This window comes from Segniliparus rugosus ATCC BAA-974 (assembly GCF_000185725.2).
Taxonomy (GTDB): Bacteria; Actinomycetota; Actinomycetes; order Mycobacteriales; family Mycobacteriaceae; genus Segniliparus; species Segniliparus rugosus.
Genome location: NZ_KI391953.1, coordinates 970,505 through 1,025,264, shown reverse-complemented (window position 1 = coordinate 1,025,264; position 54,760 = coordinate 970,505). Strand labels below are relative to the sequence as shown.

Genomic DNA, 54,760 nt, shown 5'->3' with positions numbered 1-54,760 from the left:
GATCTTTCTGGAATTCCTTCTGTCTCGACAGTCTGTCTGAGCAGAGGATACGGCATGCCCTGGCGCTACGCCAGTGGCGGCAGGTGATACATAAATCACGCTCAGGTAAACAAAAGGACCAGTAAGGATTTCGGTCCGGAAAAAAGAAAAACCAGCACGTCGCGCTGGTTTTTCCTTATGTTTCACTTTGGTGGGCAAGGGGGGACTTGAACCCCCACGTCCTTGCGGACACTGGCACCTGAAGCCAGCGCGTCTGCCATTTCGCCACTTGCCCTGGGGAGACTTGCGGTCTCTGTGTGTGTTGCTCCAGGTCAGTGGCGAACGATAAACACTGCGCCACTTGCCCTGGGGAGACTTGCGGTCTCTGTGCTGACTCAAAACTGAGGTTCAGCGGGGGAAAAGATACCACAGAAGCCACGCGGAAGCCAATCCGATTTATCGCAGCCGCAATCCTTTCGGAACTGGGGAGAACCCCGCCGCAAGCAGCGCGTCCACCACCGGCCCGCTGGCCCCGTGCACGCTCTGGCCGTCCAACCGCTCCAACACGAGGCCGCCCCGACCGGCGGCGGAGCTCGACCGCCGTGCCGCTTGGGCGAGCGCTTCGGCGGCTTCTGCGAGGCCGCCGAGTTGGAACGACGCGAGGCTCGCGCCGCCGCGCTCCAGGTACAGCACAAGCCTCCCTCCGACGAGGACGGCCATCGCGCCCGCTTTGCGCCCCGGCCGCGCGCTCTGGTGCTCGGGCCAGCGCAGCGCGGCCCCGTACGGGTTGGCCGGGTCGGTCGCGGCGAGCGCGACGGCGCTGACGGCTGCGGAGTCGCGGAGCATGTCCACGGTGCTGCTCATCGCGAATTGCGCGCCGCCGAGCGAGTCGACGAAATAGCCCCGGCGGCACTTCCCGGCCTCCTCCATGGCGACGAGCACTTGGTAGAGCGCGGAGAATCCGGCCTCCTCCGCCGAAACGACGTCCCGCGACACCACGCCGTAGCGGTCGAGGAGCACCTGCGCGGCGGCGAGGACGCGCGCTGTGGAGTCGGGCTCGGGCTGCGGCGCAAGGGCCCAGCGCCCGCTCACGCCCGCGTTCTGGACACGGGGCGCGACCAGCCTCGGCCTGCGGCGGCGATGCGAAGGACGGGGCGCGCTGCCTCGGGCCGGGGCCGTCCACTCGCGAACCGGCGCGAAGGTGTCGGACGTGATCCGTCCCGACCAGGCGAGCTCGCGCAGCGTCGCAGCCGAGAGGGTTCCCGCCACGTCCGAGGCGCGCTCGATCTGCGCCAAGAAGAACGCCCCGCCGCCGGACAGCACGCGCAGCATCGCCTTGGCATGCTCGCTGTCCTCGACCCGCTCCTCTGCCTGCCATGGCGGAAGATCCGACGGGTACAGCCGCACCCAGCCCTCCCCGGCGCCGGTCCAGTACGCCTCGCCCGAGGCGAGCGCCTCGTCGAGGAGCGCGGGCGCGTAGTCCGCGACGCGGGCCGGAAGGATCAGCGTCTCCAGCGCGGAGACCGGCAGTCGGACCCCGGCCAGCTGGTCGATCGCGTCGAGCAGGCCGTCAATGCCCCGCAGCTGTCCCCCGACGTGCTGCCAGCGCAAGAGGAAACGCGCGAACGCGGCTTGGTCCACCGGTTCGATCTGTCGGCGCAGCGCGGCGAGCGAGCCCTTGCGCAGCCTGCGCATCACCTCGCGCGAACACCACTCGGACGAGGAGCGGCCTCGGCCGACCGCCTCCGATCTGCGCAGCGCTTCCGCGACGACGGCGCTGCCCAGGCCGAACCGCTCGGCGACCTCCTGGACGGTGAACGGGCCGTGGGTGCGGGCGTGGCGGGCGACGAGGTCGCCGAGCGGGTCGGGAGTCGGCGCGAGGAGCGCTTCGGGGACCCAAGACGGCTTCGCGCAGCCGAGCGCGTCGCGCAACCGCCCCGCGTCCTCCACCGCAGCCCAGCGCGCGTCTCCCGCGATCTCCACCGAGAACACCCGACGCGCTTTGGCGAGCGAGGCGAGCCACGGCCCTGGGTCTTCGACGCAGCGCTCGGCCGCTTCTTCGCTTGTGAGCGGCCCCAGCTCGCGCAGCAGATCCACCACCGCCTCGGCGTTCCGGGCACGCCGGTCCGGGGAGAGCCGCTGCAGGTCGCGCTCGACCTGCGCCACGGCCTCCGGGTCGAGCAGGTCTTCCGCCTCGCCGCGCCCCAACAGCTCGCCGAGCAGGTCTTCGTCCACGCGCAGCGCGGCGGCCCGCCGCTCGGCGAGGGGCCGGTCGTCCTCGTATATGTGCAGGCCGTCGTAACCGAAGAGGAGCGAGCGCGCGAACGGGGACGGGGTCGGGGTCTCGACTTCGACGAGCCGCAACGACCCTTGCTCGATCCGGGCGAGGAGCGCCGTGAGCGCGGGCAGGTCGTAGACGTCCTGGAGGCATTCGCGCATGGTCTCTAAGAGCATCGGGAATTGCGGGTAGCCCTGGGCCACGTCCAAGAGCTGCGCGGAGCGCAGCCGTTGCAGCCACAGCGCCGTGCGCTGTCCCGGGCGTTTGCGGGGCAGGAGCAGCGCGCGGGCCGAGCACTCGCGGAACCGGGCGGCGAATAGGGCCGAGCCGCCAAGCTCGCGTTCCACGACGCGTTCGATCTCGCCGGGGTCGAGCGCGAACAGCTCCGCGCCGGGCGGAGCCGTGTCGCCCTCGCCGCCGGGCAGCCGCACCACAATGCCGTCGTCGCCCGCCGAGGGCGACTCGTCCACGCCGTAGCGCTCCCGCAATCGCGCCGCGACGGCCAGCGCCCATGGGGCGTGCACGGCTCCGCCGTACGGCGAGAGCAGCGCGACGTGCCAGTCGCCCAGCGGGTCGCGGAACCGCTCCACGACCAGGGTTTCGTCCGTCGGCAGCACGCCGGTCGCCGCGCGTTGCTCTTCGAGGAGGGAGGCGAGGTTTCGGGCGGCGTTCTCGTCGAGCCCCTCCGCCGAGGGCTCTTGCAGGAACTGGCCGACCGCGCGCCCGAGCTCGGCGGGACGGCCGGGTCCGTCCCCTTTCCAGAACGAGAGCCGCGCGGGCATGCCCGGAGCCGGGACGACCAGCACCCGGTCGTGGGTGATCTCCACGACCCGCCAGCTCGCCGCTCCGAGCTGGATGACGTCGCCGACTCTGGACTCGTAGACCATCTCCTCGTCCAGCTCCCCGACCCGCGAGGCGTCGTCGCCCACCAGGAAAACGCCGTAGAGGCCCCGGTCGGGGATCGTCCCGCCGGAGATCGCGGCGAGCATCGCCGCGCCAGGACGGGCGACGAGCGTGTCCTCCTCCCGGTCCCAGACCAACCTCGGCCGCAGTTCGCCGAAGAAGTCGGCGGGGTACTTCCCCGACAGCAGGTCGAGCACGGACTCGTACGCGGAACGCGGCAGATCGCGGAACGGCGCGGCGCGGCGGACCGTCTTGAACCATTCCTCGGCCTCGATCCCGGCCTCGCCTCCTGCGGCAGCAGCCGAGACGGTGTGCTGCGCGAGCACGTCCAGCGGGTTTTGCAGGACGTGGAGCGATTCGATCTCCCCGGCGCGCATCCGGCGCACGGTCACCGCGCAATGCGCGACGTCGAGCCGGTGCAGCGGAAAAACCACCCCGCGCGACACCGCGCCAACGTGGTGCCCGGCCCGCCCGACGCGCTGCAGTCCGCTCGCGACCGACGGCGGGGCTCCGAGCTGGACCACCACGTCGACCGACCCCATGTCGATGCCGAGCTCAAGACTGCTCGTCGCGACGACGCAGCGCAGCCGCCCGGCCTTCAGATCCGCCTCCACCAGCGCTCTTGCCTCTTTGCTCACCGAGCCGTGGTGCGCTTTGGCGAAGACAGCTGGCGCGCCGTCCGAGGTGTATGCGGTGGAGGAGACAGTCGCGGGCATGCCTCCGTTGACCGAGGCGTTGCGGGGAGGCTCTGCGACACCCCCGGCCAGCTCCGCGTAGCGCTCGTTCAGCGCGGCGACCACACGCTCGGCGGTGGTGCGGGAGTTGACGAAGACGATGGAAGAACGGTGCGCGAGCGCGACGTCGAGGACCGCGCGTTCCACCTGGGGCCAGATCGAGTTGCGCCCGCTCGCCGCGACTTCCTCGTCCAATCGGGACAGATCGGGGACCGCGGCGCGGACTTCGAGATCCCACGTCTTCGCCGAGGGCGGCGCGACGATCTTGGTGCCCTCGCCCGCCAAGAACCGAGCAGCCGCTTCGAGCGGGCGGACTGTGGCGGACAGCCCGATCCGCTGCGCGGGGCGTTCGAGCGCCGCGTCCAGCCGCGCCAAAGAGAGCGCGAGGTGCGCGCCGCGCTTGGTGCCCGCGAGGTCGTGCACCTCGTCCACGATGACGGTGCGCACATGCGCGAGGGTCTCGCGCGCCTTCGAGGTGAGCATGAGGAACAGCGACTCGGGCGTGGTGATCAGGATGTCGGGCGGTTTGCGCAAAAGCTCCCGCCTGCCCGCCGCGCTGGTGTCGCCCGAACGCAGGCCGACGGCGACGTCCGGGACCGCCGAGCCCATGCGGCGGGCGGCCTCGGCGATCCCGTCGAGCGGGACTTCCAGGTTGCGGCGCACGTCCTCGGCCAGCGCTTTGAGCGGGGAGACATAGAGGATCTTGGTGCGCCGGTCCCCCGCTTCCGCGTGCAGCTGGTCGATGGCCCAGAGGAACGCCGCCAGAGTCTTTCCCGAACCGGTGGGCGCGCTGACCAGCGTGTGCGCGCCGCTCGCGATCGCGGCCCACGCCTCAGCCTGAGCGAGGGTCGGCGAGCCGAGCGCGGCGGCGAACCACGCCTGCGTCGCCGCCGAGAAGTCCGCCAAGCCCATGCCGACCACGGTAGTACCCCACACCGACAACTCCGGCCGCCAGCAAAATGCGCCTGCCAAGCCTGATTCGGGCGCGGGAACGGAGGGGGTCGTATGGCGTCGCGTCGACGGGCGGCCCCTGGACGAGTCGGGCGGACGCTCGTGCTTCAAGGCCGTCTCGAACGCGTTCTTGTTGTCCTCGCCAACCCCTATGTTGGAAAATTGCATGCACACAGAAACAGCCGCGGTGGTTCGCTTCGCGCGGCAAACCGGGTACCCTGACAAGGTATGGGAATGGTCCAGCGCATCGAGCGCACCCTAGAAGGCGCCATCGGCGACGCCTTCGCCCGCATTTTTGGCGGGAACCTGCAGGTGAGCGAGGTGCAAGCGGGACTGCAGCGGGAAGCGGCCATGGGCGTCCGGACCGGAGCGGACGGACAGCCCGCCACCTCGGACCAGTACACGATCCGGCTCGGACAGGCCGACGTCGCGCACTTCGAAGAGCATTATCACGAGGTCACGAAGGTGCTGACCCGGCACCTCGAACAGTTCATCGCCGCCCAGGGCTGGGCGACGCGCCACCCGGTGTCGGTGCGCCTTGAGATCTCGGAGCAAATGCGCCCTGGCCAGATGCGGATCTCGAGTTCGGCCAACGAGACGGGCGACGAGCCGTCGCAGGCGCACGCCCCCGCCCCTGCGTCGGCCCCGTCCGCCGCGCCCGCGCAATCGCACCGGCAGAACGTTCGGCGCGTGCTGCGCCTCACAGAAGGCTCCGGACGTCAGCATCAGCTGGCGCACGGCGTCAGCGTGCTGGGCCGCGGCGTGACCGCGCAGGTCCGGCTCGACGACAAAGCGGTGTCGCGCGAGCACTGCCGGATCTGGTGGGACGGCCAGCGGGCGGTGCTGCAAGACCTCGGCTCGACGAACGGCACTACGGTCAACGGGGAGCGGGTCTCGGAGTGGCAGCTCGCCGACGGCGACGTCATCAATCTGGGCCAGTCGTTCGTGATCGTGCGGTTCGGGTAGGGTGGAAGTTTGCCGAGAAGTCCAGTGAAGACCGTTTTCGACGCGTTTGAGGGGAGTCCGACATGCAACAACAAGCGTTGATCTGGCAGGCCGGACGCGCGGCTTTCCTCGCGCTTTTATGGCTCTTCGTCTTCGCCGTGGTCCGAGTGATCCGCTCGGACATCACGAACGCGTCCGGCTCGCGGCTGCCCGCGCAGAGCAAGAGCCAGGCCTCTGGCTTCTTCGCCAATTTCGGGCGGGGACGGCACGCCAAGTACCTCGTGGTCACCAGGGGGGCGCTGCGGAACACCAGGATCGCGCTCGGCGACGCGCCCGTGCTCATCGGCAGGGCAGACGACTCGACGCTGGTGGTGACCGACGAGTACGCCTCTTCTCGCCATGCCCGCCTGCTCAAACGCGGGGAGGACTGGTTCGTCGAAGATCTCGGCTCCACCAACGGCACGTACCTCGACCAAGTGAAAGTGACCGCTGCAGTGCGAGTGCCCCTCGGCTCCCCCATCCAGGTCGGCAAAACAGTAGTCGAGCTGCGAGCATGAGCCTCGTCCTCCGCTACGCGGCCCGGAGCGACCGCGGCCTGGTCCGAGGCAACAACGAGGATTCCGCGTACGCAGGCGCGAGGCTGCTGACCCTCGCGGACGGGATGGGCGGCCATGAGGCGGGCGAAGTGGCCTCCGCGCTGGTGATCGGAGCCATGATCCCGCTGGACGACGAGGAGCCGGGCGGCGAGATCCTGTCCAAACTCGCGGACGCCGTCCGCTCCGGCAATATCGCCATCGCGGAGCACGTGGCCGAGCATCCCGAGCGGGACGGTATGGGCACGACGCTCACCGCCCTGCTGTTCACCGGGACGTCGATGGGCCTCGCCCACGTCGGAGACTCCCGCGCCTACCTGTTGCGCGACGGGCAGCTCACGCAGATCACCAGGGACGACACCTATGTGCAGAGCCTCATCGACGACGGGCGCATCACCGCAGAGGAGGCGCATTCGCACCCGCAGCGCTCGCTGATCCTCAAGGCCCTCACCGGCCACGAGGTGCAGCCGACGCTCATCGTCCGCGAGGCGCTGGCCTCAGACCGCTACCTGCTCTGCTCGGACGGGCTCTCCGACGTGGTGAGCGCCGCGACCATCGAGGCCGTCCTCGGCGAGGGGGACGTCGACGCGGCGGCGGACAAGCTCGTCGACCTCGCGCTGCGCAGCGGCGGCCCCGACAACGTCACCGTCGTGGTGGCGGAGGTGGCCGATTCCGGGTTCGCGCAGACCCAGCCGATCATCGCGGGCGCGGCGCTCGGCGAGGACCAGCAGCACGCGCCGCCCCCGGACAGCGCGGCGGGCCGCGCCGCCGCGCTCGGGCAGCAGCAACGCGCCCCGGTCAAAGTGTCGGCGGCCGAAGAGGGCGGCGGAGCCCTTGGCCGTCGCCGATCGTGGCGCTGGATCGCCGTCCTCCTCGCGGTCATCGCCGCCCTCGTCGCCGCCGCGTACGGCGGGCGGGCCCTTTTGCGCTCCAACTACTACACCGGCCCCGAAGACGGCTTCGTCGTCGTCTACCGGGGCATCTCCGGCTCGCTCTTCGGCGTGCGGCTGCAGTCTGTGGAGGAGCGGGTCTGCTTCCACGAGCCTGCCCACCCCGGAGGGAAGGCGAAAGCCGAATTCCTCCGCGCGGGCGAGACGCGCCCCGGCTGCGCCCCGCTCAAACTCGCCGACCTCGAAGCGGCCACGCGCTCCAGCGTGCCCAACCTGCCCTCCGGCAACCGGAACGACGTCCAGTCGCAGGTCCAATTGCTCCTCGAGCATCTGCTGCCGAACTGCGCCGACCACGTGGCACTGCCGCCCCCGCCTCCCGAAAGCGCTCCGCCGCCGCCCTCCCCGAGCGAGCCGGCCGCGCCGCCCCTCGCCCCGAGCGAGCCGCCCGCGCCGCCCGCTTCCGAAAGCCCCTTCCCCTCCATCGAGCCGAGCTTGGAGCTCCCCGCCCCGCCGTCGGAGGTGCTGCGCACCTGGAAGCCTGGAGTCGATTGCCGGGAGCAGCACGGATGAACGCGGCGGGGGCAGCTGTCCGTCCGGGGGCGGCCCCGAGCAAAAGCGCCGCCGCCAAATCGCACTCGGGACCGGCCGGCTCAGGCAACCACGTGGCTCCGCGTAACCGGCGCAACGTGGAGCTGTTGCTCCTCGGGATCGCCATGGCGCTGGTGCTCGCGGCGTTGGCGCTGGTCGACGCGAACCTGCACCGGCCTGTCGTCGGCGACTTGGCGCGGGTCGCGTTGGTGTACGGCGTGATCATCGGCGGCGGGCATCTCGCGATCCGGTTCTTCGCCCCGTACGCCGACCCCTTGCTCTTCCCTGTCGTGGCCCTGCTCAACGGAGTCGGGCTGGTGTTCATCTTCCGGATCGGGCTGGAGGTGCTCGACCCTGGGAGCGAGGCGGCGCGCCAGTCCATCCTCAGCTTCGACACCAATCCGCAGCTGGTGTGGACCTTCGTCTCCGTCGCGGCGTTCGGGCTGGTCCTCGTCTTCCTCAAGGATTACCGGGTGCTCTCGCGGTACGCCTACACCCTTGGCGCGTTCGGCGTGCTCTTCCTCATCGTCCCCTCCCTCGTGAACCGCCTGATCCCCGGCCAGGACCGCAACGGCTCGAACGTGTGGGTCCACCTTGGCTTCCTCACGGTCCAGCCGGGCGAGTTCGCCAAGGTCGCTCTGATCGTTTGCTCGGCCTCGCTGCTGGTCGCCAAGCGCGAGCTTTTCGTGACGGCGGGCACGCACACCTGGGGCCTGGACCTGCCGAGAATGCGCGACCTCGGGCCGCTGCTGTTGGCGTGGGGGCTGTCGATCGCGACCTTGTTCCTGCAGAACGACCTCGGCATGGGGCTGCTCATCTTCGCCACAGCCCTGCTCATGCTCTATATCGCCACCGAGCGCCTCAGCTGGTTGCTCCTCGGCCTCTTGCTGCTCGTGGTCGCGGGGACCTTCGCGTTCACGCAGATCCCGCACGTCAAAGTCCGCGCCCAGGCCTGGTGGGATCCGCTGGCCGACTGCGACAGCAACACCAGCTACCAGCTCTGCGAGGCGCTGTTCGGCCTCGCTGTCGGCGGCCTCGGCGGCACCGGCCTCGGCGCGGGCTCTCCGGCCCGAGTCCCCGAGGCGCACAACGACTTCATCCTCGCGGCGGTGGGCGAGGAGCTGGGGCTGATCGGCTTGGCGGCTGTCGTCCTCTTGTACTTCCTGCTCGTGGACCGGGGCGTCCGCGTCGCGCTCACCGTCCGGGACAGCTTCGGCAAGCTTCTTGCGGCGGGCCTGGCGATCACCATCGCGATCCAGGTCTTCGTGATCGCGGGCGGCGTCACCGACCTGATCCCGTTGACCGGCCTCACCACGCCGTTCATGTCCTCCGGCGGTTCCTCGCTGCTGTCGAATTACATTCTTCTCGCGCTGCTGGTCAAGATCTCCCACGAGGCGCGCAAACCCGGCTCTCTGCCCGCCGCCGCCCCGGCGAGCGGCAAGGCCAAAGCCACTCGGCACTCGGCCCAGAAGACGGCGGACCCGCAGGCCGCGCCCGAACAAAACGCGCAGGACCGCGCTGCGCACGATCAAGACACGACCACCATCAACCTGCCGAAGGTCTCCGAGAGCCCCGCGCCGGGGGGTGCCGCGCAATGAACACTTCCTTGCGCCGGGTCGGTCTGGTCCTGGCCTGGCTCGCGCCCCTGATCCTGATCGCCAATCTGACGTTCGTGCAAGCCTGGTGGTCGATCGATTTGCGCAAGAACCACCAGAACAAGCGCGCGCTTTACCAGGAGTACTCCGAGCCGCGCGGCAGGATCACCGCCGCGGGCACGCTGCTCGCCTATTCCGACCCGAGCGACGACCGATTCCGCTACCTGCGCAAATACAACGACCCGATGGTGTACGCGCCGATCACCGGCTACTACTCGATGCTGTTCGACAAGACCGGGCTGGAGCTGAAGGAGAACGCCGTCCTCGACGGCACGGACGAGCGGCTCTTCTCGCAGCGGCTCTTGGACTTCCTGGCCAGCCACGGCCAGCGCGGGGGCGTGGTGAACACCACCATCGACGCGAAACTGCAGGAAGTGGCGTACCGGCAGCTCGCATCCGGCTGCACGGGCGGCTGCGTCGGGGCGGTGGTCGCGCTCAATCCGAAGAACGGCGCGATCCTCGCGATGGCCTCCGCGCCGAGCTACGACCCGAACCTGCTGGCCAGCCATGACTTCGACGGCACGGCCAAGTACTACGACTCCCTGTCCAAAGACCCGAAGCAACCGCTGCTCAACCGGGCGATCGACCAGGCGTACCCGCCCGGCTCGACGTTCAAGGTGGTCACCACGGCCGCCGCGCTGTCCTACGGGATCTCCCCGGACATCCGGCTCACCGCCGCAGGCTCCATCGCGCTGCCCGGCACCGCGTCCGCGACGCTGCCCAACTACGGCGGGGAGACCTGCCCGGAGTCGGTCGGCGGCGAGGTGACCTTGCGGCAAGCCTTCGCGTACTCGTGCAACACCGCGTTCGTCCAGCTCATGACCCAGAAGGTGCCGAACGCCGAGGCCGTGCTGCGCGGCATGGCCACCCAGCTGCGGCTCAACGACAAGCAGTCCATCCCCATGTCCGTGGCGCCGTCGCAGCTGGTCAGCCCGGAAGAGCCGAACTTGCTGCAGAAAGACGCCGCCGCGCTCGGGCAATCGGTGATCGGCCAGCGCGACGTGCAGTTGACCCCGCTGATGAACGCCGAGATCGTCGCCTGCGTCGCCAACGGCGGCTTCCTCGCCACCCCGTTCGTCGTGCAGCAAGAGTTCGGCCCCGACCTCAAGCCGCTCGGCGACGACAAGACCACCCGTTCCGTGCTGGTCCCCGCGATGCGGCCGCAGATCGCGAAGACGCTCACCGACCTCATGGTCGAGGCGGAGCGCCGCTCGGGCGGCAAAGGGAAAGACCCGAAGCTGGAGATCGCCTCGAAAACCGGGACCGCCGACAACCCGCACAATCCGAGCCCGTACAGCTGGTACGTCGCGTTCGCCCCGGCCAGCCACCCGCAAATCGCCCTCGCCGTGCTGGTCGAGGGCTCTGAGGCGCTCGGCCCCGGAGCCACTGGGGCCAGCGTCGCCGGGCCGATCGGAAGGGCAGTGATCGCACAGGCGCTGGCGGACAGGGGGACGACGATGAGCGGGGGACGACCATGACGACGCCGAAACACCTCGGTGGCCGGTACGCGCTTGGCGAGGCGATCGGCTACGGGGGCATGTCCGAAGTCCACATCGCAAGGGACGAACGGCTCGGGCGCGAGGTCGCGATCAAGCTGCTGCGCCCGGACCTCGCCCGCGACCCCCGGTTCTACCTGCGCTTCCGCCGCGAGGCGCAGAACGCCGCCTCGCTGAACCACCCGATGATCGTCTCCGTCTTCGACACCGGGGAATCAGCCTCCGACCAGGGGCCGATGCCCTATATCGTGATGGAGTACGTCGACGGGCAGACGCTGCGCGAGGCGCTGCAGAACGGCCCGCTGACGACCGAACAGGTGCTCTCGTGGATCGCGGACGTCGCCTCCGCGCTGGACTTCAGCCACCAGAACGGCATCGTGCACCGCGACGTCAAGCCCGGCAACATCATGATCGACAAGCTCGGCCAGGTGAAGGTGATGGACTTCGGCATCGCCAGGGCCATCTCGGACTCGACGATCACCGCGACGCAGACCGCGACCGTCATCGGCACGGCGCAGTACCTCTCCCCCGAGCAAGCGAGGGGCGAGACCGTCGACCCGCGCTCGGACGTGTACTCCCTCGGCTGCGTGCTCTACGAGCTGCTGGCCGGAGCGCCGCCGTTCACCGGGGACACCCCGCTCTCCATCGCCTACCAGCACGTCCGGGAAGACCCCAAGCCGCCGTCCTCGCTCAACAAGGCGCTCTCCCCCGACATCGACGCCGTGGTGCTCAAGTCGATGAGCAAGAATCCGGCGAACCGGTATCAGACCGCGGCGGAGCTGCGCTCGGACTTGGTCAAGCTCCTCGCTGGCGAACGTCCGAGCGCGCCTCGGGTCATGTCCGAGGCCGAGCGCCAATCCCTGCTCTCCACCGGCGAGATCACCGGCCCGACCAGTAAGCCGCTGCGCGCGCACGGGCAGCCGGTCGCCGAGCCCCGCCCGAGGCCGAAAGGGGTCTACGCCGCGCTCTCCATCGCGGTGGTCGTCGCGATCGTGGCCGCGTACTTCGCGATACACAATGTGATCAAGGGGCAGCCGAACTACATCATGATCCCCAACGTGGTCGGGATGAGCGAGCAGCAGGCCACCGACTCGCTCAGCAAGGCCGGTGTGTCGAAATCTCACATCAAGATCGAGCGCACCGAGGACACCCAGGCGAAGAAGGGCTCCGTGACCGGCACCGTGCCGTCCAGCGGCAGCACGGTCGACAAGAACGTCGAGGTCACCCTCACCGTCTCCGCAGGACCGGGCCAGACAAAGGTGCCCGACCTCCGGGGCAAGTCCATCGGCGACGCGACCGTGCTGCTCGCCGAAGCCGGGCTGAACGTCGACCCGAACGCGCCGCCCGCCGAGTACTCGAACGAGGTCGACAAAGACCGGGTGATCGGCACACGGCCCGAAGCAGGGAAGGCCGTCGCGAAGGGCAGCAAGGTCCAGCTGGTCATCTCCAAGGGGTCCGAGACGATCCAAGTGCCCAATGTCGTCGGCGCGCAGAGCGAAGCCGCCGCGAAGACGCTCACCGACGCGGGGCTCGCCCAGCCGAGATCCGAAGAGCAGAGCTCGACCGAGCCGTACGGCAAAGTTTTGAACCAGAGCCCGCAGCCGGGGTCGGAGGCGAAACGGGGCGACACCATCACGCTGACCATTTCCAAGGGCGACCAGTTCGTCATGCCCGACCTCACCGGCATGACCGAGGCGGAGGCCCGCGACGCGCTGCGCAAGGCGGGCCTGGTCGGAACTCCGACCAGGCAGAGCACGCAGGGCAACGGCCTCCTTTTCCCCGACCCGAACAAAGTGCCTGGTCAGGTCTTCCGCCAGGATCCCGCGCCCGGCACCGCGTTCCCCAAACTCGGCACGGTGACCATCGACGTCTATCACTCGGGTTAGCCCCTCCCCACGCCTTGAATTCAGCCATTTCGGGTTGCAGAATTAGCGATTATCGTGTATAGTCGAATGGGTGTTCGGTGTCCTGTTGGCGCACGCAACCGCTGCGCTCTTCGCTCCCGTGCTCATCGCGCGCTGGGGCAGGCAGGTTTTCCTCGCGCTCGCGTTGGTCCCAGGCCTGAGCCTGGCCTGGGTGCTCGCCGCGACCGACGGCGGACGGACGGAGCTGCGCGAGCACTGCGCCTGGATTCCGCAGGCTTCCATGGACATGGACTTGCTGCTCGACCCGCTCGGGGTGCTCATGTGCTTGCCGGTGCTCGGGGTCGGCGCGGTCATCCTGGTCTACTGCTCGCGCTATTTCGCCCCTGACGAGCCCAAGCTCGGCGCGCTCGCAGGCCAGCTCACCGCGTTCGCCGGAGTCATGTTCGGCCTCATCGTCAGCGACAACATGCTGCTGCTCTTCATGTTCTGGGAGATCACCAGCGTCCTCTCCTATCTGCTCGTCGGCCACCAGGGCCACAAGCTCGTCGCCCGCCGCGCCGCGCTGCGCGCGCTCAACATCACCACCCTCGGCGGCCTCGCCATGCTCGTCGGGGTCATCATCCTCGGCGAGCAAGCGCACAGCTACCTCTTGTCCGACGTCGTCCGCCATCCGGTCGGCGGCGCGCTCGGCCAGATCGCCATCGCGCTCGTCCTCACCGGAGCCTTCACGAAGTCCGCTCTGCTCCCCTGGCACCTGTGGCTGCCGGGGGCGATGGCCGCCCCGACCCCGGTGAGCGCGTACTTGCACGCCGCGGCAATGGTCAAAGCGGGGATCTACCTGGTGTGCCGGATGGCTCCCGGCTACGCGCACATGCCTGTGTGGCATTGGATGGTCCTCCCGTTCGGGCTCGCCACCGCCCTCCTCGGCGGATGGCGGGCGCTGCGCGCGTACGACGCGAAACTCGTGCTCGCGTTCTCCACGATCAGCCAGCTCGGGCTGATGACCATGCTCGTCGGAGGCGACAGCGAGGCTTCTCGCGCGGCGGGTCTGGTCATGCTGCTCGCTCATTCGCTCTTCAAGGCGGCCCTGTTCATGACCGTCGGCGGAGTCGACCGCACCGCAGGCAGCCGCCATCTGCCCAAGCTCTCCCGCATGGGGCGGCGGGCGATCCCGCTCACCCTTGCGGGGGCGCTCGCGGGAGCCTCCATGGCCGCGCTCCCCCCGTTCCTGGGCTTCGTCGGCAAACGCGCGGCGTTCGACTCCCTCCTCGCCGAGCCCGCCTCCCTGCTGCAACTGGGCGCGCTCGTCTTGCTCGAAGTCGGCGCGGCGGCGCTCACCACCGGGTACAGCCTGCGGCTCAGCTGGGGGCTCTACGCCCATCGCAAGGGCGCGGAGCCCGCGCTGCGGCCCGCCGTCTCGCTCTGGGCCCCGCCGCTCTTGTTGAGCCTGCTGGGCTTCGCCGCCACGTTCACGATGCCCGCGTGGTCCTGGATCATCGACGCGGCCAGCCTCCCCCGCTCCTCCGAGACCGCCCCGGCCATGGAGCGGGCCATCGACCCGGACCGGGTCGCCTCGTTCACCCATCTCGGCGTGGGCGCGGCCCTCGTCGCCGTCGCGGTCGCCATCGGCGGCGCGCTGTTCGCCGCCAATCCGATCCTGCCGAAATCCCGGCGCAGGCTCGGCAACGCGGACGAGGTCTACGACGAGATCATGCGGCTGCTCTCCGCGCTCGCGCTGCGGGTCACCGCGTTCGTCCAGCGCGGCTCGCTCCCCATCGCCCAGGCCACGACGCTCACCGTGCTCACCGTCCTCCCGCTCGCGGTGCTCTTCCTCGGGCCCCGGACCCCGATCAAGTGGTACGCGTACGACTCGCCCTTCCAGCCCGTCGTCGCGGTCGTCATCATCATCGGCGCGGTCGCCGCCGTGGTCCTCACGCACAGGATGGGGGCGGTGCTCGCCTCCGGGGTCACCGGCTACGGCTGCGGCATGCTCTACGCCATGCACGGAGCCCCCGATCTGGCGCTCACCCAATTCCTCGTCGAAACGCTCACCCTCGTCGTGTTCACCCTCGTGCTGCGCAAGTTCGACGCCCACACCAACGAGCCGATTCCCGCCCTCTCGCACTTCGTGCGCACGGTCTTCTCCCTCGGGGTCGGAGCCGGGTTGTCCGTGCTCGCCCTGTACGCCATCAGCGCGCGCCCGACGGGAGCCCCCATTCTCGCGGACTGGCTCGCGAAGGCGGGCCTTGACCGCGCCCACGGCAGGAACACAGTGAACGTGATCATCGTGGACATCCGGGCCTGGGACACCTTCGGCGAAAGCTCTGTGCTGCTGGTGGCCGCGACCGGAGTCGCCTCCCTGGTGTTCGTGAACCGCCGCTACGGCTCGGTCCCCCGCCTCTCGCAGGACGCGACGCTGGGCAGCAACAACGTCAGCTGGCTGCGTTCGAGCGAGTTCACCGACCCGAGGCAGCGCTCGATGATCCTGGAAATCGCGACGCGGATGGTCTTCCCGACCATCATGGTCCTCTCGGTGTACTTCTTCTTCAGCGGGCACAACGCCCCGGGCGGCGGCTTCGCCGGGGGTCTGGTCGCGAGCCTCGCCCTCGTCCTTCGATACCTCGCCGGCGGGCGCTACGAGCTCGGCGAGACGCTGCCGGTCGAAGCGGGGAAGATCCTCGGCGCGGGCCTGGTGCTCACCGCCGCGACTGCGACGGGGTCGGTCTTGGTCGGCCTGCCCGCGCTCTCCAGCGCCAGCGTCGCCCTCGACCTCCCCGTCCTCGGTGCGCTGCGCTTGAACACGTCGAGCCTTTTCGACCTCGGCGTGTACCTGATCGTCGTCGGCATGGTCCTGGACATCCTGCGCAGCCTCGGAGCCAGGCTGGACGAGGGCGACCCCGTCGACGGGCCGACCAAAGCCGGGGCCGAAGCCCTTCCGGAGAGGACGCCCGCATGAGCGCGAACCTGACGCTCGTCGTCCTGATCGGGCTGCTCGGCGCGACCGGAGTCAACCTGCTCCTGCGCCGCACCCTCACCAAGATGCTGATCGGCACGATTCTGCTCGGCAATGCGGTCAACCTGCTCATCCTCGCCTCGGGCGGGCCTTCCGGCTCGCCCCCCATCGTGGGAGACTCATCCGAGGGCAAAGCGCAGGACGCGGACCCGCTGGCGCAGGCGATGATCCTGACCGCCATCGTCATCTCCCTCGGCGTGGCCGCGTTCGTCCTCGCCCTCGCCTACCGCTCCTACCGCTTGCAGACCGACGAGGACGTGGACGACGACGCCGAAGACGAGATCGTCGCCCAGCGCGCGGAGACCGAGGACTCAGAGCCCGACGACGAGCCGGCCAAGGTGGACGTCGGCGATACAGAGGGGCAGCTGCGCACATGACGAACCTCCTCGCCCAAGCGCTCGTCCCCGCGCCCGCCGTCATCCCGATGGCGGGCGCGGCGGGGACGCTCATCCTCGGCAGACGGCCCCGGCTCGCGCTCTTGACGTCATTCGGCGCGCTCACCGCGACCCTCGCCGTCAGCGTCTGGCTGCTCGTCCTCGTGGATAGGGGAGGAGCCCAACGCCTCTTCATGGGCGGGTGGGGGGCCTCCTCCGGCTCCCCCGGCCCGCTCGGCGTGGAGCTGTGCGTCGACCGGCTCTCCGCGCTGATGCTCGTCGTCTCGGCAAGCGTCCTGCTCGCGGTGTTGGTGTACGCGGTGAGCCAGGGCATCCGGGACGGGGACGGGAACGAGCCCGTTTCGATCTTCCTGCCGACGTACCTGGCGCTGACGGCAGGGGTCTGCGACGCGTTCCTCGCCTACGACCTCTTCAATCTCTACGTTGGCTTCGAGATCCTCCTCATCTCCAGCTACGTGCTCATGACCATCGGCGGCGGCGGGGCCCGGATCCGAGCAGGGATCTCCTACGTCATGGTCTCGATCCTCTCCTCAACGGTCTTCCTCATCGGCATCGCGCTGGTCTACGCCACCACCGGATCGCTCAACTTCGACCAGATCTCGGCCTCGATGGCCCACGTCCCCGGCGGAGTTCGCTCGGCGGCCTTCGTCGTGCTGCTGGTCGCCTTCGGGGTCAAGTCCGCAATCTTCCCGCTCTCGGGCTGGCTGCCCGACTCCTACCCCACCGCGCCCGCGCCGGTGACCGCCGTCTTCGCCGGCCTGCTGACCAAAGTCGGCGTCTACGCCATCATCCGGGCGCACACGCTGCTCTTCTCCGGATCGGGGCTGGACACGGCGTTGTTCATCGCGGCGCTCGGCACCATGATCATCGGCATCCTCGGCGCGCTCGCCCAGTCCGACATCAAGCGGCTCCTTTCGTTCACACTGGTGAGCCACATCGGATACCTCGTCTTCGGGATCGCGCTCGCCACTCCAGAAGGGCTCGCCGGGACGGTGTACTACGTCGCGCACCACATCTTGGTGCAGACCACGCTCTTCCTCGTCGTCGGTCTCATCGAGCGCCAAGCGGGGGCCTCCTCGCTGCGCCGCCTCGGCGGGCTCGCCGCCGCGAGCCCCATGCTCGCCGCGCTCTTCCTCATCCCCGCGCTCAACCTCGCCGGTATCCCGCCCTTCTCCGGATTCATCGGGAAAGTCGTCCTGACCCAAGCCGCGATAGCCCATGGCGGGTTCCTCTCCTGGCTCCTCGTCGCCGGCGGCATGGTCACGAGCCTGCTGACGCTGTACGCGATCATGCGGGTGTGGAACCTCGCGTTCTGGCGCCCGCGCGAGGACGCCCCTGAGGGCGAACTCGCCACCGCCGCCCCGCCCACCATGACCAGCGAAATGGTGGACATCGCGTACGCGGACCGCATGGACGTCGGGCGGATGCCCTACGGCATGGTCGGCTCGACCATCGCGCTGGTGGCGCTCGGGCTTGGCCTCGCGTTCGCCGCCGGCCCGATCCTCGGCGTCGCCGAGCGCGCCGCCGAGGAGACGGGAGCCGCGCCATGAGCAGGGGCACAAGCGCCGAACAGGCACGCGAACTGCTCGTTCGAAGCTGGGCGGTCATCTGGCTCGCCGCGGTGTGGACTCTGCTGTGGGGAGAGGCCTCGCCGCTCATCATCGGCTCCGGACTGCTCGTCGGCGTGGCGGTGATCGTCTGTTTGCCGCTGCCCCGCGTGCCGGTCGGAGCCGGAATCCGGATCGGCCCGGTGATCGTCCTGTGCCTGCTCATCGCCCGAGACCTGCTGATCTCCAGCGCGCAAGTGGCGTGGTACGCCGTGCGGCCCGCCTCCATCCCCGAGAGCGGCATCCATTGGGTGAAGCTGCGTTTGAACTCCGACCTGGTGCTGACGCTCGCGATTTTGTCCATCAACCTCATCCCCGGCACCGTGGTGCTGTCCATCGACCGGGTGCACCGCAGAATCCAAGTCCACCTCCTCCCGTCCCGGAACGAGGCCGACGTGAAGAAGTTCGAGGAGCAGACCGCGCGGCTGGAACGATGGTTCAGCCGCGCATTCGAGCAAGGCAAGAAACAGAATTCGCCTGCCTCTCCCCGCAAGAAGGAGGCGACCTGATGGCATGGCTCTGGCTCTCCTCGGCGGTCTTGCTCTGCGCCGCCGCGCTGCTCACCACGTGGAAGACCGCGGTCGGCCCCCGGACGCTCGACCGGCTCGTCTCCGTGGACACCCTCGTCGCGGTCATCATGTGCTCGCTGAACGCCTGGGCGGCCTTTAGCCTTGACTCGACCGTGGTCTACGGGGCGACCGCGCTCTCCTTGTTGGGATTCATCGGTTCGCTCAGCGTCGTCCGGTTCCGGGTGAAAGACAAACGGAGGAGGCCGTAACCCATGGACATCGCCGCCGCCCTGCTCATCCTCGCGGGCTCCGTCCTCGCGTTCACCTCCGCGCTCGGGATCGTGAGATTCCCTGACACGTTGACCCGGATGCACGCAGCGGCCAAGCCGCAGGCCCTGGGGCTCGTGCTGACCTGCGTCGGGGCCGCGATCCGGCTGCGCCACAACGCGGACCTCGGCATGCTCGTGCTCATCGCGCTCTTCGCGCTGCTCACCTCGCCGGTGCTCGCGCACTTGATCGGCAGGCTCGCGTACCGGGAACTGCAAGAAGACCAGGCTGCGCTGCAGAAACAGCAGAGCGGCTAGCCGCTCTGGCAGAAAATCGGGTCGAGAATGTCAGTCCTGTGCGCTAAGAATAAGGGCATGACGGAACCTCCCTCGGGCAGCGCGGCGCTACGGCGCCTCTGGCCGGATGTTCGCCCCTATGCGGGCCGCATCGGCCTGGCTCTTGGGCTGATCCTCCTCTCCGTGGTCACTAGCATCGCCATCCCGCTGATCGTCAAACACGTGGTGGACGGGCCGATCTCCCGCGCCGACGCTCGGGGGCTGCTCTGGCCGGTCGTGATCGTCTCGCTGCTTGGCCTCGTGGACTCCGGGGCGATTTGGGGCAGGCGACGCGTGAGCGCGCGTCCGTCCGCGGAGCTGGAGACCAGCATGCGGGCCAAAGTCTTCTCGCACGCGCAGCGTCTCGCCATCGGCGAGCACGCGGTCTGGGACTCGGGGCAGTTGCTCTCGCGAGGCGTGGAAGACCTGCGCGAGCTGCGTCGTTTCGTGGCGTTCTTCGGTCCGTTCTTCATCGTGAACACGGTGGCGATCATTGCCGTGACCGTCACGATGCTCGTCCTGTGCTGGCCGCTCGGCGTCATCCTCGTCCTGTGCGAGATCCCGATGCTGGTGACCACCAGCAAACTGGAGCGAGCGTGGAGCCAGGTCTCGCGTCAAGTCCAAGACCTCGTCGGCGACATCACGACAACGGTCGAGGAATCCGTGCTCGGCATCCGGGTGCTCAAAGCGTTCGGCGCGGGCCCCGACTCGATCGCCCAGTACAACGCGCAAGCAGACGAGCTTCGCGCCCTGCAGCTGCGCGAGAACAGGCTGCAAGCGTCGTTGTGGATGGTCAGCGGGGCCACCCCCGTGCTGGCGGTCACCGCGATGCTGCTGGTGAGCGGCTGGGGAGTCCCGCACGGGCATTGGACGCTCGGCACCCTCGTCGCCGCCATCTCGCTGGTCATGTACCTGAACTGGCCGCTCACTTCGATCTCGTTGCTGCTGGGCGATCTGTTCAACACGACGAACGCCGCCGTCCGTCACTGGGAGCTTATGGACCGGCCGATCACCATCGCCGATCCGGCCAGCCCGCGCGAGCTGGCCGAGCCGGTCCGGGGCGAACTCGTCTTCGAGAACGTCGGCTTCCGCTATCCGGACTCCGCCGCCCCGGTGCTCGCAGACGTGTCGCTGCGGATCGAGCCCGGCGAGATCCTCGCGCTCGTCGGGCCGACCGGGTCGGGGAAAAGCACCCTCGCCAACCTCGTGCCCAGGCTGCTCGACGCCACGTCCGGGCGCATCACCCTGGACGGCGTCGATATCCGCGAGCTGCGTCTGAGCGATCTGCGCGCCCAGATCGCCGTCGCCTTCGAGGAGCCGGTGCTTTTCTCCGCGAGCGTCCGGGAGAACGTCGCGCTCGGCCAGCCGGAAGCCACAGACCAAGAAGTCGCCGACGCGCTCGAACTGGCCGCCGCGACGGAGTTCGTGGCCAAACTGCCCTGGGGGGACCGCACCCGCGTCGGCGAGCAGGGCCTGAGCCTCTCCGGCGGCCAGCGCCAACGGCTCGCGCTGGCCCGCGCGGTGCTCGGCCAGCCCAAGGTACTCGTGCTCGACGACCCGCTCTCCGCGCTCGACGTGGACACCGAGGCTCAAGTGCAGGCCAAACTACGGAAAGCCCTGAGCGGCACGACGACTTTGCTCGTCGCGCACCGGCCGTCCACCGCCGCGCTCGCGGACCGGGTCGCGCTCGTCTGGGACGGCAGGATCGAAGCCGTCGGCTCCCACGAGGACCTGCTCGCCAGCTCCGAGCACTACCGCCACGTCATGGGCGCGGTCGCGGAGGAGACCCATGTCTGATCAGGACTGGCGCGGAGTCGCGAAAGAAGACGAGGAACCCGATAAAAAGGGCAGCCTGGTCCTCGCAAGGCGCTCCCGCGCGCTCTTGCTCGACTTGGTTCGCCCGCGCCTTCGCAAGCTCTGGGCCTTCCTCGGGATCGTGCTGGCAGACAACGCCTGCTTCGTGTTGACGCCGCTGTTCGTCGCGTACGGGCTGGACTCGGGCATCGGCCGCGCCGCGAAAGGCGCGGGGGAGCCTCCCACGGATATTATCGGCTTGCCGATCCATGGGGGATGGTCGGCGCTCGGCCTCGCGGGGCTGGCGCTCTTGCTCATGATGGTCTTCGGGGCGTGGCTGAACTACGCCTCCACGACGAAATCCGCCATACTCGCCCAAGAGATGCTGTTCGAGCTGCGCACTCGGGTGTTCGCCCATGCCCAGCGCCTTTCGATCGCCTTCCACGAGCGCTACACCTCGGGCAAAGTGATCGCCAGGCTCGGCAACGACATGGACACGCTCATGGAATTCCTGAGCGGCTCGATCGTCGAGTCGATGAACGCCGTTCTTTCGTTGATCAGCATGACCGCGATCATGTTCTGGCTCGACGCGCCGCTCGCGCTCATCGGGGTCGCGGGCTTTATCCCCATGGTCCTGATGACCCGCCGCTCCGCACGGCTCCAGCGGATCTCCCAACGCCGCGCGCGCCGGGCCATCGCCAGAGTGATCACGCACTACGTGGACACGATGACCGGCGTCCGCGCCGTGCAGACCTACCGGCGGGAGCGGCGCAACGAGGAGATCCTCGCCGAGGAGAACGCCGAGTATCAGGCGACCACGGTCGCCGCCACCGTGAACATGGCGGATTACATCGGCTTCTCCCGCCTGGTCGACAACCTCTCGACGGTGGCCGTGCTGCTGGTCGGCGGCTGGCGGGTGATCCACGGCGACACGCAGGTCGGCGTGCTCGCCGCGTTCTTGATGTATCTGCGGAACTTCTACGAGCCGCTCGAAACCCTGGCCCAAGTCTTCAACATGTACCAGTCGGCGGCTTCCGCGCTGGAGAAGATCTCCGGAGTGCTCGAAGAGCGCCCCGCCGTGCCCGAGCCGGAACGTCCGGTCGTCCCCGCCAAGGACGAGGGCGAGATCGTCTTCGACCGCGTGACGTTCTCCTACTCCCCCGGCGGCCCGCCCGTGCTCCCGGAATGCTCGCTCGCCATCCCCGCAGGACAGGTCGTCGCCATGGTCGGGCAAACAGGGGCGGGGAAGTCGACCATCGCCAAGCTCGTCGCGCGGTTCTACGACCCGACTTCGGGGTCGGTCCGCCTCGACGGCGTCGACCTTCGGGACATCGCGGACGCCGAGCTGCGCAAACGGGTCGTCATGGTGACCCAGGAGCCGTACCTGTTCTCCGGCACGATCTTCGAGAACATCCGGCTCGGGAAAACGGACGCGACCCTCGACGAGGTGGTCGAGGCCGCGAAGGCCGTCGGAGCGCACGAGTTCGTCATGGCGCTGCCCGAGGGCTACCACACGCCGGTGCACAAACGCGGCGACCGGCTCTCCTCGGGGGAACGCCAACTCGTCGCCTTCGCCAGGGTCTTCCTCGCGGCTCCGAAGGTCATCGTGCTCGACGAGGCGACGGCCAGCCTCGACATCCCGAGCGAGCGGGTGGTGCAACGGGCCTTGGGCGCGCTGCTCGCGGGCCGCACAGCGATCATCGTGGCGCACCGGCTCTCCACCGTCGAGATCGCCGACCGCGTGCTCGTGGTCGGGGACGGGAAAATCCTCGAAGACGGCGCGCCGGACGAGTTGATCGAAGCCGCGCCGGGCGAAGGGAAGGGCCGCTTCGCGCAGCTGCACAGCGCCTGGCGGCACTCGCTCGCTTGACGCGCGCAGCCGTATCATGTCGTCATGTCTCGGACTGACTTCCTTCCGCCGTGGTGGCTCGGAGTGCTGGGCGCGCTCGGGCTCGGAGCCTACGTGGCCGTTCCCGACCTGCCGCTCACGCGGCGCGAACGGCTCCTCACCCGCGCCGCGCTGGTCGCAAGCTCCGCGGCGGGCGCGGCGGCGACGGTCCCCGACCTGCTACAGGCCCAGCCACGGCGCATAGCGCAGATTCCGCTCTCCCAGCAGGTCGGCTCGTTCATCGCGTTCGCCGCGTCGATCTGCACGAACCCGCTGTTCGGCGACCGGTTGGTCGACAAATTCGCCGCAGCGCTCGCCGAGCGGGGGGCGAGCTGGCCGAGGGCGAGGCTCGGCGCGCTGGTGACCGCCGTGGCCCTGTTCGGCGAGCTGTTGCAGCGCTTCCCGCCGCCGCCGACCCCCAAGACCCCGCCGCCCAAGCGGCGGCTCGTGCGCCCGGACTCCGAAACAATCATGCGCAACTAGGCAGCAACTCGTTGCACTGCAACGAGTTGCATAGTTTTTTGCACCGCACTATCCTGGGGCGGTGGCATTGGAACACGCCCTCCTCGTCTCGCTCGCAGAGCAGCCCAGCTCGGGGTACGAGCTGGCCAGGAGGTTCGACAAGTCCATTTCCTTCTTCTGGAGCGCCACCCACCAGCAGATCTACCGCACGCTCAAGCGCATCACCGAAGCCGGCTGGGCCACGTTCGAAGTGATCGAGCAAGACGGCAAGCCGGACAAGAAGATGTATTCGATATCCGACCTCGGCAGGGCCGAACTCGCGAAGTGGATCGCCGAACCCAGCCCCCCGCCGACGCTGCGCTGGGAGCTGGCCGTCAAACTGCGCGGACTGCGCCACGGCGAACCAGAGGCGGTGCTCAAAGACCTCAAAGCGCAGCGAGACGAGGCGCAACGAACGCTGCAGCACTACCAGGACAGCGCCGCGCGCCACTTCCCCGATGGCAAGCTCACCGGAGCCTATCTGCACCAACGGCTCGTCCTCGAAGGCGGCATCCGCCAAACCGAAGGCTTCATCGCATGGCTCGACGAGACTATCGCGGCCCTCAGCACCACCAACCAACCCGAAGAAGGAGAGACCAGTGACCACCAGCACTGACCGTTCCGCCACCCCGTACCCGCATCTGTTCTCAGAACTCGACCTCGGCTTCACCAAGCTGAAGAACCGCGTGGTCATGGGCTCGATGCACACCGGGTACGAGGACTACCCCTGGCTCATCGACAAGCTCGCCGCGTACTACGGCGAGCGCGCGAAGGGCGGGGTCGGCCTCATCGTCACCGGCGGGTACTCCCCGAACTTCCTCGGCTCCACCGCGCCTCTGTTCGGGCAGTTCAACACGAAGCTGGTCGCCCGGTCGCACCGGAAGGTGACCAGGGCCGTGCACGAGCACGGAGGGAAGATCCTCCTGCAGATCCTGCACACCGGACGCTACGCCTTCCACCCGCTCTCCGTCTCCGCCTCCACCACCAGCGCCCCGACCACCCCGTTCCAGTCCTGGAAGATGCCGAGCTGGCTGGTCCGCAGCACCATCCGCGACTACGCCAAGGCCGCGAAGCTCGCCAAGTACGCGGGCTACGACGGGATCGAGGTCATGGGCGGCGAGGGCTACCTCATCAACCAGTTCCTCGCTCCGCTCACCAACAAGCGCACCGACGAATGGGGCGGCACCCCGGAGAAGCGCCGCCGTTTCCCGGTCGAGATCACCAAGGCGATCCGAGAGGCGGTCGGCCCCGACTTCATCCTCCAGTTCCGGATCTCCCTGGTTGACTACGTCCCGGAGGGCCAGACCTGGGAAGAGATCGTCGCCCTCGGCAAGGAGTTGGAGGCCGCCGGAGTCGACATCTTCAACACCGACATCGGCTGGCACGAGGCCAGAGTGCCGACCATCGTCACCTCCGTCCCCTCCGGGGCCTTCGTGGACTACACCCACGCGCTCGCCCAGCACGTGAACGTCCCGGTCATCGCTTCGAACCGGATCAACATGCCCCAGGCCGCCGAGCAGATCCTCGCCGACACCGACGTCGACCTGATCTCCATGGCCCGGCCCCTGCTCGCCGACCCAGCCTGGGTGAACAAGGCCGCGGCCGACCAGTCCGAGCTCATCAACACCTGCATCGCCTGCAACCAGGCCTGCCTTGACCACGCCTTCGTGCACAAGACGGTCTCCTGCCTCTTGAACCCGCGCGCGGGCCGGGAGACCACGCTGCAGCTCCTGCCCACCCGCCGCACCAAGCGGATCGCCGTCGTCGGCGCGGGCCCGGCGGGCCTGGCCACCGCGGTCTCCCTCGCCGAGCGCGGCCACGCCGTGACGCTCTACGAGGCGGACGACCGCATCGGCGGGCAGTTCCTCATCGCCAGCAAGATCCCCGGCAAGGAGGAGTTCGCCCACACCCTGCGCTACTTCCAAAAGCAGCTCGAGCAGCACAAGGTGACCGTCCGGCTGAACACCAGGGTGAGCGCCGAGCAGCTCGCCGCCGAGGGCTTCGACGACGTCGTCGTGTCCACCGGGGTCGCCCCCGCACCCCCAAGATCCCCGGCATCGACCATCCGATGGTGCTCTCCTACCCCGAGGTGGTCAAGGAGGGCAAGCCTGTCGGCAAGCGGGTCGCGGTGATCGGCGCGGGCGGCATCGGCTTCGACGTGAGCGAGTTCCTCACCACCGAGGAGTCCCCCACGCTGCATCTGAAGGAATGGCGCCAGGAATGGGGCGTCGCCGACCCCGTCACCCCTGAGACGGGCGGGCCGAGGGGCGGGATCACCAAGCCGATCCCCTCGCCCTCGCCCCGCGAGGTGTACCTGCTCGCCCGCACCCCCGGCCCGCTCGGCAAAAAGCTCGGCAAGACCTCTGGCTGGGTGCACCGCGCAGCTATCAAGGCGAAGAAGGTCGAGCAGATCTCCGGCGTGAACTACGAGCGGATCGACGACGCGGGCCTGCACATCACCTTCGGCGAGAACCGGGAGAAGCCGCGCCTGCTCGAGGTCGACAATGTCGTCGTCTGCGCCGGCCAGGAGTCCCAGCGCGGGCTGTACGACGAGCTGGTCGCGAAGGGGGTCCGGGCGCACGTCGTCGGCGGGGCGCTGCTCGCGGGCGAACTCGACGCGAAGCGCGCGATCCGGCAGGGGACGGAACTCGCGGCGGCGCTGTGAGGCCGGGCGCGGCACGGTTTACACTTGACTGTATAAACTGCGTTATACCCCATAGTGCAACTTATTACACCGCATAGCGTAAACTGTGCCGCGCCAACCCCGCCCCGAAGGAGCCCCCATGCCGCTGCCCCCGCCGTCCCCAGACCAGCCCGCAGTGATCACCGGAGCATCGCTCGGCATCGGCAAGGCCATCGCCCACGAGCTCGCAGCGCGCGGCTACCCGGTGCTCCTCGTCGCCCGCCAAGGCGAGCTGCTGGAAGCGCTCGCCGCCGAAATCCGTGAGAAATACAAGGTGGGCGCGGATGTCCGAGTCGTCGACCTGGTCGATCCGGAAGCCCGGAGCGCGTTCCAGGAGGAGCTCGCCTCGCTGGACGTGTCCATCCTGGTCGCCAACGCCGGCTTCGCGACCCAGGGCCTGTGGCACAAGGGTCTCGACTACGCGAAAGAACGCGCCGAGGTCGAGCTCAACGTCGTCGCCGCATACGAGAACACCCTCGCGGTCCTGCCGAAGATGCTCAAGCGCCGCAGCGGCGGCGTCGTCCTGACCGGCTCGAACGCGGGCAACAACGTCTTCCCGACCGGCAGCACCTACGCCGCGACGAAGGCCTTCGTGAACACCTTCGCCGAGAGCCTGCACTTCGACGTCAAATCCCAAGGGGTCCATGTCACCTTGCTCGCGCCCGGCTTCGTCGAGACCGCGCTGAAAGACGACCTCAAGGCGGGGCTGTTCTCGTCCTCGCTGTTCACCGCCTCTGCGGAGCACACTGCGAAAGCCACCGTCGACGGCCTGGTCAAGAACAAGCTCCGCGTCGTCCCCATCCTCGCGCACAAGATCCAGACCGCGATGGCGCTCTACAGCGCGCGCGGGCTCTACGGGCGGGCCTCGCAGCTCTTGGTCGGCAGGAAGTGAGCAGGCAAAAACCGCCCAAAGCGCGCGTCTTAGAATATCCAGAGTTGATCTTCTAAGGAGCCTCATGCCACTTCCCCCTCCCGCCCAAGGGCAGCCCGCAGTGATCACCGGGGCCTCGCAGGGCATCGGCAAGGCCATCGCGTTCGAACTCGCCGCGCTGGGCTACCCGGTGCTCCTGGTCGCCCGGCGTGCCGACGTGCTCGCCGAGGTGGCCGAACAGATCCGCGCCCGGCACGGCGTCGAGGCGCAGACCTGGCCGGTCGACCTCACCGACCGCGACGCGCGGCAAAAGCTCGTGGACAAGCTCGCCGAGACCGACGTGTCGATCCTCGTGAGCAACGCGGGCTTCGTCACCGCCGGGCTCTGGCAGGGCAAGCTCGACCTGGCGCAGGAGCGGGCCGAGGTCGAGCTCAACGTCGCCGCCGCCTACGACCTCGTCCTCGCCGCGTTGCCGAGGATGCTCGCGCGCCGCAGCGGCGGCGTCATCGTCACCGGCTCGATCGCGGGCAACGGCCCGGTGCCGATCACCACGACGTACTCGGCGACTAAGGCATTCCTCAACACGTTCGCCGAAGCGCTGCACTTCGACGTGCGCAATCGCGGCGTCAACGTGACTCTGCTCGCCCCCGGCATCGTCCGCACCGAGCTGGTCGCCGGGCCGCTGACGAAGTCCCCCGCGTTCTTGTGGGCGAGCGCGGAGCAGACCGCCAGGGCCGCGGTCGAGGGCTTGCGGCGCAACACGCTCCGGGTGGCCCCGACCGCCGCGCACAAGGTCCAGTCCGCGCTCGCGAACTACCTGCCCAGACCGCTCTACGCGAAGATCATGTACCGCTTCTACGGGGGGAAATGACGATGGGAGACGCGAAAGACCGGTTGCTGTGGATCGACTGCGAGATGACGGGACTGCGCCCCGGCCACGACCAGCTCATCGAGATCGCCGCCCTCGTCACCGACGGCGATCTGAACATCCTCGACGAGGGCATCGACCTGGTGATCCACGCGTCGGAGGACAAGCTCGCCCAGATGGACGAGTACGTGACCAACATGCACGCCAGCTCCGGGCTCACTGACGCGGTGCGCGCCGCGACGCTCTCCCTCGCGGAGGCCGAGGCCAAAGTGCTCGCCTACGTCAAAGAACGCTTCCCCGCCCCGCGCACCGCGATCCTGGCCGGGAACTCCATCGCCACCGACCGCTCCTTCCTCGCCAAGGACATGCCCGAGCTCGACGCGTGGCTGCACTACCGCATGGTCGACGTGAGCACGATCAAAGAGCTGTCCCGGCGCTGGTATCCGAGGATTTATTTCAACCAGCCCGAAAAAGGGCTCGCGCATCGGGCGCTCGCGGACATCGTCGAATCCATTCGCGAGCTGCGGTATTACCGGGCCACCGCGTTCGTCGCGCAGCCAGGGCCCACCGGCGAGGAGATCGAGGCCTCGGTCAAAGCGCTCGTGGACGGCTGACCGGACCTACACTGTCGGCCATGCCGAAGCCGGGACGACTCGTGGTGCGGCATGTGCCGTGGGCGCACCCCGACGCGCAGCTGCTGCGGGACGCGATGGCCGCCGAAGTCGGCCCGAGGTACGCCGCTCGGCGCACACTGCTGCCGCCGGAGGCGAGCGGGCACAACGACGTCGATCCCGAGACCGTGCACGCCACCCTCGTGGCGTACTCCGAGGACGGCGCGCCCGTCGGGCACGCGGCGCTGCGGTGGAACGACGGGGAACTCGAGCTCAAGCGGATGTTCGTCGCGGCGCAGAGCCGAGGGACCGGAGTGGCGCAGGCGTTGCTGCGGGCTTCGGAGGAGTCGGCCAGCGCGGCGGGCTCGGCGCGGCTCATCTTGCAAACCGGGGACCTGCAGCCGGACGCGGTGCGCCTCTATGAGAAAGAGGGCTACCACCGCATTCCGCGTTTCCCGCCCTACACCCACGAACTCCTCGCCTATTCGAACTGCTTCGCGAAAAACCTGCTTGCGCTCTGAGCGCGCCGCACGGACGGACTGTGCGCCAACCCTTGGCTTTCGTCGCAGGATGGGGGTACACTCGGCATCGTAGGGCCGAGAGGCCCGGTGTTGCCGCGCCGAACCTCCCGGCATGCGGAGTTACTGCTTCCGCTGGCGGATGATCACCCTCAGGATGACTAAGTCCCTCAGCAGCAAGAGGATCACCGCGAGGAGCGTGAGGGTGGTGTTCAAGGTGTTCACCCTCTCCTCCTCCCTGCTCAAGGAGCCCCGGAGCGTTTGCCCCGTCGCACCCGCACGGCGAGAATCCACCGCTCGAAATCACGGTACGACAGCGCACCGACAAGGCCGAGCCGCGCAAGCGAACGGCATGCTCGCCGAATAAGCCCAAAAGGAACTTCAGAGCAAACTGACGCCCACGTCCAGCCCCGGCGCGGGGCTCACGTCCAAGCTCGACGGTTTCGCCCCCGCCGCCGCGAAACCAGCTCCGAACGCGGCGATCATCGCGCCGTTGTCGGTGCACAGCCGAGGCCGTGGCACGCGCAGCTCGATCCCCGCCGCCGCGCACCGCTCGTCGGCGAGCGCCCGGATGCGGCTGTTCGCGCAGGCTCCGCCGCCGAGCACCAGCGTGGTCGCGCCGTGCTCCTTCGCGGCGGCGACGGCTTTCGCGGTGAGCACGTCCGCCGCCGCTTCCTGGAACCCCGCCGCCACATCGGCTTTCACATGGTCCGGGTTCGCCTGCAAGTACCGGATCACCGCTGTTTTCAGGCCCGAGAACGAGAAGTCGTATTTGGCGTCCTTGGGGCCGGTCATAGGCCGGGGGAATCGCACGGCCGAAGGGTCGCCGGTCTGGGCGAGCTTGTCCACCACGGGTCCGCCGGGGTAGCCGAGGCCGAGCAGGCGGGCGACTTTGTCGAACGCCTCCCCGGCCGCGTCGTCCACGGTCGCGCCGAGCTCGGCCAGCGGCTCGACGAGGCTTTCCGCTTTGAGGATCTGCGTGTGCCCGCCGGAGACCAAGAGCGCCACCGAGCGCGGCAGCGGGCCGTGTTCGAGCTGGTCCACCGCGATATGCCCGCCGAGGTGGTTCACCGCGTACAGCGGAACGCCCCAGGCGAGGGCGTAGGCCTTGGCCGCCGCGACCCCGACCGACAACGGGCCGATCAGACCGGGGCCGATGGTGACCGCCACCGCGTCGGGCTTGTCGATCTGCGCGGCCTCAAGCGCCCGGCGCACGGTCGGGCGGATCGCCTCTAGATGCGCACGGGCCGCGATCTCCGGCACCACCCCGCCGAACCGCACGTGCTCGGCCACGCTGGAGGCGACTTCGTCGGCGAGCAGGGTCAGCGCGCCGTCCGACTCGACCCGCACGATCCCCGCGCCGGTCTCGTCGCAGCTCGTCTCAATCCCAAGAACGATCACGCGCCCTCGCCGAAGTCCGCAGGGCGGCGCATGATCACGGCGTCCTTGCCCACGCGGCGATAGTAGTTCTTGCGCACCGCGATCCTCTCGAAGCCTTCGGTCTCGTACAGCTTGATGGCTGGCTCGTTGTCCACCCGGACTTCGAGGAACACCTCGCGGCCCTCGGCCTCGCACAAAAGCGCGCCGAGCAGCGCCCGGCCCGCTCCCGCGCGCTGGGCCGAGGGGTCGACGCCGATCGTCACGACCTCGGCGCTCTCGCCGAGCAGCGCCACGCCCGCGTAGCCGAGGACGAGTCCGGTGAGATCCCGAGCCGCGAAGTAACGGGTGTGGGCGGCCTTGAGGTCGCCCTTGACCATCGCGAGCGTCCACGGTCCTTCTTCTTGGAACAAGATCTGCTCCAGCTCTGCGACGCGCGGCAGGTCGACCTCGCGCAGCGCGTCCACCGTCGCCCAGGTCGTCATGACAGAACCCCTTTCATCGAGGCGGGCGGCACGGCGTCCGGCGGACGCAAGTACAACGCGGCCAATGGCGCTGGAGCCTCGCCCGCGAGCATCGCGCGCGAGGCGGAACGGGCGAGACCGGCCGCAGCGGGCGCGACGACGCACGACTTCCGCACGTCCTGCAGCGCCCCTCCGTCGAGCAGGTATGCCGCGCCCGCGACGGCTTCAGGGACGAAGCCGCCGAGCAGCTCGGGGAGCTCCGACGGCTTGCAGACGCCCGGCCCCTCGGTCCGTTGTCCGTCGCGATAGCGCGCCCAGAACACCTCGCGCCGTTTGGCGTCCGTCACGACCAGCAGATTCTTGGTCTCCGGCTCGGAGCCGAGCGCCTCGTCCGCGATGGCGTCCAAACCGCACACGCCGTAGACCGGCAGTCCGAGCGCGTCGCCGTACGCGGCGGCGGTCGCGATCCCGATCCGCAGCCCGGTGTACGGGCCAGGCCCGAGGCCGACGACGACAGCTTCCAGCTCGTCCTTGCGTCCTTCGCCGAGAGCCCGCTCGATCATCGGGGCCAACTGCTCGACATGGACGTTCCCCAGGGAGCGCTCTTCGCCGAGCAGGAGCCAAGACTCATCTTCACGGGACCACCGCACAAGGCCGACGGCCGAATCGGCTGTCGAAGTGTCGATGGTCAGTACAAGCATGGCCGCTCAAGTGTACCGGCGCTGCTTAGTCTTCCATCAAATCCGCGATGGCGAAGGAGACTTCGAACGGTTCCGTCACAGCGACGCGCTCACCGTCGAAGACCCCTTCCTGCTCGTGGTACTGCCCGTCGGAGCCGAGTTCGAGGGCGAGGAACCGCGTGGCCGGATCGGCCGCCTCCAGGTCGATGATCCAGTAATGCGGGATGCCCGCCTCGGCGTATTCGGCTCGTTTGACGACCAGATCCCGCCTCCGGCCTCCTTGTGAGAGAAATTCCACCACCAGCACGACATCGGTCTTCTCCACGCTGTGCTTCGCGCCGTCGTACACCGCGCGCGGAATAACCACGAGGTCCGGCACACGGTCTGTGGGAGGGAACTCACGTCGCAGATAAACACCCTGGTCTCGACCCACCGCCCACTGCTCACGGGACAACTGCGCCTGGAGAGACGCTTTGAGGTTGTCCTGCCCGTTGTTGTGGTTCCAAGTCGCAGGCTCTTCCTCCACGACCAACCCGGCCACCAGCTCCGCCCGGCATTCCGTCTCGCCCAGCGCCTCCCATTCCTCCACGGTCAACAAGTCGCCCTGCCGCTCGTACCGCGCCATGAATTCCGTCATGTTCCGAGTGTAGGAGCGGTGGCCGACAACGTCACCCGATCAGCCGGCCCACTCCCAGCTGACCCGGCGCACATCGCTCGCCCAGTCCGGCTCGATCCGCACCGTGAGCGTGCGCGTCCCGAGCCCTTCGACGTGCCCCTCGCCCCATTCGACCACGACCACCCCCGCCGCAAGCGCGTCCTCCAGCTCCAACGCCTCGAATTCGGCGTGATCGCCAAGGCGCTGCGCGTCCACATGCGCGAGCGCGAGGCCGCCGTCGGCGGCGGGATGGGTGTGCACGATGACGAAGCTCGGGGACTGCACCCGGCCCTGGACGCCGAGCGCTTCGGCGAGCCCTCGGGTCAGCGTCGTCTTCCCCGCGCCCATCGGGCCGACCAGCACCACCACATCGCCGGCCCGCAGCTGCGCGGCCAGCTCTCGCCCAAGGCTCCGGGTCTCGTCCGGAGCGGCAAGGGTCCGCTCCGACATCTCGGGCTCAGACATTGATGTGCTGCAGCCGCACGCGGCCCCGAATCTGCGTGACGATCTCGTAGTTGATGGTGCCCGCCGCTTTCGCCCAGTCGTCCACTGTCTGCTCGCCGTCCTTCCCCGACCCGAAGAGGGTGGCGATATCGCCCTCCCGCACCCTCGGCCGGCCGGGGCCGAGGTCAACGAGCACCTGGTCCATGCAGACCCTGCCAACGCCCGGATAGCGCCTGCCGCCGATCACGACCTCGAATTTCCCCGCGAGCGAGCGCGGCAGCCCGTCGGCGTAGCCGATGGGCAACAGAGCCAGCGTCGTGTCCGTCGGGGCGACGAAGTCGTGCCCGTAGGAGACCCCGTCGCCCGCTTGGATGCGTTTGACCAGCCCGACCCGCGCCGTCAGCGTCATCGCCGGGATGAGCCCGAAATCCCGGCCCGCGATCGGCGAGAGCCCGTACACCGCCACGCCGGGCCGGGTCGCGTTGAACGCGGGCACTCCGTCCACCAGCGCCCTGGGCCGGGTGAGCACGGCGGGCGAGTTGGCCAAATGCACGAGCTGGGGGCTCAGGCCCGCCTTCCGGGCCAGCGCCACCGCGTCCCGCAGACCGCTCGCCTGCTCCGCGTTGGTGCGGTACTCGGGCCGGTCGGCGTTGGCGAGATGGCTGAACACCGCCCGCACCCGGACCGCTCCCGCGGCTTCCGCGTTCGCGAGGTCGGCGAACGCTTTGCGCCAATCCTCGCGCGCGAAGCCGCCTCGGTTCAGCCCGGTGTCCACCTTCACCGCGACGACGGCGGGCTCATCGGCCCGCATGGCCGCCTCGGCCACAGCGCGCAGTTGCGTCGAGGTGGAGACGCCGAGCTCGATGCCGAGGGCGACCGCCTCCGCGAACACGGCCACTGCCTCGCTCGGGTCGAAAGCGTGCAGCCAGGCGATGATCGGGGCCTCGATCCCGCCCGCGCGCAGCTCGAAAGCCTCGTCGAGGGTCGCGACGCCGATCTGCGCCGCGCCGGCCGCAAGCACGGTCCGCGCAACCGGAACCGCGCCGTGGCCGTAGGCGTTCGCCTTGAGCACCGCGATGACCTTGGCGGGGGCCGACGCTTGGATCAGCAGCCGGACATTGTGCGCGAGCGCGCTGTGATCCACCGTCGCCTGCACCGCCGGAGCCGAAACCATGATTCGAACATACCGCGCAATTCAGCGCGACATGCTCCGCACCGCGCGGATGGCTTCGGGGATGTGCGCCGCAAGCCTGCTCGCGGTGATCGGCGCGCCCCTCTCCCCGCCTGCGGCGAGGTCGGCTGCGCGGCTGTGGATGGCAGCGGCGAGGGGCGCGGCGTAATCGGAGGTCGCAGGGGCACGGATGACGACGTGGCCCGAGCCCGCTGAACGCACAGAGCACGGACCCGGCGCTCCCGTCGCGAGCAACGCGCCGATCATGCCGGAAAGCACATCCCCCGAGCCCGCTGTGGCGGCCCAAGACCCCTGGGCGATGTTCACCAGAACCCTTCGGCTCGGTTCCGCGATGATCGTGACATGGCCTTTGAGCAGCACTGTCACATGGCACTCCACCGCCAATTCCAGCGCTGCCGCCACCCGGTCCGCGCCGACCGGGCGGCCCGCGAACGCCTCGAACTCCCGGTCGTGCGGGGTGATCAGCGTGGGGGCCGCGCGGCCTTTGATCGCGTCGGGGACCAGGCGCAAGGCGCTCGCGTCGGCGACCACCGGCAGATCGGTGGCGAGCACCTGGAGCAGGAGTTCTTTGACGGACTCGTCCGCGCCGGGGCCGATCACCCAGGCGTTTACCCGCCCGGTCGACTCGAAATCCTCGCTCACCACCAGCTCGGGATGGACCGCAACCAGCGTTTTCGCCGCCGGACCCACGACGCGGACCATGCCGGAGGTCATCGCCAGCGCGCCCGCGGCGCACAGCGCCCCGGCTCCTGGGTACGTGGGCGATCCCGCGACGACGCCGACCACGCCCTGGGTGTACTTGTCGTCGTCCGGCCCTGGCACAGGCAGGAAGTTCGCGATTTGCTCCTCGGACAACGCCTCGAACCCGCCCGGCTCGTAGAGCACGCCCAGATGGCCGAGATCGGTTTCCCCGTAGCCGATATCCACCAGCTCCAACCGTCCGCAACGTTCCGGGTTCAAGGCGTGGACCTGCTTGAACACGCCCATAGCCACAGTCACGTCCGCAGTGACGGCAGGGCCGTCCACCGCGCCGGTGTCCGGGTCCACGCCGCTCGGAAGATCCACCGCGACGATCCGATGCTGCACAGGCACTGGCCTGCTGAAGATCTCAGCGGCTTTGTCGCGGAGCGGCCCCCGCCCAGACAACCCGACCACTCCGTCCACCACGATGCCCCGTTCCCGATCTCTCTCCCAGGGCAAACCCGCCTTTGGCACATCGTCGACGAACTTCCCACCCGCTCGGCGGAACGCGGCCAGGCCCTCGGCGTGCGCCCGCTCCGGGCTGAGCAGCAACACCTGCACGTCCACGCCCCGGCGCTTGAGGAACGCCCCGGCCCAGAGCGCGTCTCCGCCGTTGTCCCCGGTTCCGACGACCAGCCAGACTTTCCGGCCGACCACGCCCCCGAAATGATCCCGCAGCTCGCCAAGGACCACTTGCGCCAGGCCGTAAGCGGCGCGGCGCATCGGGACTCCGGGAGCCAGCTCCTCGATCAGTGACTCATCAGTCTGTTTCACCAGCGCCGCTGGGTAGTAATAAGGCATCGATCCCCACTCTACCTGGCGAAATCGCGGGATGTGGCCCATGTTACGATCAGTCGGGAAGAGGAGGATCCGATCATGAAGTCGCGGCTCGAATCGATCGGCTCCTACCTGCCAAGCGCCTCCGTCTCCACCGAGGAGCTGCTGAGCCAGCTCGCCTGTGCCGACCCCATCGACCTCGCAAGGATCAGCGGCGTCCAGCGTCGGCGGGTGCACAGCTCGGACCCGGCGGACTTCGAGGACTCCTACCGGCTCGCGACCCTCGCCGCACGGGACGTGCTCGCGAAATCCCGCCACGGCGCGGCGGATCTGGACATGATCATCTCCTGCTCCATCGCCCGAGGCCGGGACGGGGAATACCTCACGTTCGAGCCGTCCTTCGCATTGGCGCTGAAGAACGACCTCGGCGCGACCGGGGCTGTGCACTTCGACGTCTCTAACGCCTGCGCGGGCATGTTCACCGGGGTCATGGTCCTGGACCGGCTCATCCGCAGCGGCGCGGCAAGGCGCGGCATGGTCGTCTCCGGCGAGTACATCACCGCGATCTGCGAGACCGCCCTCAAGGAGATCTCGCACAAATACGACCCGCAGTTCGCCTCGCTCACCGTCGGGGACAGCGCCGTCGCGGTGATCCTCGAAGCCGCCGCCGACGACGCGCCCGACGGGATCGACTACGTGGACATCATGACCTGCGCCGAGTTCGCGGAGCTGTGCATCGGCATGCCGAGCGACAAGAACGCCGGCATCGCGCTGTACACCGACAACCGGGCGATGCACAACGCGGAGCGCTACAAGCTCTGGACGACGCGCCAACGCGACTTCCTCGCCGCGCGGGGCAGCGACTTCGCCGCCGAGCGGTACGATTTCATCATCCACCACCAGTTCTCCGGCCCGGCGATCACGTACATCAACCAGCTCGCCGCCAAGGAGTTCGGGGCCGAGATGCCCGAGAGCCTCACCGTCCTTGAGGAATACGGCAACACCGCGTCCACCGCGAACTTCCTGGTCTTGCACGAGCATATGAAGCGCGGCGTCGTCGCGCCGGGTTCCAAGGTGCTCCTGGTGCCCGCCGCCTCCGGGGTCGTCGCCGGGTATCTCTGCCTGACCGTCGGCGACGTCGCGGCCTAGCCGACAGAAGGGAGTCCGTCATGGGAGTCGTCATCCGGTCCAGCGCGGCGAACGCCGACCCGGACACGCTCAGTTCGCTCGAACGGGGCAGCCGGGCCGTCGCGGCGGCCATCGCGGCGGCCGGTCTGGCCCCGGAGGCGGTCGGCGCGCTCATCAACACCGGCGTGTACCGGGATTCGAACATGGTGGAGCCTGCCATGGCGGCGCTCATCCAGAAGAAAGCGGGCATCGGGCTCGAATACGCGACCGGCGCGGTCCCCGCGTTCTCCTTCGACCTGATGAACGGCGCGGTCGGGGCGCTCAACGCGGTGCAGGTGGCCCAAGCCCTGCTCGCCACCGGCAGCGCGCGGCACGTCGTGATCGTCTCGGGCGACGCGCACCCCTCCCTCGACCCCGCTGCTCAGGACGGCTTCCCGTTCGCGACCGTCGGGGCGGCGCTGCTGCTCCAGCAGACTCCCGGACCGGCGGGCTTCGGAGCCTTGCAGACCGCCTCGGACAACGGGGCCGCGCCGCCGGAGGGCTATCTCAAGCCCTACGAGGCCGGGGCGGGCGGACGCGCGGTCATCACCGTGGACCGTCCCGCCGACCTCGCCGCCAGGCTTGCGCCCCTCGCCGTCCGGGCCGCCCGCGCCGTGATCGCCGCCGATGGGCTCGACCTCGACAGGACGCTGGTGGTCAGCTCCCGTCCGACGGCCGAGTTCGCCGGATCGCTCGCCGAAGCCCTCGGCGTGCCCGCCGCCGCGGTCGTGACCGCCCGCGCCGAGGCCGACCCGCACACCTCCGCCGTCCCGCTCGCCTACCACCAAGCGCGCGAGGCGGGCTTGCTCGACGGGGCGCGGCACCTCCTGTTCGTCGCGGCCGGCGGCGGCCCGACCGCCGCCGCGATCGGCTACCTGCTCCCCGAGGGGGAAGGGTGAGCCGCGCTATGGTGCTCGCGGCCCGCGCGGTCCCGCTCGCGGGCTGGGCCTATCTCGGCTACGGGCTCATCCGCCCGCCGAGGTCGCCGCTGGCCCGAGCGCTCTTCTGGATCGACGGCGCGCTCAGCGTCGGCGCGCACGCGGCGCAGATCCCCGCCGCGATCCGGGCGCTGGAGCCGCTGGGGGTGCCGCGCGCCCGGACCGCCCTGCTGACCTTCGTCTTCGGGGCCACCTGGTGGCGCGCCGAGCGGCGGGAGCGCCCGTGAAAGTGCTCGTCACCGGAGCGACCGGCCATGTCGGCGGCCGCGTCGTCGCCGACCTCGCAGAGCACGGGCACCAGGTCCGCGCGCTTGTCCGCAGACCGGACGCGAAGTTGCCGGACGGGGTCGAGCCGGTCCTGGGAGATCTCACCGGCTCCGCCCCGTTGTGGCGGGCCTGCGCGGGCGCGGAGGCCGTCGTCCACTCCGCGGCCCTGCTCGGCGAGTCCGGGGACAAGGCCGTCTACTGGGACACCAACGTGCGTGGCACACGGCGGCTCCTCAACACCTCGCGAGAAGCAGGTTGCCGCGTCTTCGTGTTCATCGGCAGCCCGAGCGCGACGCTCGACCCCGACGGCGGCGATCAGCTCGGCGTGGACGAGTCCGCGCCCTACCCGAAGCGCTTCTTCGACGTGTACTCCGAGACCAAAGCCGTGGCGGAACAACTGGTGCTCGCGGCCAACACGCCCGAGTTCCGCACCTGCTCGCTACGGCCACGGGCGGTCTGGGGGCCGGGCGACCGCACCGGTCCGGTCATGCGGATCCTCGGGAAAATGCGGGACGGCAGGCTGCCTGATCTCGACCGGGGCAAGCCGGTGTTGGAGTCCATGTGCTACGTCGACCACATCGCCCAGGCGGCGCGGCTCGCGCTCACGGCGGAGCGGGCGGCGGGGAAAGCCTACTTCATCACCGACGCGGAGCCGGTCGATCTGTGGGCGATGATCCGCGAGGCCGCCGCGCTGTTCGAGCTGCCGCCGCCGACCAAACGCGTCCCCCGCCGGTGCTGAACGCGGTCGTCGCCGCCGTGGACGTGCTCTGGCGCGTCCACGCCATCTCCCGGCACTTCGAGCCGCCGCTCTCCCGCTACGCGCTGGCGCTCTTGACCCGCTCTGCGGTGTACGACATCTCGGCGGCCAGGCGCGACCTGGGCTTTCGTCCGGACGTAGACCTGGAGGCCGGGCTAGAGCGGTTCCAGGGCTGGGTGCGCGAGCAGGGCGGGCTGGAGCGGATCCTGGCGGGGCGGCGATGAGCGCGGCCGCCCGGGACCTGTGGGTCGTCGTCCCCGCCTTCAACGAGGAGCGCTGGATCCCCGGCCTGCTCGCCGCCCTCGCCGCCCAGCGAGGTCCAGGTTTCGCGCTGGCCGTGGTGGACAACGCCTCCACCGACCGCACCGCAGCCATCGTCCGCGAGTTCGCCGCCGCGCATCCCGGCCTGCGGGTCGATCTCGTCCACGAGCCGCAGAAGGGCACCGGGGCCGCCGCCGACACGGGTATGCGCCACGCCATCGCGCAAGGCGCGACGCGGCTCGCCCGCACCGACGCGGACTGCGTCCCGGCCCCGGACTGGACCGAGCGGGTCGCCGCCGCCTTCGACTCGGGGCTCGGGCTGGTCAGCGGGCAGATGATCCCCCGCAAGGACGAGGGCGTCTCATGGCTGGACCGGTCCGTGACCAGCCTCGCCATCGAGGTCGCGGGCCTGTTCGGCAAGATCCGCCCGGGCAATCGGGGGCCGGGCTACCTCGGCCCGTACATGATGACCCCAGGCTGCAACATGGCGATCACCGCCGACCTCTATCTCGAGGCGGGCGGCTTCCCCCGCTCGAAGATCGAGGACCTGCACGAGGACCGGGCGCTGGTGAACGCGGTGCGCACCATCACAACCGCGTACGGACGCCGGCGCGACGTGCGGGTGCTCTGCTCGCAGCGCCGGGTCAAGGCGTGGGGGCTGCGCAAGACGCTGGCCTGGTACGCGGACCACCGTTACCGCCCGCCGATTGTGGACATCCGATGACCTCGCGCGATTTCGTCGCCGCGCTTTTCGCACGGGCCGAGGCTTCGCCCGACGCGCCCGCCCTCGCGGACTCGGGCTCAGGCGCCCTCGACTACCGGACCTTCTCCGCCCGGATCGGCGCGGCGGCGACCCGGCTGCGCGGCCTGGGGTTCGGCCCTGGCCAGCGGATGCTCTTCTCCGTCCGACCCGGAGCCGACATGCTGGCCTTCCTGCTCGGAGCCATCGCGGCGGGCGGGTCGGTCGCCTTCATCGACCCCGGCATGGGGCCCGACCTCTTCCGCCGCAGGGCGGAGCGCATCGCGCCGTCCTTCGCCGCGATGGAATCGCTGCTCTACACCGCGAGCGCCCCCGGCCCGCTGCGCGCCTACGCCCGCCGCAAATGCCTTGTGCTGCCCCGGTTCTCCGATCTGCCGGTGCGGCACATCCACGCCGGGCGGCGGCTGCCCGGCGTGCCTCGTTCCTCCACGCCGCTGCGCTCGCTGCTCGAGCCGGTCCCCGAGCGGTTCGCCTTCGCGCCCGCCCCGGAGGCCGAGGCGCTGATCGTGCCGACCTCCGGCACGACCGCAGACCCGAAGATGGTCGTGCACACCAGGGGCACGCTCGGCTGGGGACTCTCGCACTTCACAGCGCGGGCGGGCCTCGGCCCCGGCGCGCATGTGGTCACCGACCAGCTCATGGTCGGGCTGCCCGCGCTCATCTCCGGCGCGCTGTGGACCATCCCCCGGCCTAGGGCCGCCGCGCGCACAAACCCTCAGAAATTCGCCCGGCTGCTCGACGGCGCTGCCCATTCTGCCGCCACGCACACCTTCGTCACCCCCGCCGACCTGCCCGCCGTCCTCGCCGCCCGCGCCGACGCGCCGTCGAAGCTGCGCTGCCTCCTGCTCGGCGGGGCCGTGGCAACCCCGACGCTCCTTGCGCAAGCGGCGAAGGCGTGGCCCGGCGCGGCGCCCCTCGTCGTGTACGGGATGACCGAGATGCTGCCCGTCGGCTTCGGCTCGGACGGGACGGCGTTCGACCTCGTGCCCGGAGTGTCCGCGCGGATCGCCAAGGACGACGAGCTGTGGTTGTCCGGTCCGGGCCTCTGCCGCAGCTACCTCGGCCACAAGCCGCTCGCCGAACTCGCCACAGGGGATCTAGCCAGGCTGGACGGGGACCGCCTGACGCTCATCGGGCGGAAGAAAGACATGATCATTCGGGGCAAGACGAACATCTACCCCGGACTCTACGAACCCGCGATCAACTCGCTCGACGGCGTGCGCGAGGGCTGGCTCGTCGGCGTGCCCGACCAGATCGGGGACGAGCGCGTCGTGCTCGCCCTCGTCCCGGCAGACCGAGCGCCCCCCGACCTCGCCGCCCGCGTCCGCCGCGCCCTTCCCGGCCTCATCGACCGGGACGCGCTGCCCGACGAGGTCATCGTCATCGACAAGACCCCCGTGTCGGGCCGTTCTCGTAAAGTGGACCGAGCGGCGCTGCGAGCGCTGGTCGCGAGCTTGGAAAGGCATGGGGGATGACACAAGAAGACGACGACCGGGCGTTCGTGCAAAGCAAAATCAGCGGCAGGATTCGCGTGCTCGCCGCCGACGAAGCCCCGAGCGAGGCTCCCGCATGGTGGATCGAGGCGAACGCGGCCGCAGGACGTGACGCGGTGGCTATCGCGCTGGAGCACTGGCGGCCGGTCGTCGGCGCGCGCTTGCCGCAGTTCCTTGCCCAGATCGAGCGCGACGGGACCGGCGTGTTCCTCGCGCGCAGGGCCCGGCTCGAGGGCAAGCCCGACGATCTGTTGCTGCTCTACGCGCTGGCCGACCCCGACGACCCGTCAGCGGTGCTCACCAGGTTCGGGCCGCTCCCCGCCGCCGCAGGCGCCGTCCCCGCATGCTGGCCGAACCTGCCGGCAGAGCTCCAGAGCTTCTTCCTGGCACTGCACAACGGCTTCCACGTCGACCTGGGCGGGCTGGGCCTGCATGAGGCCGACAGCTTCGTTTTCCCCAGCGAACACGGCGAACCCGACGACTACGAGTTCTGGTCGCCGTCCGAGGACAATCCGCATGTCAGCCACCTCGTCGAAGTGGCCGGGGACGGCTGTGGCGGCGGGCTCTGCCTCGACGTCTCGAACCGCGAAGGCCAAGGATGGGACTGGTACCAAGGCATGTTCAAGGCCGTCGACTTCTGGCCCGCCCTCGACACGATCCTCCGTCAGGATCTTTCGTAGAAGCTCAGCCCTACTCCACCGTGACGGACTTGGCGAGGTTGCGCGGCTTGTCCACGTCCAAGCCCCTGGCGATGGCGACCTGCGCGGCGAAAACCTGCAGCGGGACGATGGTCAAGAGCGGCTGCCAGAGGGTCGACACGGCGGGGACGGTGAAGAGGTAGTCCGCGTGCGGCGCCGCCGCGTCGTCGCCCTCCTCCGCGATGACGATGGTGCGCGCGCCTCGGGCCTGGATCTCGCGGATGTTGCTGAGCACTTTGGCGTGCAGCATGGATTTCGCGGGCGGGGCGACGACCACCACGGGCACGCCCTCCTCGACCAGCGCGATGGGGCCGTGCTTCAGCTCGCCAGCCGCGAAGCCTTCGGCGTGCATGTACGCGAGTTCTTTGAGCTTGAGGGCGCCCTCGAGCGCCACCGGGTAGCCGACGTGGCGGCCGAGGAAGAGGATGGTCGAAGCCCCGGACAGCTCGGTGGCGAGCTTGCGCACCGGGTCCATCTGGGCGAGCACGTGGCGCAGCAGCTCGGGGATGGCTTCGAGCTCGGCGATCTCGCGCGCCACCTCGTCCGGGTATTTCATGCCCCGAGCCTGGGCGAGGGCGAGGCCGACCAGGTAGTTCGCGGTGACCTGGGTGATGAAGCCTTTGGTGGACGCGACGGCGATCTCCGGCCCGGCGTGCGTGTACAGCACCCCGTCCGCCTCGCGGGGGATCTGCGCGCCGTTGGTGTTGCAGATGGCGAGGACCTTCGCGCCCTGCTCCTTGGCGTGGCGGACGGCTTCGAGGGTGTCGAGGGTCTCCCCGGACTGCGAAATCGCAAGGACGAGGGTGGCGGAGTCCAGCACCGGGTCGCGGTAGCGGAACTCGCTCGCCAGCTCCACCTCCACCGGCAGCCTGGTCCAATGCTCGATGGCGTATTTGGCGATCAGACCCGAGAGGTACGCGGAGCCGCAGGCCACCACGAAGACCTTGTCCACCTCGCGCAGATCCTGATCGGTGAAGCGCTGCTCGTCGAGCACGACCCGGCCCCCGTCGAAATGGCCAAGGAGGGTGTCGGCCACCGCGTCCGGCTGCTCGGCGATCTCTTTGAGCATGAAGTGCTCGTAGCCGCCTTTTTCCGCCGCCGCGAGGTCCCAGTCGATGTGGAACGGCTTGCCCGCGCGCTCCTCGCCGTCGAAGGAGCTGATGGCGTAGCCGTCACGGGTGATCGCGACAACCTCGTCCTGGCCCAGCTCGACCGCCTCGCGGGTGTGCTCGATGAACGCCGCGACGTCGGAGGCGAGGAACATCTCGCCCTCCCCGACGCCGAGGATGAGCGGGGTGGAGCGCCGGGCGGCGACAATCGTCCCCGGATGGTCGGCGTGGGTGAAGACCAGTGTGAACGCGCCGTGCAGCCGCGCGGCGACCGCTTGGACGCTCGCGAACAGATCCCCCTTCGTCGGCCCGTCTGCCACCGCGCGGGCGACGAGGTGGACGGCGACCTCGCTGTCGGTGTCGCTCGCGAACTCGATCCCGTCTGCTTCCAGCTCGGAGCGCAGCTTCAAGTGGTTCTCGATGATCCCGTTGTGCACGACCGCGACTCGGCCGGTCGAGTCGAGGTGGGGGTGCGCGTTGCGGTCGGTGGGGCGCCCGTGGGTCGCCCAGCGGGTGTGCCCCATGCCGAGGTGGCCGAGGAACGCAGGGCCGCCGTCGAGCACGGCCTCCAGGTTCGCGATGCGCCCTGCCTTCTTCGCCGTGACCAGTTGGCGGTCCTCGGCGACCACGGCGATCCCCGCGCTGTCGTACCCCCGGTACTCCATTCTGCGCAACGCCTCCATCAGGACTGGAGCCGCTTGCCGGTGGCCGACGTAGCCGATGATGCCGCACATGCCGTCTAGGGTAGGTGAATTGGCGGCAAATCTCGAACGACGTGCGGGGCAGAACGGGCGCTCGCTCAGAAATGGCCGTACATGTGCCCGAGCCCGAGGGAGATCTCCACCGCGACGACCAACGCGACGGCGGGCCAGGGCCAGACCCGCCGCTGTTGGCGCAGTCCGACGACGACAACCGCGAGGATCGGCCACGGCAACGCCACGAGCAGGGCTCCTGCGATGAAATACCACACCAGCTTCGACCAGCCGTCGACGTTCTGGCCGGTGGAGGCTCCCACAATGACGAGGATCGCGTCAATGATCCCGATGACCAAGCTGAACACGCCCGCCGCTGTGCCCCCGACGAGCAGCAACGTCCAAATCGCCCAGGTGGTCGTCTTCTCGAACTTCGCGCGCCGGGCCCGCTCAGATCGTCGCGCGTGCGGATTCGTCATCCGCGCTAGGATACGTCCATGGCGAAGAACCCGAAAGCCCTGATCCCCCGGCTCACCCGCACCGGGCCGAATCGGGTCGTGCGCGGCGATCTCGGCTCGGCGGGGACTCCTGGGCTCGTGTTCTCCCCTGCCAGCGGGTCGAACGCCCCCGCCGTGGTGTTCGCGCACGACTGGGTGACGCATCCGCGCCGCTACCAGCGGACGCTGCGCCACCTCGCCTCGTGGGGGTTCGTCGTCGCGGCTCCGAGCACGGGCCGGGGCTTCTTCGCGAGCGACAAGGAGTTCGCCGCCGAACTCGCCCGGACGCTGGAGATTCTGCGCACCGCGACGTTCGGCGCGGGCCGGGTCCAGACGAACCCGGAGCGGATCGGGCTCGTCGGGCATGGCTTCGGGGCTTCGGCCGCCGTGCTCGCGGCGGCGAAAGAGCCAGGCCTGGCAGGCGTCGCCGCGCTCTGGCCGAGCAAAACCACGGCCGTCGTTGCCCAGGCCGCGGAGGAGATCCCCGCCCCCGGCTTGATCCTCGCCACGGTGGCGGAAGAGTTGTCGTTGACCTCGAACGCCACCGAACTCGCGCTCGCCTGGGGCGGCGAGGCGGCGCTGCGCGCGATACCGGCGTTCGAGCCGCAGCGGCTGCCGGAGCGGCTCGGTCCGCGCGGATGGTTCGAGTTCGACTTGGCCGCTGGCCGCAACGGCGTGCACGCGCTGCTCACCGGCTGGCTCCTCGCGGTTTTGGCGAAGGACAAGGACTACGCCGCGTTCGCGAATCCCGAAGCGGAGCTGCCCGGCGTCGCCCCGCTCGACGCGTCGGCGATCGAGCGCAACCCGGTCAGCGCGGTCCGGGCGCTGCTCGGGTAGCGCTACTCGTCCCCGTACCCCGAGCCGATCCGCCGGGTGCTGTCGCCCCAGCCTCGGCCTTTCGCCCGCGCGCCGGGCTGCTGCGCGCCCGTCCTCAGCGCTGCGGCCTGCCGGGCGAGTTCGGCGGCGCGTTGCTGCTCGGCCCTGTTCTGCGCAGCCAGCTGAGCCTGCTGCGCGATCCGCTGCTGCTCGGCTTGCTGCCTCGGATCCGAGGACCGGGCCGACGAGGCCCCCGGCCGCGCCTCCCCCGCGCTCCGGAGACGGGCGGCGAACTCGCGCTGCCAACGCGCCTCCATCTGCTGGTTGCGGATCAGGATGTTCCGCAATTCCGAGGGCAGTTCTGCCGGAACAGTCTCTTCCGCGCTTTTGACCTCGTGCGCAGCCGCACTGTTCCCGATATTCCGAGTGCTCGCGCCCCAGCCCCGATCCGCCGAGCGCGCAGACTGCGGCCCCGTCGAACTGAGGCTTTGCTGGACCCTGCGGCTACTGCTCTCCGCGCTCTTGCGCAGGTACTCGAAGCCCGCGTTCGTCTCTCGCTGCAGCTGCTGCGTCTGTTTCTGGCTCTCTCGCTGAAGGTGGTAGAGCTGCTCGACAGGGTCCATGGCCTCGGCTCAGAAACTCGGAATCGCGCTCGGCGCGACGGAAATCGGCGTTGTCGCGGGCACCGCGCACACCTGCGGCGCAGGAGCCGAGTCCTCCTGGACGATCGGCACCTGCAGCTCGTTCGACTCGACCTCGAACTCGCCGTGGTCGCCCTGCCTCGCCGGAACGACAACCGGATCGGCCTGCCCGCCGCCGCCTGCCGCGTACAGGCCTCCGCCACCGCCCGGCTGCGCGATCACCGCGCCTTCCGGAGCGGTCGCCGAGCCCTCCGGCGACAGAGAGACCGAGCCGTCGGGAGCGGCCGCCGAGCCGTCGAGCGCAACATCGGAGTCGGGGATCCCGTCGCCGTCGAGGTCGGCCCCGACGTCCGCCGAGCCGTCGTCGTAAAGATCCGCAGCCCCGTCGAGCGACGCGTCCTCGTCCGCCGCCTCGTCGGCGCTCTTCGCCGCGTCGGTTCCGCCGTCTTTCGTGAAACCGGAGAAATCAGTGCCCGAGAGCGCGTCGCCAATGGCTCCGAGCCCGGAACCAGCCGCGCCGGCGAGGCCCGAGCCGAGCTGGCCGGCCGCGCCGGCGAGGCCGCTGATCGTGTCGCCGATCGCGCCTGCGATGTCGCCGAGGAAGCCCATGTCCGGCGCGGAGCCGCCGCTGTCGCCGCCCGAGGCCCCGTCGCCCGCGCCGCCGCCGTCCGCGCTGTCGTCAGAGCTTCCGCCCTTGCCCGAAGAACCGCCGCCGGTGCCGCCGCCCGAGGGAGCGCCGCCGCCCGCCGCCGGAGCGGTGGCCGCGGCCGGAGTCCCCGCAGCAGCAGGAGCGGCTGTCGCAGCGGCAGCCGCCGCCTGGTCTCCTGCCTGGTCCGCCGCTGAGGCCGCAGCCGCCGATTCGCCCGACGCAGCGGTCTGGTCCTGTTGTTCCTTGCCCTCGCAGCCGCAGTCGTCCGGCCGGTCCGGCTCGCACGTGATCGGGAACTCGGGAACCTTGTACGGATCCACGTTGACATCGCGGAGCGTGCTCGCCAAAAGCTCGGTCGACGACGAAGCCTGCTGCTCGATCATCGAGAGCAGCCGTTGGAACATCGTCGCCGCGAACTCGGTCGGCACGGCCACCTGGCTCTTCAATTGCTGGCGCAACGCGTCAACGAGGCTCTGCGCGTTCGGAGCCGCAGGCCGCTGGTTCATCGCGCTCTGGATCTGCTGCACGGCTTGGACGATCGAGTCCGTCGTCCGGTACTGGCCGAGGCTGCCGAGCAGATTGGAGCTCAGGCCCTCGGCTTGCTCCCGCAGATCGGTCAGCATCTTGACGACCGACTCCTGGTACTGGTCGAGCGCGCGGGAGAACTGTCCGACCTTCCTGAAATCGGTGTTCGCTCGAGCCGCCGCCGCCTGGTAGTTCGCGTACGCCGCCTGCCCCGCAGTGTCCGGCCACGCGGCGCTCAACTGCCCCGCCGTCGAATCCGCGTGCGCGCGAGCCTGCTCGAGGCTCGTCCGGACGTTGTTCAACAGCTCCGAGGCCCCGCCGAGCCGCTGCAGGCTCAATTCGCCCCACTGGTCGTACCGGCGTTGCAGCTCGGCCCCGGAGGCGCTCACTTGTAAAGGGACTCCCACGGAGTTCAGCGCGGCCGCGGCGGCGCGGACCTGGTCGATAGCTTGCAGCCCCTGTGCCACGACGGCGCTCTGAATGAGCTCTTTCCCCGTCGACGCGCCTTGTCCCGTCGATGCAGCAGTCATAGCGATGCTTCCCTTCCCTTCGTCCTCTGCCCGTCAGCCCTGGAAACCGCGGAACGGCGCGTCGGCCTGGTCGATCTTGTTCTCGACCGAGGCGAACGCGCGGCCGTGGTGCTCATCGATCTTCTCGTAGGAAGCCGCTGCGCTGATCAACGACTGCCCGAACGCGACGAGGTAGTCGTGATACTTGTTCATCGACTCGCCGAGTTGCGCCGTTCCCGTGGCGAACCCCTGCGCGGACGAGGCGGCCGGAGTGCCGCTCAGGGCCGAGACCAGCAGATTCCCCGCCGTGATGACGTCGGTCTCGATCCGTCCGACCTGGTTCCCGTCGCCCTGCAGCTCCGAGCCGATCCGACGCACCTCCGCCGGTTGCATTTTCGCCAAGGCCCTCGCCCCTCTTTCCTGTCGTCGTGAGCAGTTGTGCTTTTGCTATGTTTGACGTTCCCGAGCCGGTTTTGGTTCCCCTCAATTCTTGAATTCCGAGTGAACGCTGAGCACTCCTATGTGCGCAGGTCAAAGGCATCTTCTTCGGGATACCGCGCCGTCTTTGGCTCCAATCGGCCGAGCCCGCGCGAATTGCGATGAGCGTAACACCGGGGTCGGGGCCCCGCAAGAGATACGACAGGCCGGCGACCACACCATATGCCACTGGTCATCCCGGCGGACGGGACGCACGGCCACCGCCTCGATCTGTGGAGCGCGAGCGGGACCGACGCGTGGACGGCCGACAACGCCGTCCGGGGCCGGGTTCTACTTCAAGTTGGTGGCGCGCACCAGATGGGCCACCTGCTCGGCGACCTCGTGCGCGGAGAGCGCCGACTCTGCCTCCACCATGACGCGGACCAGTTGCTCCGTGCCCGAAGGGCGCAAGAGCACTCGGCCCTTGTCGCCCAGGCGCGCCTGCGCGGCGGCGACCGCCGCGAGCACCGTGCCGTCGCTCGCCGCCGCGAGCTTGTCGACCACGGGGACATTGACCAGCACTTGCGGATACACCTGGACGACCGAGGCCAGCTCGGAAAGGCTCTTCCCCGTCTCCACCATGCGAGCGATGAGCCGCAGGCCGACGACCATGCCGTCCCCGGTCTCGCCGAGGTCGGGAAGCACCACATGCCCGGATTGCTCGCCGCCGATGGAGTACCCGCCCTCGCGCAGCGCGTCGGTCACATGCCGGTCCCCGACCGGAGTGACCTCCAGCTCGATGCCCGCCTCGCGCATCGCGACGTGTAGGCCGAGATTGCTCATCACCGTCACGACGAGCTTGCTGTGTCGGAGCTGCTGACGCTCGTGCAGGCCGAGGGCCAAAATCGCCATGATGGCGTCGCCGTCCACGACATCGCCGTCCGCCGCGACCGCGAGACACCGGTCGCCGTCGCCGTCATGGGCCAGTCCGAGGTCAGCGCCTTCTTCCAGCACGGCGGCGCGCAGCCCGTCGAGATGCGTGGAGCCGCACCGATCATTGATGTTGAGGCCGTCCGGTTCGGCGTTGAGCATGATGACTTCGGCTCCGGTCGCCTCGTACACCTGCGCCGCAAGCCGAGAAGTCGCGCCGTTCGCGCAGTCAACGACCACGCGCAGCCGCTCCGCGCGCGGCGTGAGCGGGGCGAAGCGGGTCGCATAGCGTGCCGCGCCGTCGGGGAATTCGACGAGATCGCCGACCCCCGCGCCGGTCGGGCGTTCCCCTTCGCCCCAGCCCCAGCTGGCCTTGCCGCCTTTGCGCACCCGCAGGACGTCCGCAGACAGCAGCGTCTCGGTCTCCGTGTCGAGCTTGCCGCCGCCGGGCCCGAAGAACTTGAGCCCGTTGTCCGGCATCGGGTTGTGCGAAGCCGAGATCACGACACCGAGGTCTGCCCCGAGTTCTTTGGTGAGCCAGGAAACGGCAGGCGTGGGGAGCACGCCAACCCGCAGCACGCGGACGCCGGCGCTCGCGAGGCCCGCGCATACAGCCGCTTCGAGCATCGCGCCGGAGATCCTGGGGTCGCGGCCGACCACGGCCGTGCCGGAATCGCCACGGAGCCGCAGCCCAGCCGTGAACCCCAAAGTCAGCGCTAGCTCGGGAGTGAGGTCGGTGTTCGCGACACCACGAACACCGTCGGTTCCGAACAGTGCGGTCATGAGGTCTCGAAGATCAACGCTTCGAGTACTGCGGAGCCTTCCGAGCCTTCTTCAGACCGTACTTCTTGCGCTCGATGGCACGCGCGTCCCGAGTCAGGAAGCCGGCGCGCTTGAGGGCCGGGCGGTCGTCCGGGCTCGCCAACGTCAGCGCGCGGGCGAGGGCGAGGCGCAGCGCGCCCGCCTGGCCAGAGACGCCGCCGCCGTGCAGGGTGGCGCGGATGTCGACCGAGTCCTCGCGGTCGGCGAGGACCAGCGGGGACTTCACCAGCTGCTGGTGCACCCGGTTGGGGAAGTAGTTCTCCAGGCTGCGGCCGTTGAGGGTGAACTTGCCGGTGCCGAGGGAAAGCCGAAGGCGGACCACGGCCTCCTTGCGGCGGCCGACGGTGATGATCTCTTCGGTGAAGTCGCGCATCGGGGTCTTCTCCCGTGCGGGCGCGCTGCCGGAACGGCCCTCGCCAGCCTCGTCCTCGGCGGACTCAATGGCGTCGAGCGCGGCCTCTTCCTCTTCGGTCAAGTATTCCTCGGTCACTGTCTCTTGCTCCTCGCTCACTGCGACACCTGGGTGATCGTGTACGGCACGGGCTGCTGGGCCTGGTGCGGATGCTCCGGGCCCGCGTACACCTTGAGTTTGCGCTCCACGGCGCGACCAAGCTTGTTGCGCGGGATCATGCCCTTCACAGCCTTCTCGACGACCCGGCGGGGGTCGGACTGCAGCAGCTCGCCGATGGCGCGGCTCTTCAAGCCGCCCGGGTGGCCGGAGTGCCGGTGGACCAGCTTGTCGGCGCGCTTGTTGCCGGTGAGGGCGACCTTGCCCGCGTTCACGATGACGACGAAGTCCCCGTTGTCGAGGTGCGGCGCGAACGTCGGCTTGTGCTTGCCGCGCAGCAGGGTGGCGGCGGTGACGGCCAAGCGGCCGAGCACGACATCAGTCGCGTCGATGACATGCCACTGATGGTTCAGCTCAGCAGCCTTCGGGCTGTACGTGGACAAAAGAACACCTCGGGTCTCAAACGGTTTATATGTCTTTCGGCAGAACCCCTCGCCACCGAATCAGCCGTCTGGCTGGTCAAGGGCGCACAAAGTCCGCAACACCGACCATCCATCGTACCGGCCTGGAGCCGATCGGGTCAAATCCGCGCTTCAGGTCACTTTTGCGCGGCCAGTTCCCGAGGGACCGCGCACGCCCCGCTCGCCCCAGGCAGCATATACCGGTGCTCGGCCACCCAGCGGTAGCCCCGGTCCGCGGCGCGCCGGACGAGGCGCGGGCGCAAAGCCCGCTCGAACACCCGCAAGCCCAGCGCGACATCCGCCGCGACAGCGACCGCCTCGGCCCCGCCCGCGCGCCTTCCCGACGGGTCCAACGTCCACAGCTGCTCATACGCCTGGTCCACCGTGATCCCGAACCGCGCGGGCGCGCCCGGAGTCTGCAAGGCGGTGAACGTCAAACGCCCCTTGCGGTCCATCTTCCTCAAGAACTCGACGCTACGCTGGCAGAAGCCGCAGTCCGCGTCGGTGAGCACCTCGAGCTTCCCCCGGTCCGGCATCACTCGTTCCCGACAGCCTTTTCGGCGGCTTTCTTCGCCGCGTCCTGCGCCTTGTCGACCGCGCCGGAGTACTTGCCCTCGGTCTTCTTGTCGACGAAGTCGCCCACCTTCTCGATGGCCTGCTCCACTTTGGAGGGGTCTTTCTTGATGAAACCCTTCACCTGGTCAAACAATCCGGCCATGTCGCTTCTCGCTCTCTCGGAGTCCTCAGCCCCAGATCCGCACGGCGCGCCTGGGCACGCCACCATCATACGCCGAGGAAGGTTCCAGCAGAATAGTCTGACGTGTCACCTTCCACCGGCCCGGACCGCGTTTGGGCAGTCATCGTCACCCACCGCCGCGCGCAGACATTGCGCCGATCCCTGCTCGCGCTGAAGGAGCAGACCGTCCCCCTTTCCGGGCTGGTGGTGGTCGACAACGCCGCCGAGCCGGAAATCGCCGAACTCGTCGCGCAGCTGTGGCCGGGAGTCCGCTACATCGGCTCGAAACGCAACCTCGGCGGCGCAGGAGGATTCGCGCTCGGCGTCCTGACCGCCCTCGCGGAGGGGGCGGATTGGGTCTGGCTCGCCGATGACGACGGGCGGCCCGAGGGGCCCGAAGCCCTCGCCGAGCTTATGCGCTGCGCGGAACGGCACAAGCTCGACGAGGTCTCCCCCGTCGTGGTGGACGAGGCCGCCCCGGACCGCCTGGCCTTCCCCTTGCGGCGCGGCCTGCGCTGGCGGCGGCTCAGGGCCGAACTCGGCGACGGGGATCTGCTGCCGGGGATCGCCTCCCTCTTCAACGGCGCGCTGTTCCGCGCCGAGGCGTTCTTCGCGGTCGGCGTGCCGGACCTGCGGCTCTTCCTGCGCGGCGACGAGGTCGAGGTGCACAGGCGGCTCGTGGCGAGCGGCCTCGCGTTCGGCACATGCCTCAAGGCCGCGTACCTGCATCCGCAGGGTTCGGACGAGTTCCTGCCGATCCTGGGCGGGGCCATGCACGCGCAGTACCCGTCCGACCAGACGAAACGCTTCTACACCTACCGCAACCGGGGGTATCTGCAGGCGCAGCGCGGCATGCGGAAATTGGCGCCGCAGGAGTGGGCCCGGTTCGGCTGGTTCTTCCTGATCACCCGCCGGGACCTGCCTGGGTTCCGCGAATGGATCCGGCTGCGCAGGATCGGGCGCGAGGAGCGGTTCGGGGAGCGCTGAAGCCTCGCTCCTCCAAGGCCTGGCGTTCGCTTGGTAGCTTTTTCATTCGACACTTATGCCGAACGTGCATTGATATTTCTAATGCAGGATTTCTGTGTTGCGATTAATATCGAACATATGGTCAGCCCAATGGAGGGGGCCTCAATAGAGAGAGCTGGGCAAAGGGGCCTCCTCCCCCGCGTCCGACCCAGGCTGAAACGCGCCACCATCACCGCATCCGGCCGACGCGCCTGCGCCCGCGCTTTGCCGATCCGCGCGCCCCGAGCCCGAGCGCGCCGTTTTCGGTACAGTGAGAACCCGTGCCGCACCCGCCGACGATGATCCTCGCTTGGGACCAATCCGCGCAATGGACCGCCTTCTGGTCACGGATCTGGCAGCATTTCGGCGTTCGAGATTTCGGCGAGTGGCTCCTGGTCAAGGGCACTCGGATCGCGCTCATCATCATCGCGACGATCCTGGTCACGAGATTCGTCAAGGCATCCGCCAACGTCATCGCCCGAGGCAGCTTCAAAGAGCAGGAGCCCCAGATCCGAGGCGAGGCGGCGCGACAACGGGCGACCCTGCTCTCCGCGTTCATCTGGGTCTTCACAGTCATCCAGATCTTCGTCGCCGTGCTGATGATCGCGACCGCCCTCGAACTGCCGATCAGCGGTTTCGCCCCGCTCGCCGCAGTGGCGGGCGCGGGGCTCGGCTTCGGCGCGCAACGCATCGTGCAGGACGTGCTCTCCGGATTTTTCATCATCGCCGAGAAGCAGTACCGGATCGGCGATCTCGTGCAGCTCGCAGTGCTCGGCACGACGAACGACCCGATCGGCACCGTGGAGCAGGTGACTTTGCGGGTGACGAAGCTGCGCTCCACCGACGGCGAGCTCTACACCGTGCCGAACGGCCAGATCATCAAGTCCACCAACCTCTCCAAAGACTGGGCGCAGGCCGTCGTGGACATCCCCGTGCCGGCCTCCTCCGACATCGCTGTCTTGCGCGAGAAGCTGACCGAGGTCTGCGACACCGCGAAAGACGACCCCAACCTGAAACCGCTCCTGCGCTCCGCCCCGACCTTCCTTGGCGTCGAAGGCATCGAGATGGACCAGATCAACATGCGCATCGTGGCGAACTCGGTGCCAGGCCAGCAGTTCGTTTTGAGCAGGAGGCTACGGGCCAAAGCGCTCGCCGCGTTGCGACAGGAAGGGATCAACACCGTGAAGAACGGCGAAGACCACGCGCCTGAGCGGCCGCAACAACGACATCGCCCGACCCGCCCGGAAGAGGACACCGCGCCGCAGGAGCGTGTCCGTGACTGAGCCGCGACAGCCCGAACGCCCCCGCGCCCAGCACGAGCGCTCGGCACAGGACCATCAGAAGGACCTCAAAGAGGCCTCGTGGTGGAAACTGCCCAGCTTCAACGAGCTCATCGGCCGCAGCCAGGGGAACCCGTTGGTACCGGAGAAAATCCTCGGCGGCCGCATGCGCACCTCGACTGCCGTCTTGATCGCCCTGTTCTTCATCCTCTCCGCGATCAAGAAACCCGAGCCGGGGGCGCCACAGCCGGAACCGTCCCCCCAGCCGTGGGCTCCGCCGACGAACGCCGTGTTCGGCACGGACGGCAACTGGACGGTGCCCGCTCCGGTCCCGACTGCGCGGCAACGCTGGACGGCGCCCCCGGCGGCGCCGAAACCCTCGACAACGCCGCCGAAACCATCCACGTCCGAGACGCCTTCCGAGTCGGAAAGCGCATCAGAGCCGTCGAGGTCCTCGGACAGCGCCGGACCGTCTGCAAGCCGAGGCGAGTCCGAGCCCCGGCCTTCGCGCCCGCGCAGCGAGCACGAGGGCGGCTCCAGCTCGCCGTCGCCCTCGGCCACCGGCGGGCCCTCCGCGTCCCGGCCCAGCTCTGGCGCTAGCGCTCCGAGGCCGAGCCCCGAAAGATCACCAGCCGCTGCACGAGAAAGTTCATCACCGTGACGGTGCCCTGCGCGACGACCCACGCGGCGGACTCGGCGAAGAACTTCGCAGCCCCCCACGAGAGCAGCAGCGCGAGCGCCCCGGCGAAAAGACCGGTCCGCAGCAAGAACGCGACCGCGTAGAGGGCCGCGACTTGCATGAACCGCTTGGAACTCGGCTCCGCCTGGAAGGTCCACCGCCGGTTGATCAGATAGGCGACGGTCGTGCCGACGACGAAGCCGACGATGTTGGCGGCGTTCGGCGGGACCCCGAGCTGGGACAGGGCCATGACCAGACCGTAGTCCACCACTGCGGAAAAAACGCCTGTCACCAAGAATCTAAGGACCTGGGTCTTGAGCCCAAGGGCGGCTTCCGGTTGCGCGGGGGACGCGGAGGAGTCGTTCGGCACGAGCCATGACTGTAACGCACCGAGCGCGCGGGCGGATCGAGCTACGCGCAGCTCTCTCAGCTTTCGTTTAACCGGGGCCACTACAGTGACCTGCATGACCGCTGTGAACTTCATCCCGACCGCCGACCTCGTGGACCAGATCGGCGACCAGGTCCGTAGCTGCGACACCCAGTTCCGCCAGTACGGCGGCCGCCTGCAGTTCGTCGGTCCGGTGCGGACGATCCGCGCATTCCAGGACAACGCCTTGATCAAGGCCACGCTGTCGACTCCTGGCGAGGGAGCCGTGCTCGTGGTGGACGGTTCCGCCAGCGTGCACACCGCGCTCGTCGGGGACGTGATCGCCAAACTCGCGCAGGACAACGGCTGGGCGGGCCTCGTCCTCAACGGAGCCGTGCGCGATGTGGCGGCGCTGGCCGGGCTGGACCTCGGGATCAAGGCGCTCGGCTCCAACCCGCGCAAGAGCGGCAAGACCGGCGCGGGCGAGCTCGACGTCCCTGTGGAGTTCGGCGGGGTCGTCTTCAACCCCGGAGACCTGCTGCACAGCGACGAAGACGGGATTGTGCTCACCGAACGGTGAAATATGGAGGAAGTGACGTGACGATGGCGACAGGGGTGGCCGAGGAGAGGAAGACGAAGCAGGAGCCGGGGAACGGGCTGCGGCCGCCTCGATTCGCGGTGGAGGCCAAGCGGGGGAAGAAAGGCCCGT

The 54,760-nt window shown here is 69.2% G+C and carries 52 protein-coding genes, 1 tRNA gene and 2 pseudogenes (1 of these 55 only partly in view); 34 read left to right on the top strand and 21 right to left on the bottom strand.

Translation table 11 applies throughout. The features are described from left to right. Window positions 1–188: 188 nt before the first annotated feature. Together HMPREF9336_RS05005 and HMPREF9336_RS05000 are read right to left on the bottom strand one after the other, a co-directional pair. Window positions 189–274 (bottom strand) — tRNA-Leu (locus HMPREF9336_RS05005). A gap of 161 nt (window positions 275–435) precedes the next feature. Beyond that, on the bottom strand, window positions 436–4,806 hold the full coding sequence (locus tag HMPREF9336_RS05000) for an ATP-dependent helicase (RefSeq protein WP_040584636.1): 4,371 nt from the start codon (window positions 4,804–4,806) through the stop codon (window positions 436–438). A 267-nt stretch (window positions 4,807–5,073) separates the two neighbouring features. Here HMPREF9336_RS05000 and HMPREF9336_RS19165 point away from each other — a divergent pair, with 267 nt between their 5' ends. The 21 genes and pseudogenes from HMPREF9336_RS19165 to HMPREF9336_RS04895 all read left to right on the top strand — a co-directional run bounded on the left by HMPREF9336_RS19165 (window position 5,074) and on the right by HMPREF9336_RS04895 (window position 28,740). Next, window positions 5,074–5,811, top strand: coding sequence for an FhaA domain-containing protein (locus HMPREF9336_RS19165; protein ID WP_280110248.1), 738 nt, complete (start codon window positions 5,074–5,076; stop codon window positions 5,809–5,811). Between the two features lie 62 nt (window positions 5,812–5,873). After that, on the top strand, window positions 5,874–6,347 hold the full coding sequence (locus HMPREF9336_RS04990) for an FHA domain-containing protein FhaB/FipA (protein ID WP_007469630.1): 474 nt from the start codon (window positions 5,874–5,876) through the stop codon (window positions 6,345–6,347). Then, window positions 6,344–7,843 (top strand): PP2C family protein-serine/threonine phosphatase, encoded by a 1,500-nt coding sequence (locus HMPREF9336_RS04985; protein WP_021030134.1) that lies wholly within the window; start codon window positions 6,344–6,346, stop codon window positions 7,841–7,843. Before HMPREF9336_RS04990 ends, HMPREF9336_RS04985 begins: the two co-directional genes overlap by 4 nt. Beyond that, complete coding sequence (locus HMPREF9336_RS04980; protein ID WP_021030133.1) at window positions 7,840–9,459, top strand: FtsW/RodA/SpoVE family cell cycle protein; 1,620 nt, start codon at window positions 7,840–7,842, stop codon at window positions 9,457–9,459. Before HMPREF9336_RS04985 ends, HMPREF9336_RS04980 begins: the two co-directional genes overlap by 4 nt. After that, window positions 9,456–10,994 (top strand): penicillin-binding transpeptidase domain-containing protein, encoded by a 1,539-nt coding sequence (locus HMPREF9336_RS04975; RefSeq protein ID WP_021030132.1) that lies wholly within the window; start codon window positions 9,456–9,458, stop codon window positions 10,992–10,994. The genes HMPREF9336_RS04980 and HMPREF9336_RS04975 overlap by 4 nt, the downstream gene beginning before the upstream one ends. Continuing rightward, entirely contained in the window at window positions 10,991–12,898 is a 1,908-nt protein-coding gene (pknB, locus tag HMPREF9336_RS04970) for a Stk1 family PASTA domain-containing Ser/Thr kinase (RefSeq protein ID WP_007469621.1), read from the top strand. Before HMPREF9336_RS04975 ends, pknB begins: the two co-directional genes overlap by 4 nt. Before the next feature lie 70 nt (window positions 12,899–12,968). Continuing rightward, window positions 12,969–15,833: a Na+/H+ antiporter subunit A gene (locus HMPREF9336_RS04965; protein WP_007469619.1), complete on the top strand. Its 2,865-nt coding sequence runs from the start codon at window positions 12,969–12,971 to the stop codon at window positions 15,831–15,833. Then, the gene (locus HMPREF9336_RS04960; protein WP_007469617.1) at window positions 15,830–16,267 is read left to right on the top strand and encodes a Na(+)/H(+) antiporter subunit C; all 438 of its coding nucleotides are present in this window, start codon (window positions 15,830–15,832) and stop codon (window positions 16,265–16,267) included. Before HMPREF9336_RS04965 ends, HMPREF9336_RS04960 begins: the two co-directional genes overlap by 4 nt. Further along, window positions 16,264–17,835, top strand: a complete 1,572-nt coding sequence (locus HMPREF9336_RS04955) for a Na+/H+ antiporter subunit D (protein WP_007469615.1) — start codon at window positions 16,264–16,266, stop codon at window positions 17,833–17,835. Before HMPREF9336_RS04960 ends, HMPREF9336_RS04955 begins: the two co-directional genes overlap by 4 nt. Further along, complete coding sequence (locus HMPREF9336_RS04950) at window positions 17,832–18,401, top strand: Na+/H+ antiporter subunit E (protein ID WP_007469612.1); 570 nt, start codon at window positions 17,832–17,834, stop codon at window positions 18,399–18,401. Before HMPREF9336_RS04955 ends, HMPREF9336_RS04950 begins: the two co-directional genes overlap by 4 nt. Continuing rightward, window positions 18,401–18,670: a monovalent cation/H+ antiporter complex subunit F gene (locus HMPREF9336_RS04945; RefSeq protein WP_007469610.1), complete on the top strand. Its 270-nt coding sequence runs from the start codon at window positions 18,401–18,403 to the stop codon at window positions 18,668–18,670. Before HMPREF9336_RS04950 ends, HMPREF9336_RS04945 begins: the two co-directional genes overlap by 1 nt. A 3-nt stretch (window positions 18,671–18,673) precedes the next feature. Next, window positions 18,674–18,985, top strand: a complete 312-nt coding sequence (gene mnhG / locus HMPREF9336_RS04940) for a monovalent cation/H(+) antiporter subunit G (RefSeq protein WP_007469608.1) — start codon at window positions 18,674–18,676, stop codon at window positions 18,983–18,985. A 57-nt stretch (window positions 18,986–19,042) separates the two neighbouring features. Then, complete coding sequence (locus HMPREF9336_RS04935; RefSeq protein ID WP_156920295.1) at window positions 19,043–20,800, top strand: ABC transporter ATP-binding protein; 1,758 nt, start codon at window positions 19,043–19,045, stop codon at window positions 20,798–20,800. Continuing rightward, window positions 20,793–22,667 (top strand): ABC transporter ATP-binding protein, encoded by a 1,875-nt coding sequence (locus tag HMPREF9336_RS04930; protein WP_007469604.1) that lies wholly within the window; start codon window positions 20,793–20,795, stop codon window positions 22,665–22,667. Before HMPREF9336_RS04935 ends, HMPREF9336_RS04930 begins: the two co-directional genes overlap by 8 nt. Window positions 22,668–22,691: 24 nt before the next feature. Continuing rightward, window positions 22,692–23,168, top strand: coding sequence for a hypothetical protein (locus HMPREF9336_RS04925; RefSeq protein ID WP_021030131.1), 477 nt, complete (start codon window positions 22,692–22,694; stop codon window positions 23,166–23,168). 61 nt (window positions 23,169–23,229) lie between these two features. After that, window positions 23,230–23,802, top strand: coding sequence for a PadR family transcriptional regulator (locus HMPREF9336_RS04920; RefSeq protein WP_021030130.1), 573 nt, complete (start codon window positions 23,230–23,232; stop codon window positions 23,800–23,802). Between the two features lie 76 nt (window positions 23,803–23,878). Then, window positions 23,879–25,851 (top strand): annotated as a pseudogene (locus tag HMPREF9336_RS04915) (FAD-dependent oxidoreductase). A 118-nt stretch (window positions 25,852–25,969) separates the two neighbouring features. Continuing rightward, window positions 25,970–26,761: an SDR family NAD(P)-dependent oxidoreductase gene (locus tag HMPREF9336_RS04910; protein ID WP_007469596.1), complete on the top strand. Its 792-nt coding sequence runs from the start codon at window positions 25,970–25,972 to the stop codon at window positions 26,759–26,761. A gap of 64 nt (window positions 26,762–26,825) precedes the next feature. Continuing rightward, on the top strand, window positions 26,826–27,611 hold the full coding sequence (locus HMPREF9336_RS04905; RefSeq protein WP_007469594.1) for an SDR family NAD(P)-dependent oxidoreductase: 786 nt from the start codon (window positions 26,826–26,828) through the stop codon (window positions 27,609–27,611). 2 nt (window positions 27,612–27,613) lie between these two features. Then, window positions 27,614–28,222, top strand: coding sequence for an oligoribonuclease (gene orn / locus HMPREF9336_RS04900; RefSeq protein WP_007469592.1), 609 nt, complete (start codon window positions 27,614–27,616; stop codon window positions 28,220–28,222). A 20-nt stretch (window positions 28,223–28,242) separates the two neighbouring features. Beyond that, window positions 28,243–28,740, top strand: a complete 498-nt coding sequence (locus HMPREF9336_RS04895; protein WP_040584635.1) for a GNAT family N-acetyltransferase — start codon at window positions 28,243–28,245, stop codon at window positions 28,738–28,740. 378 nt (window positions 28,741–29,118) lie between these two features. On the opposite strand, the gene tsaD is transcribed toward HMPREF9336_RS04895, so the two are convergent. The 7 genes from tsaD to HMPREF9336_RS04860 are packed head-to-tail and all read right to left on the bottom strand — an operon-like array spanning window position 29,119 to window position 35,091. Next, a complete protein-coding gene (gene tsaD, locus HMPREF9336_RS04890; protein ID WP_007469588.1) occupies window positions 29,119–30,138 on the bottom strand; it encodes a tRNA (adenosine(37)-N6)-threonylcarbamoyltransferase complex transferase subunit TsaD in 1,020 nt (339 codons plus the stop codon). Then, a complete protein-coding gene (rimI, locus tag HMPREF9336_RS04885) occupies window positions 30,135–30,599 on the bottom strand; it encodes a ribosomal protein S18-alanine N-acetyltransferase (RefSeq protein WP_007469587.1) in 465 nt (154 codons plus the stop codon). The genes tsaD and rimI overlap by 4 nt, the downstream gene beginning before the upstream one ends. Next, window positions 30,596–31,279, bottom strand: coding sequence for a tRNA (adenosine(37)-N6)-threonylcarbamoyltransferase complex dimerization subunit type 1 TsaB (tsaB, locus tag HMPREF9336_RS04880; protein WP_007469585.1), 684 nt, complete (start codon window positions 31,277–31,279; stop codon window positions 30,596–30,598). The genes rimI and tsaB overlap by 4 nt, the downstream gene beginning before the upstream one ends. A 25-nt stretch (window positions 31,280–31,304) precedes the next feature. After that, a complete protein-coding gene (locus HMPREF9336_RS04875; protein ID WP_021030126.1) occupies window positions 31,305–31,895 on the bottom strand; it encodes a Uma2 family endonuclease in 591 nt (196 codons plus the stop codon). Between the two features lie 39 nt (window positions 31,896–31,934). Then, window positions 31,935–32,378: a tRNA (adenosine(37)-N6)-threonylcarbamoyltransferase complex ATPase subunit type 1 TsaE gene (gene tsaE / locus HMPREF9336_RS04870; RefSeq protein ID WP_007469581.1), complete on the bottom strand. Its 444-nt coding sequence runs from the start codon at window positions 32,376–32,378 to the stop codon at window positions 31,935–31,937. Next, window positions 32,371–33,531 (bottom strand): alanine racemase, encoded by a 1,161-nt coding sequence (gene alr / locus HMPREF9336_RS04865; protein ID WP_007469579.1) that lies wholly within the window; start codon window positions 33,529–33,531, stop codon window positions 32,371–32,373. Before alr ends, tsaE begins: the two co-directional genes overlap by 8 nt. 21 nt (window positions 33,532–33,552) lie before the next feature. Next, window positions 33,553–35,091 (bottom strand): bifunctional ADP-dependent NAD(P)H-hydrate dehydratase/NAD(P)H-hydrate epimerase, encoded by a 1,539-nt coding sequence (locus HMPREF9336_RS04860; RefSeq protein WP_007469577.1) that lies wholly within the window; start codon window positions 35,089–35,091, stop codon window positions 33,553–33,555. Window positions 35,092–35,166: 75 nt separating this feature from the next. Between HMPREF9336_RS04860 and HMPREF9336_RS04855 the strand changes: the two genes are divergently transcribed. The 8 genes from HMPREF9336_RS04855 to HMPREF9336_RS04825 are packed head-to-tail and all read left to right on the top strand — an operon-like array spanning window position 35,167 to window position 41,390. Continuing rightward, window positions 35,167–36,216 carry a 3-oxoacyl-ACP synthase III family protein gene (locus HMPREF9336_RS04855; protein ID WP_021030124.1) on the top strand — a complete coding sequence of 350 codons (1,050 nt, stop codon included), beginning with the start codon at window positions 35,167–35,169 and terminating at the stop codon, window positions 36,214–36,216. Window positions 36,217–36,236: 20 nt separating this feature from the next. After that, window positions 36,237–37,133: a beta-ketoacyl-[acyl-carrier-protein] synthase family protein gene (locus tag HMPREF9336_RS04850; protein WP_021030123.1), complete on the top strand. Its 897-nt coding sequence runs from the start codon at window positions 36,237–36,239 to the stop codon at window positions 37,131–37,133. Next, window positions 37,130–37,399 carry a hypothetical protein gene (locus HMPREF9336_RS04845; protein WP_244431590.1) on the top strand — a complete coding sequence of 90 codons (270 nt, stop codon included), beginning with the start codon at window positions 37,130–37,132 and terminating at the stop codon, window positions 37,397–37,399. The genes HMPREF9336_RS04850 and HMPREF9336_RS04845 overlap by 4 nt, the downstream gene beginning before the upstream one ends. Then, complete coding sequence (locus tag HMPREF9336_RS04840) at window positions 37,396–38,178, top strand: NAD-dependent epimerase/dehydratase family protein (protein ID WP_021030121.1); 783 nt, start codon at window positions 37,396–37,398, stop codon at window positions 38,176–38,178. The genes HMPREF9336_RS04845 and HMPREF9336_RS04840 overlap by 4 nt, the downstream gene beginning before the upstream one ends. Beyond that, the gene (locus HMPREF9336_RS18880) at window positions 38,172–38,420 is read left to right on the top strand and encodes a hypothetical protein (RefSeq protein ID WP_007469569.1); all 249 of its coding nucleotides are present in this window, start codon (window positions 38,172–38,174) and stop codon (window positions 38,418–38,420) included. The genes HMPREF9336_RS04840 and HMPREF9336_RS18880 overlap by 7 nt, the downstream gene beginning before the upstream one ends. Then, entirely contained in the window at window positions 38,417–39,181 is a 765-nt protein-coding gene (locus HMPREF9336_RS04835; protein ID WP_007469567.1) for a glycosyltransferase family 2 protein, read from the top strand. Before HMPREF9336_RS18880 ends, HMPREF9336_RS04835 begins: the two co-directional genes overlap by 4 nt. Beyond that, window positions 39,178–40,692 carry a class I adenylate-forming enzyme family protein gene (locus tag HMPREF9336_RS04830; protein ID WP_021030120.1) on the top strand — a complete coding sequence of 505 codons (1,515 nt, stop codon included), beginning with the start codon at window positions 39,178–39,180 and terminating at the stop codon, window positions 40,690–40,692. Before HMPREF9336_RS04835 ends, HMPREF9336_RS04830 begins: the two co-directional genes overlap by 4 nt. After that, complete coding sequence (locus HMPREF9336_RS04825; RefSeq protein WP_007469565.1) at window positions 40,689–41,390, top strand: hypothetical protein; 702 nt, start codon at window positions 40,689–40,691, stop codon at window positions 41,388–41,390. The genes HMPREF9336_RS04830 and HMPREF9336_RS04825 overlap by 4 nt, the downstream gene beginning before the upstream one ends. Before the next feature lie 10 nt (window positions 41,391–41,400). Here the strand turns inward: HMPREF9336_RS04825 and glmS are convergent, their stop codons facing one another. Together glmS and HMPREF9336_RS04815 are read right to left on the bottom strand one after the other, a co-directional pair. Beyond that, the gene (glmS, locus tag HMPREF9336_RS04820) at window positions 41,401–43,251 is read right to left on the bottom strand and encodes a glutamine--fructose-6-phosphate transaminase (isomerizing) (protein ID WP_007469563.1); all 1,851 of its coding nucleotides are present in this window, start codon (window positions 43,249–43,251) and stop codon (window positions 41,401–41,403) included. A 65-nt stretch (window positions 43,252–43,316) separates the two neighbouring features. After that, window positions 43,317–43,688 carry a hypothetical protein gene (locus tag HMPREF9336_RS04815; RefSeq protein WP_021030119.1) on the bottom strand — a complete coding sequence of 124 codons (372 nt, stop codon included), beginning with the start codon at window positions 43,686–43,688 and terminating at the stop codon, window positions 43,317–43,319. An 18-nt stretch (window positions 43,689–43,706) separates the two neighbouring features. Between HMPREF9336_RS04815 and HMPREF9336_RS04810 the strand changes: the two genes are divergently transcribed. Then, window positions 43,707–44,543: a dienelactone hydrolase family protein gene (locus tag HMPREF9336_RS04810; protein WP_007469559.1), complete on the top strand. Its 837-nt coding sequence runs from the start codon at window positions 43,707–43,709 to the stop codon at window positions 44,541–44,543. A 2-nt stretch (window positions 44,544–44,545) separates the two neighbouring features. Here the strand turns inward: HMPREF9336_RS04810 and HMPREF9336_RS04805 are convergent, their stop codons facing one another. The 8 genes and pseudogenes from HMPREF9336_RS04805 to HMPREF9336_RS04770 form a co-directional block, all read right to left on the bottom strand. Then, complete coding sequence (locus tag HMPREF9336_RS04805) at window positions 44,546–45,145, bottom strand: hypothetical protein (protein ID WP_007469557.1); 600 nt, start codon at window positions 45,143–45,145, stop codon at window positions 44,546–44,548. Window positions 45,146–45,154: 9 nt separating this feature from the next. Then, complete coding sequence (locus HMPREF9336_RS04800) at window positions 45,155–46,867, bottom strand: hypothetical protein (protein ID WP_021030118.1); 1,713 nt, start codon at window positions 46,865–46,867, stop codon at window positions 45,155–45,157. A gap of 33 nt (window positions 46,868–46,900) precedes the next feature. Continuing rightward, window positions 46,901–47,239, bottom strand: a complete 339-nt coding sequence (locus HMPREF9336_RS04795; RefSeq protein ID WP_021030117.1) for a hypothetical protein — start codon at window positions 47,237–47,239, stop codon at window positions 46,901–46,903. 375 nt (window positions 47,240–47,614) lie between these two features. Beyond that, window positions 47,615–48,976, bottom strand: a complete 1,362-nt coding sequence (gene glmM, locus HMPREF9336_RS04790) for a phosphoglucosamine mutase (RefSeq protein ID WP_007469549.1) — start codon at window positions 48,974–48,976, stop codon at window positions 47,615–47,617. 13 nt (window positions 48,977–48,989) lie between these two features. Beyond that, window positions 48,990–49,367, bottom strand: a pseudogene (rpsI, locus tag HMPREF9336_RS04785) (30S ribosomal protein S9); the annotation flags it as partial. A gap of 155 nt (window positions 49,368–49,522) precedes the next feature. Then, window positions 49,523–49,966, bottom strand: a complete 444-nt coding sequence (rplM, locus tag HMPREF9336_RS04780) for a 50S ribosomal protein L13 (protein ID WP_007469545.1) — start codon at window positions 49,964–49,966, stop codon at window positions 49,523–49,525. Window positions 49,967–50,121: 155 nt separating this feature from the next. Then, window positions 50,122–50,520 carry a thiol-disulfide oxidoreductase DCC family protein gene (locus HMPREF9336_RS04775; RefSeq protein ID WP_007469543.1) on the bottom strand — a complete coding sequence of 133 codons (399 nt, stop codon included), beginning with the start codon at window positions 50,518–50,520 and terminating at the stop codon, window positions 50,122–50,124. Further along, the gene (locus tag HMPREF9336_RS04770) at window positions 50,520–50,702 is read right to left on the bottom strand and encodes an antitoxin (protein ID WP_007469541.1); all 183 of its coding nucleotides are present in this window, start codon (window positions 50,700–50,702) and stop codon (window positions 50,520–50,522) included. Before HMPREF9336_RS04770 ends, HMPREF9336_RS04775 begins: the two co-directional genes overlap by 1 nt. Before the next feature lie 102 nt (window positions 50,703–50,804). Between HMPREF9336_RS04770 and glfT1 the strand changes: the two genes are divergently transcribed. Both glfT1 and HMPREF9336_RS04760 read left to right on the top strand, forming a co-directional pair. Then, window positions 50,805–51,707 carry a galactofuranosyltransferase GlfT1 gene (gene glfT1 / locus HMPREF9336_RS04765; RefSeq protein ID WP_007469539.1) on the top strand — a complete coding sequence of 301 codons (903 nt, stop codon included), beginning with the start codon at window positions 50,805–50,807 and terminating at the stop codon, window positions 51,705–51,707. Window positions 51,708–52,006: 299 nt separating this feature from the next. Continuing rightward, a complete protein-coding gene (locus HMPREF9336_RS04760) occupies window positions 52,007–53,008 on the top strand; it encodes a mechanosensitive ion channel family protein (RefSeq protein ID WP_244431589.1) in 1,002 nt (333 codons plus the stop codon). Window positions 53,009–53,062: 54 nt separating this feature from the next. Here the strand turns inward: HMPREF9336_RS04760 and HMPREF9336_RS04755 are convergent, their stop codons facing one another. Both HMPREF9336_RS04755 and HMPREF9336_RS18875 read right to left on the bottom strand, forming a co-directional pair. After that, complete coding sequence (locus HMPREF9336_RS04755) at window positions 53,063–53,566, bottom strand: hypothetical protein (RefSeq protein ID WP_007469535.1); 504 nt, start codon at window positions 53,564–53,566, stop codon at window positions 53,063–53,065. A gap of 35 nt (window positions 53,567–53,601) precedes the next feature. Next, complete coding sequence (locus HMPREF9336_RS18875; RefSeq protein WP_007469533.1) at window positions 53,602–54,054, bottom strand: GtrA family protein; 453 nt, start codon at window positions 54,052–54,054, stop codon at window positions 53,602–53,604. A 94-nt stretch (window positions 54,055–54,148) separates the two neighbouring features. Here HMPREF9336_RS18875 and rraA point away from each other — a divergent pair, with 94 nt between their 5' ends. Then, window positions 54,149–54,631 (top strand): ribonuclease E activity regulator RraA, encoded by a 483-nt coding sequence (gene rraA, locus HMPREF9336_RS04745; protein WP_007469531.1) that lies wholly within the window; start codon window positions 54,149–54,151, stop codon window positions 54,629–54,631. 23 nt (window positions 54,632–54,654) lie between these two features. Next, window positions 54,655–54,760, top strand: partial view of a bifunctional lysylphosphatidylglycerol synthetase/lysine--tRNA ligase LysX gene (lysX, locus tag HMPREF9336_RS04740; RefSeq protein WP_007469529.1) — the beginning only. It continues 3,176 nt past the right edge of the window; the window shows 106 of its 3,282 coding nt (coding positions 1–106); the start codon lies at window positions 54,655–54,657; its stop codon lies beyond the right edge, outside the window.

What these genes read in the sequence shown, in the direction of transcription:
- HMPREF9336_RS05000 (WP_040584636.1), bottom strand. Translation starts at nt 4,806, where the DNA reads ATGGGCTTGGCGGACTTCTCGGCGGCGACGCAGGCGTGGTTCGCCGCC.
- HMPREF9336_RS19165 (WP_280110248.1), top strand. Translation starts at nt 5,074, where the DNA reads ATGGGAATGGTCCAGCGCATCGAGCGCACCCTAGAAGGCGCCATCGGC.
- HMPREF9336_RS04990 (WP_007469630.1), top strand. Translation starts at nt 5,874, where the DNA reads ATGCAACAACAAGCGTTGATCTGGCAGGCCGGACGCGCGGCTTTCCTC.
- HMPREF9336_RS04985 (WP_021030134.1), top strand. Translation starts at nt 6,344, where the DNA reads ATGAGCCTCGTCCTCCGCTACGCGGCCCGGAGCGACCGCGGCCTGGTC.
- HMPREF9336_RS04980 (WP_021030133.1), top strand. Translation starts at nt 7,840, where the DNA reads ATGAACGCGGCGGGGGCAGCTGTCCGTCCGGGGGCGGCCCCGAGCAAA.
- HMPREF9336_RS04975 (WP_021030132.1), top strand. Translation starts at nt 9,456, where the DNA reads ATGAACACTTCCTTGCGCCGGGTCGGTCTGGTCCTGGCCTGGCTCGCG.
- pknB (WP_007469621.1), top strand. Translation starts at nt 10,991, where the DNA reads ATGACGACGCCGAAACACCTCGGTGGCCGGTACGCGCTTGGCGAGGCG.
- HMPREF9336_RS04960 (WP_007469617.1), top strand. Translation starts at nt 15,830, where the DNA reads ATGAGCGCGAACCTGACGCTCGTCGTCCTGATCGGGCTGCTCGGCGCG.
- HMPREF9336_RS04955 (WP_007469615.1), top strand. Translation starts at nt 16,264, where the DNA reads ATGACGAACCTCCTCGCCCAAGCGCTCGTCCCCGCGCCCGCCGTCATC.
- HMPREF9336_RS04950 (WP_007469612.1), top strand. Translation starts at nt 17,832, where the DNA reads ATGAGCAGGGGCACAAGCGCCGAACAGGCACGCGAACTGCTCGTTCGA.
- HMPREF9336_RS04945 (WP_007469610.1), top strand. Translation starts at nt 18,401, where the DNA reads ATGGCATGGCTCTGGCTCTCCTCGGCGGTCTTGCTCTGCGCCGCCGCG.
- mnhG (WP_007469608.1), top strand. Translation starts at nt 18,674, where the DNA reads ATGGACATCGCCGCCGCCCTGCTCATCCTCGCGGGCTCCGTCCTCGCG.
- HMPREF9336_RS04935 (WP_156920295.1), top strand. Translation starts at nt 19,043, where the DNA reads ATGACGGAACCTCCCTCGGGCAGCGCGGCGCTACGGCGCCTCTGGCCG.
- HMPREF9336_RS04930 (WP_007469604.1), top strand. Translation starts at nt 20,793, where the DNA reads ATGTCTGATCAGGACTGGCGCGGAGTCGCGAAAGAAGACGAGGAACCC.
- HMPREF9336_RS04925 (WP_021030131.1), top strand. Translation starts at nt 22,692, where the DNA reads ATGTCTCGGACTGACTTCCTTCCGCCGTGGTGGCTCGGAGTGCTGGGC.
- HMPREF9336_RS04910 (WP_007469596.1), top strand. Translation starts at nt 25,970, where the DNA reads ATGCCGCTGCCCCCGCCGTCCCCAGACCAGCCCGCAGTGATCACCGGA.
- HMPREF9336_RS04905 (WP_007469594.1), top strand. Translation starts at nt 26,826, where the DNA reads ATGCCACTTCCCCCTCCCGCCCAAGGGCAGCCCGCAGTGATCACCGGG.
- orn (WP_007469592.1), top strand. Translation starts at nt 27,614, where the DNA reads ATGGGAGACGCGAAAGACCGGTTGCTGTGGATCGACTGCGAGATGACG.
- HMPREF9336_RS04895 (WP_040584635.1), top strand. Translation starts at nt 28,243, where the DNA reads ATGCCGAAGCCGGGACGACTCGTGGTGCGGCATGTGCCGTGGGCGCAC.
- rimI (WP_007469587.1), bottom strand. Translation starts at nt 30,599, where the DNA reads ATGACGACCTGGGCGACGGTGGACGCGCTGCGCGAGGTCGACCTGCCG.
- tsaB (WP_007469585.1), bottom strand. Translation starts at nt 31,279, where the DNA reads ATGCTTGTACTGACCATCGACACTTCGACAGCCGATTCGGCCGTCGGC.
- HMPREF9336_RS04875 (WP_021030126.1), bottom strand. Translation starts at nt 31,895, where the DNA reads ATGACGGAATTCATGGCGCGGTACGAGCGGCAGGGCGACTTGTTGACC.
- tsaE (WP_007469581.1), bottom strand. Translation starts at nt 32,378, where the DNA reads ATGTCTGAGCCCGAGATGTCGGAGCGGACCCTTGCCGCTCCGGACGAG.
- alr (WP_007469579.1), bottom strand. Translation starts at nt 33,531, where the DNA reads ATGGTTTCGGCTCCGGCGGTGCAGGCGACGGTGGATCACAGCGCGCTC.
- HMPREF9336_RS04860 (WP_007469577.1), bottom strand. Translation starts at nt 35,091, where the DNA reads ATGCCTTATTACTACCCAGCGGCGCTGGTGAAACAGACTGATGAGTCA.
- HMPREF9336_RS04855 (WP_021030124.1), top strand. Translation starts at nt 35,167, where the DNA reads ATGAAGTCGCGGCTCGAATCGATCGGCTCCTACCTGCCAAGCGCCTCC.
- HMPREF9336_RS04850 (WP_021030123.1), top strand. Translation starts at nt 36,237, where the DNA reads ATGGGAGTCGTCATCCGGTCCAGCGCGGCGAACGCCGACCCGGACACG.
- HMPREF9336_RS04835 (WP_007469567.1), top strand. Translation starts at nt 38,417, where the DNA reads ATGAGCGCGGCCGCCCGGGACCTGTGGGTCGTCGTCCCCGCCTTCAAC.
- HMPREF9336_RS04830 (WP_021030120.1), top strand. Translation starts at nt 39,178, where the DNA reads ATGACCTCGCGCGATTTCGTCGCCGCGCTTTTCGCACGGGCCGAGGCT.
- HMPREF9336_RS04825 (WP_007469565.1), top strand. Translation starts at nt 40,689, where the DNA reads ATGACACAAGAAGACGACGACCGGGCGTTCGTGCAAAGCAAAATCAGC.
- glmS (WP_007469563.1), bottom strand. Translation starts at nt 43,251, where the DNA reads ATGTGCGGCATCATCGGCTACGTCGGCCACCGGCAAGCGGCTCCAGTC.
- HMPREF9336_RS04815 (WP_021030119.1), bottom strand. Translation starts at nt 43,688, where the DNA reads ATGACGAATCCGCACGCGCGACGATCTGAGCGGGCCCGGCGCGCGAAG.
- HMPREF9336_RS04810 (WP_007469559.1), top strand. Translation starts at nt 43,707, where the DNA reads ATGGCGAAGAACCCGAAAGCCCTGATCCCCCGGCTCACCCGCACCGGG.
- HMPREF9336_RS04805 (WP_007469557.1), bottom strand. Translation starts at nt 45,145, where the DNA reads ATGGACCCTGTCGAGCAGCTCTACCACCTTCAGCGAGAGAGCCAGAAA.
- HMPREF9336_RS04800 (WP_021030118.1), bottom strand. Translation starts at nt 46,867, where the DNA reads ATGACTGCTGCATCGACGGGACAAGGCGCGTCGACGGGGAAAGAGCTC.
- HMPREF9336_RS04795 (WP_021030117.1), bottom strand. Translation starts at nt 47,239, where the DNA reads ATGCAACCGGCGGAGGTGCGTCGGATCGGCTCGGAGCTGCAGGGCGAC.
- glmM (WP_007469549.1), bottom strand. Translation starts at nt 48,976, where the DNA reads ATGACCGCACTGTTCGGAACCGACGGTGTTCGTGGTGTCGCGAACACC.
- HMPREF9336_RS04775 (WP_007469543.1), bottom strand. Translation starts at nt 50,520, where the DNA reads ATGCCGGACCGGGGGAAGCTCGAGGTGCTCACCGACGCGGACTGCGGC.
- HMPREF9336_RS04770 (WP_007469541.1), bottom strand. Translation starts at nt 50,702, where the DNA reads ATGGCCGGATTGTTTGACCAGGTGAAGGGTTTCATCAAGAAAGACCCC.
- rraA (WP_007469531.1), top strand. Translation starts at nt 54,149, where the DNA reads ATGACCGCTGTGAACTTCATCCCGACCGCCGACCTCGTGGACCAGATC.